General features: G+C 62.4%; 53 protein-coding genes (1 of these 53 running past the window's edge). 21 read left to right on the plus strand and 32 right to left on the minus strand.

The window, feature by feature from the left end; translation table 11 throughout:
- The 13 genes from ACE3QM_RS07820 to ACE3QM_RS07880 all read right to left on the minus strand — a co-directional run.
- The coding region (locus tag ACE3QM_RS07820) for a CoA-binding protein (RefSeq protein ID WP_374421326.1) at positions 1-476 on the minus strand (476 nt) is incomplete at its 3' end.
- A gap of 27 nt (positions 477-503) precedes the next feature.
- Positions 504-1676, minus strand: a complete 1173-nt coding sequence (gene sucC / locus ACE3QM_RS07825) for an ADP-forming succinate--CoA ligase subunit beta (RefSeq protein WP_048411387.1) — start codon at positions 1674-1676, stop codon at positions 504-506.
- 199 nt (positions 1677-1875) lie between these two features.
- Complete coding sequence (gene lpdA, locus ACE3QM_RS07830) at positions 1876-3309, minus strand: dihydrolipoyl dehydrogenase (protein WP_048411386.1); 1434 nt, start codon at positions 3307-3309, stop codon at positions 1876-1878.
- A 49-nt stretch (positions 3310-3358) separates the two neighbouring features.
- Entirely contained in the window at positions 3359-3541 is a 183-nt protein-coding gene (locus ACE3QM_RS07835) for a hypothetical protein (RefSeq protein WP_048411385.1), read from the minus strand.
- Positions 3542-3595: 54 nt separating this feature from the next.
- Positions 3596-4828, minus strand: a complete 1233-nt coding sequence (gene odhB / locus ACE3QM_RS07840; protein WP_374421328.1) for a 2-oxoglutarate dehydrogenase complex dihydrolipoyllysine-residue succinyltransferase — start codon at positions 4826-4828, stop codon at positions 3596-3598.
- A 52-nt stretch (positions 4829-4880) separates the two neighbouring features.
- Positions 4881-7709 carry a 2-oxoglutarate dehydrogenase E1 component gene (locus ACE3QM_RS07845; protein ID WP_048411384.1) on the minus strand — a complete coding sequence of 943 codons (2829 nt, stop codon included), beginning with the start codon at positions 7707-7709 and terminating at the stop codon, positions 4881-4883.
- A gap of 198 nt (positions 7710-7907) precedes the next feature.
- On the minus strand, positions 7908-9200 hold the full coding sequence (gene gltA, locus ACE3QM_RS07850; RefSeq protein WP_048411383.1) for a citrate synthase: 1293 nt from the start codon (positions 9198-9200) through the stop codon (positions 7908-7910).
- Between the two features lie 53 nt (positions 9201-9253).
- Complete coding sequence (locus tag ACE3QM_RS07855) at positions 9254-9502, minus strand: succinate dehydrogenase assembly factor 2 (RefSeq protein WP_048411382.1); 249 nt, start codon at positions 9500-9502, stop codon at positions 9254-9256.
- Positions 9499-10209 carry a succinate dehydrogenase iron-sulfur subunit gene (locus ACE3QM_RS07860; protein WP_048411381.1) on the minus strand — a complete coding sequence of 237 codons (711 nt, stop codon included), beginning with the start codon at positions 10207-10209 and terminating at the stop codon, positions 9499-9501. Before ACE3QM_RS07860 ends, ACE3QM_RS07855 begins: the two co-directional genes overlap by 4 nt.
- 13 nt (positions 10210-10222) lie before the next feature.
- Positions 10223-11995 (minus strand): succinate dehydrogenase flavoprotein subunit, encoded by a 1773-nt coding sequence (gene sdhA, locus ACE3QM_RS07865; protein WP_048411380.1) that lies wholly within the window; start codon positions 11993-11995, stop codon positions 10223-10225.
- On the minus strand, positions 11995-12339 hold the full coding sequence (gene sdhD / locus ACE3QM_RS07870; RefSeq protein ID WP_231463553.1) for a succinate dehydrogenase, hydrophobic membrane anchor protein: 345 nt from the start codon (positions 12337-12339) through the stop codon (positions 11995-11997). Before sdhD ends, sdhA begins: the two co-directional genes overlap by 1 nt.
- Complete coding sequence (gene sdhC, locus ACE3QM_RS07875) at positions 12333-12707, minus strand: succinate dehydrogenase, cytochrome b556 subunit (RefSeq protein ID WP_048411378.1); 375 nt, start codon at positions 12705-12707, stop codon at positions 12333-12335. Before sdhC ends, sdhD begins: the two co-directional genes overlap by 7 nt.
- Positions 12708-12943: 236 nt before the next feature.
- Positions 12944-13678: a GntR family transcriptional regulator gene (locus ACE3QM_RS07880; RefSeq protein WP_048411377.1), complete on the minus strand. Its 735-nt coding sequence runs from the start codon at positions 13676-13678 to the stop codon at positions 12944-12946.
- A gap of 210 nt (positions 13679-13888) precedes the next feature.
- Between ACE3QM_RS07880 and ACE3QM_RS07885 the strand changes: the two genes are divergently transcribed.
- The 3 genes from ACE3QM_RS07885 (at position 13889) to lysS (ending at position 17672) form a co-directional block, all read left to right on the plus strand.
- The gene (locus tag ACE3QM_RS07885) at positions 13889-14869 is read left to right on the plus strand and encodes a malate dehydrogenase (protein WP_374421329.1); all 981 of its coding nucleotides are present in this window, start codon (positions 13889-13891) and stop codon (positions 14867-14869) included.
- 116 nt (positions 14870-14985) lie between these two features.
- A protein-coding gene (gene prfB, locus ACE3QM_RS07890) for a peptide chain release factor 2 (protein WP_231463557.1) occupies positions 14986-16090 on the plus strand; the annotation gives its coding sequence in 2 pieces (ribosomal slippage) (positions 14986-15066 and positions 15068-16090; 1104 coding nt in all).
- A 76-nt stretch (positions 16091-16166) separates the two neighbouring features.
- Positions 16167-17672 carry a lysine--tRNA ligase gene (lysS, locus tag ACE3QM_RS07895; RefSeq protein WP_374421330.1) on the plus strand — a complete coding sequence of 502 codons (1506 nt, stop codon included), beginning with the start codon at positions 16167-16169 and terminating at the stop codon, positions 17670-17672.
- A gap of 119 nt (positions 17673-17791) precedes the next feature.
- Here lysS and ACE3QM_RS07900 read toward each other — a convergent pair whose 3' ends face one another.
- On the minus strand, positions 17792-18124 hold the full coding sequence (locus tag ACE3QM_RS07900; protein ID WP_374421331.1) for a monooxygenase: 333 nt from the start codon (positions 18122-18124) through the stop codon (positions 17792-17794).
- Between the two features lie 568 nt (positions 18125-18692).
- On the opposite strand from ACE3QM_RS07900, the gene ACE3QM_RS07905 reads away from it, so the two are divergent.
- Positions 18693-19166 carry a hypothetical protein gene (locus tag ACE3QM_RS07905; protein ID WP_048411373.1) on the plus strand — a complete coding sequence of 158 codons (474 nt, stop codon included), beginning with the start codon at positions 18693-18695 and terminating at the stop codon, positions 19164-19166.
- Between the two features lie 142 nt (positions 19167-19308).
- Here ACE3QM_RS07905 and ACE3QM_RS07910 read toward each other — a convergent pair whose 3' ends face one another.
- Positions 19309-20298 (minus strand): aldo/keto reductase, encoded by a 990-nt coding sequence (locus ACE3QM_RS07910; protein ID WP_374421332.1) that lies wholly within the window; start codon positions 20296-20298, stop codon positions 19309-19311.
- A 103-nt stretch (positions 20299-20401) separates the two neighbouring features.
- Between ACE3QM_RS07910 and ACE3QM_RS07915 the strand changes: the two genes are divergently transcribed.
- Positions 20402-21313: a LysR family transcriptional regulator gene (locus tag ACE3QM_RS07915; RefSeq protein WP_231463544.1), complete on the plus strand. Its 912-nt coding sequence runs from the start codon at positions 20402-20404 to the stop codon at positions 21311-21313.
- Positions 21314-21335: 22 nt separating this feature from the next.
- Here ACE3QM_RS07915 and ACE3QM_RS07920 read toward each other — a convergent pair whose 3' ends face one another.
- Positions 21336-24146 (minus strand): bifunctional diguanylate cyclase/phosphodiesterase, encoded by a 2811-nt coding sequence (locus ACE3QM_RS07920; RefSeq protein ID WP_048411370.1) that lies wholly within the window; start codon positions 24144-24146, stop codon positions 21336-21338.
- A 244-nt stretch (positions 24147-24390) separates the two neighbouring features.
- On the opposite strand from ACE3QM_RS07920, the gene ACE3QM_RS07925 reads away from it, so the two are divergent.
- From ACE3QM_RS07925 to ACE3QM_RS07935, 3 genes are all read left to right on the plus strand, one after another.
- Positions 24391-25710, plus strand: a complete 1320-nt coding sequence (locus ACE3QM_RS07925; protein ID WP_048411369.1) for a TRZ/ATZ family hydrolase — start codon at positions 24391-24393, stop codon at positions 25708-25710.
- 2 nt (positions 25711-25712) lie between these two features.
- On the plus strand, positions 25713-26411 hold the full coding sequence (ubiG, locus tag ACE3QM_RS07930) for a bifunctional 2-polyprenyl-6-hydroxyphenol methylase/3-demethylubiquinol 3-O-methyltransferase UbiG (protein WP_048411368.1): 699 nt from the start codon (positions 25713-25715) through the stop codon (positions 26409-26411).
- A 498-nt stretch (positions 26412-26909) separates the two neighbouring features.
- Positions 26910-27578: a GntR family transcriptional regulator gene (locus tag ACE3QM_RS07935; RefSeq protein ID WP_374421333.1), complete on the plus strand. Its 669-nt coding sequence runs from the start codon at positions 26910-26912 to the stop codon at positions 27576-27578.
- Here ACE3QM_RS07935 and ACE3QM_RS07940 read toward each other — a convergent pair.
- Positions 27561-28466: a LysR substrate-binding domain-containing protein gene (locus ACE3QM_RS07940; RefSeq protein ID WP_374421334.1), complete on the minus strand. Its 906-nt coding sequence runs from the start codon at positions 28464-28466 to the stop codon at positions 27561-27563. The two genes, ACE3QM_RS07935 and ACE3QM_RS07940, sit on opposite strands and share 18 nt — an antisense overlap.
- Positions 28467-28553: 87 nt before the next feature.
- Between ACE3QM_RS07940 and mdtH the strand changes: the two genes are divergently transcribed.
- A complete protein-coding gene (mdtH, locus tag ACE3QM_RS07945) occupies positions 28554-29756 on the plus strand; it encodes a multidrug efflux MFS transporter MdtH (protein ID WP_231463538.1) in 1203 nt (400 codons plus the stop codon).
- A gap of 85 nt (positions 29757-29841) precedes the next feature.
- Here the strand turns inward: mdtH and ACE3QM_RS07950 are convergent, their stop codons facing one another.
- Positions 29842-30045, minus strand: a complete 204-nt coding sequence (locus tag ACE3QM_RS07950; protein ID WP_011137214.1) for a cold-shock protein — start codon at positions 30043-30045, stop codon at positions 29842-29844.
- A 230-nt stretch (positions 30046-30275) separates the two neighbouring features.
- Between ACE3QM_RS07950 and clpS the strand changes: the two genes are divergently transcribed.
- The gene (gene clpS, locus ACE3QM_RS07955) at positions 30276-30584 is read left to right on the plus strand and encodes an ATP-dependent Clp protease adapter ClpS (protein WP_048411364.1); all 309 of its coding nucleotides are present in this window, start codon (positions 30276-30278) and stop codon (positions 30582-30584) included.
- A complete protein-coding gene (gene clpA / locus ACE3QM_RS07960; RefSeq protein WP_048411363.1) occupies positions 30584-32860 on the plus strand; it encodes an ATP-dependent Clp protease ATP-binding subunit ClpA in 2277 nt (758 codons plus the stop codon). Before clpS ends, clpA begins: the two co-directional genes overlap by 1 nt.
- A 198-nt stretch (positions 32861-33058) precedes the next feature.
- On the opposite strand, the gene xerD is transcribed toward clpA, so the two are convergent.
- Positions 33059-33943 (minus strand): site-specific tyrosine recombinase XerD, encoded by an 885-nt coding sequence (gene xerD / locus ACE3QM_RS07965; RefSeq protein ID WP_231463536.1) that lies wholly within the window; start codon positions 33941-33943, stop codon positions 33059-33061.
- Positions 33944-34580: 637 nt separating this feature from the next.
- Here xerD and ACE3QM_RS07970 point away from each other — a divergent pair.
- Both ACE3QM_RS07970 and ACE3QM_RS07975 read left to right on the plus strand, forming a co-directional pair.
- The gene (locus ACE3QM_RS07970) at positions 34581-38513 is read left to right on the plus strand and encodes an amino acid adenylation domain-containing protein (RefSeq protein ID WP_374421336.1); all 3933 of its coding nucleotides are present in this window, start codon (positions 34581-34583) and stop codon (positions 38511-38513) included.
- Positions 38497-38694, plus strand: a complete 198-nt coding sequence (locus tag ACE3QM_RS07975; protein WP_374421337.1) for an MbtH family protein — start codon at positions 38497-38499, stop codon at positions 38692-38694. Before ACE3QM_RS07970 ends, ACE3QM_RS07975 begins: the two co-directional genes overlap by 17 nt.
- 78 nt (positions 38695-38772) lie before the next feature.
- On the opposite strand, the gene ACE3QM_RS07980 is transcribed toward ACE3QM_RS07975, so the two are convergent.
- From ACE3QM_RS07980 to ACE3QM_RS08005, 6 genes are all read right to left on the minus strand, one after another.
- Entirely contained in the window at positions 38773-39243 is a 471-nt protein-coding gene (locus ACE3QM_RS07980) for a methylated-DNA--[protein]-cysteine S-methyltransferase (RefSeq protein ID WP_231463531.1), read from the minus strand.
- Positions 39244-39449: 206 nt separating this feature from the next.
- The gene (gene rplS, locus ACE3QM_RS07985; RefSeq protein ID WP_048411359.1) at positions 39450-39818 is read right to left on the minus strand and encodes a 50S ribosomal protein L19; all 369 of its coding nucleotides are present in this window, start codon (positions 39816-39818) and stop codon (positions 39450-39452) included.
- 4 nt (positions 39819-39822) lie between these two features.
- The gene (gene trmD, locus ACE3QM_RS07990) at positions 39823-40590 is read right to left on the minus strand and encodes a tRNA (guanosine(37)-N1)-methyltransferase TrmD (protein WP_231463530.1); all 768 of its coding nucleotides are present in this window, start codon (positions 40588-40590) and stop codon (positions 39823-39825) included.
- Entirely contained in the window at positions 40590-41096 is a 507-nt protein-coding gene (rimM, locus tag ACE3QM_RS07995) for a ribosome maturation factor RimM (protein ID WP_374421338.1), read from the minus strand. Before rimM ends, trmD begins: the two co-directional genes overlap by 1 nt.
- A gap of 35 nt (positions 41097-41131) precedes the next feature.
- Entirely contained in the window at positions 41132-41380 is a 249-nt protein-coding gene (gene rpsP, locus ACE3QM_RS08000; protein ID WP_019102878.1) for a 30S ribosomal protein S16, read from the minus strand.
- A gap of 107 nt (positions 41381-41487) precedes the next feature.
- Positions 41488-44163, minus strand: a complete 2676-nt coding sequence (locus tag ACE3QM_RS08005; RefSeq protein ID WP_374421339.1) for a GNAT family N-acetyltransferase — start codon at positions 44161-44163, stop codon at positions 41488-41490.
- A 449-nt stretch (positions 44164-44612) separates the two neighbouring features.
- On the opposite strand from ACE3QM_RS08005, the gene nadA reads away from it, so the two are divergent.
- The 5 genes from nadA (at position 44613) to rpoS (ending at position 49239) form a co-directional block, all read left to right on the plus strand.
- On the plus strand, positions 44613-45530 hold the full coding sequence (nadA, locus tag ACE3QM_RS08010; RefSeq protein WP_231463524.1) for a quinolinate synthase NadA: 918 nt from the start codon (positions 44613-44615) through the stop codon (positions 45528-45530).
- A gap of 128 nt (positions 45531-45658) precedes the next feature.
- The gene (gene surE / locus ACE3QM_RS08015; RefSeq protein ID WP_374421340.1) at positions 45659-46405 is read left to right on the plus strand and encodes a 5'/3'-nucleotidase SurE; all 747 of its coding nucleotides are present in this window, start codon (positions 45659-45661) and stop codon (positions 46403-46405) included.
- A complete protein-coding gene (locus ACE3QM_RS08020; protein ID WP_048409314.1) occupies positions 46387-47058 on the plus strand; it encodes a protein-L-isoaspartate(D-aspartate) O-methyltransferase in 672 nt (223 codons plus the stop codon). Before surE ends, ACE3QM_RS08020 begins: the two co-directional genes overlap by 19 nt.
- Complete coding sequence (locus ACE3QM_RS08025) at positions 46971-48242, plus strand: peptidoglycan DD-metalloendopeptidase family protein (protein ID WP_374421341.1); 1272 nt, start codon at positions 46971-46973, stop codon at positions 48240-48242. The genes ACE3QM_RS08020 and ACE3QM_RS08025 overlap by 88 nt, the downstream gene beginning before the upstream one ends.
- A gap of 49 nt (positions 48243-48291) precedes the next feature.
- Positions 48292-49239 (plus strand): RNA polymerase sigma factor RpoS, encoded by a 948-nt coding sequence (gene rpoS / locus ACE3QM_RS08030; protein ID WP_048409312.1) that lies wholly within the window; start codon positions 48292-48294, stop codon positions 49237-49239.
- A gap of 48 nt (positions 49240-49287) precedes the next feature.
- Here the strand turns inward: rpoS and ACE3QM_RS08035 are convergent, their stop codons facing one another.
- From ACE3QM_RS08035 to ACE3QM_RS08045, 3 genes are read right to left on the minus strand one after another with little or no spacing between them, the layout of a single operon-like run.
- On the minus strand, positions 49288-51228 hold the full coding sequence (locus ACE3QM_RS08035; protein WP_374421342.1) for a transglutaminaseTgpA domain-containing protein: 1941 nt from the start codon (positions 51226-51228) through the stop codon (positions 49288-49290).
- The gene (locus tag ACE3QM_RS08040; protein ID WP_374421343.1) at positions 51215-52183 is read right to left on the minus strand and encodes a DUF58 domain-containing protein; all 969 of its coding nucleotides are present in this window, start codon (positions 52181-52183) and stop codon (positions 51215-51217) included. The genes ACE3QM_RS08035 and ACE3QM_RS08040 overlap by 14 nt, the downstream gene beginning before the upstream one ends.
- Entirely contained in the window at positions 52167-53063 is an 897-nt protein-coding gene (locus tag ACE3QM_RS08045) for a MoxR family ATPase (protein ID WP_231460864.1), read from the minus strand. Before ACE3QM_RS08045 ends, ACE3QM_RS08040 begins: the two co-directional genes overlap by 17 nt.
- A gap of 73 nt (positions 53064-53136) precedes the next feature.
- On the opposite strand from ACE3QM_RS08045, the gene ACE3QM_RS08050 reads away from it, so the two are divergent.
- On the plus strand, positions 53137-54096 hold the full coding sequence (locus ACE3QM_RS08050) for a histone deacetylase family protein (protein ID WP_231460865.1): 960 nt from the start codon (positions 53137-53139) through the stop codon (positions 54094-54096).
- 63 nt (positions 54097-54159) lie between these two features.
- Here ACE3QM_RS08050 and plsY read toward each other — a convergent pair whose 3' ends face one another.
- Positions 54160-54789 (minus strand): glycerol-3-phosphate 1-O-acyltransferase PlsY, encoded by a 630-nt coding sequence (gene plsY, locus ACE3QM_RS08055; protein WP_374421344.1) that lies wholly within the window; start codon positions 54787-54789, stop codon positions 54160-54162.
- A gap of 73 nt (positions 54790-54862) precedes the next feature.
- Between plsY and ACE3QM_RS08060 the strand changes: the two genes are divergently transcribed.
- Together ACE3QM_RS08060 and ACE3QM_RS08065 are read left to right on the plus strand one after the other, a co-directional pair.
- Positions 54863-55222, plus strand: coding sequence for a dihydroneopterin aldolase (locus tag ACE3QM_RS08060; protein WP_048409308.1), 360 nt, complete (start codon positions 54863-54865; stop codon positions 55220-55222).
- 83 nt (positions 55223-55305) lie between these two features.
- On the plus strand, positions 55306-55731 hold the full coding sequence (locus ACE3QM_RS08065) for a PaaI family thioesterase (protein ID WP_048409307.1): 426 nt from the start codon (positions 55306-55308) through the stop codon (positions 55729-55731).
- Positions 55732-55748: 17 nt separating this feature from the next.
- On the opposite strand, the gene ACE3QM_RS08070 is transcribed toward ACE3QM_RS08065, so the two are convergent.
- From ACE3QM_RS08070 to purT, 3 genes are all read right to left on the minus strand, one after another.
- Positions 55749-56039 (minus strand): hypothetical protein, encoded by a 291-nt coding sequence (locus ACE3QM_RS08070; protein WP_374421345.1) that lies wholly within the window; start codon positions 56037-56039, stop codon positions 55749-55751.
- 74 nt (positions 56040-56113) lie between these two features.
- Positions 56114-56506: a group II truncated hemoglobin gene (locus tag ACE3QM_RS08075; protein ID WP_231460869.1), complete on the minus strand. Its 393-nt coding sequence runs from the start codon at positions 56504-56506 to the stop codon at positions 56114-56116.
- Positions 56503-56609: the 3' end of a formate-dependent phosphoribosylglycinamide formyltransferase gene (gene purT / locus ACE3QM_RS08080; protein ID WP_231460870.1), read on the minus strand. Its footprint extends 1102 nt past the window's final position; the window shows 107 of its 1209 coding nt (coding positions 1103-1209); the start codon falls outside the window, past its right edge; the stop codon is at positions 56503-56505. Before purT ends, ACE3QM_RS08075 begins: the two co-directional genes overlap by 4 nt.

Consider the following 56609-nt stretch of genomic DNA (forward strand, 5'->3'; position numbering starts at 1 on the left):
TAGGTCAGGGTGCCGGAGCGGGACACGATGCCGATGCGGCCTGGGTTGTGGATGTGCCACGGCATGATGCCGATCTTGCACTCGCCCGGGGTGATGATGCCAGGGCAGTTCGGGCCGATCAGGCGGATGCCGGCTTCGTCGACGGCCTTCTTCACGTAGAGCATGTCCAGGGTGGGCACGCCTTCGGTGATGCAGACGATCAGCTTCACGCCGCTGTCGATGGCTTCCAGGATGGAATCCTTGGCGAAGGCCGCGGGTACGTAGATCACCGAGGCGTCGGCCTGGGTCTGACGCACGGCGTCCTTCATGGTGTTGAACACCGGCAGGCCCAGGTGCTCGGAACCACCCTTGCCCGGGGTCACGCCGCCTACGACCTTGGTGCCCACTTTCAGCGCCTGCTCGGCGTGGAAAGTGCCATTCTTGCCGGTGAAGCCTTGCACCAGCACTTTGGTGTCTTTGTTTACCAATACGCTCATTTTGTATTCCTCAGCTCAGTGCGGGTCTCAGGCAGCGGCCTTGACGGCGGCGACGATCTTCTCGGCAGCGTCGTTCAGACCCTGGGCGGAAGTCAGTTTCAGACCGGAATCGTCCAGGATCTTGGCGCCCAGTTCGGCGTTGTTGCCTTCCAGACGCACCACTACCGGCACGGTCACGTTCACTTCCTTCACCGCGGCGATGATGGCCTCGGCGATCATGTCGCAACGCACGATGCCGCCGAAGATGTTGATCAGCACGCCCTGCACCGAGGTATCGGCCAGGATCAGCTTGAACGCCTCGATCACGCGCTCCTTGGTGGCGCCGCCGCCCACGTCCAGGAAGTTGGCCGGCTGGCCGCCCTTCAGCTTGATGATGTCCATGGTGGCCATCGCCAGGCCGGCGCCGTTCACCATGCAGCCGATATTGCCTTCCAGCGCCACGTAGTTCAGATCGAACTCGGAAGCCTTCACTTCGCGTTCGTTTTCCTGGCTCTTGTCGCGTTGCGCCAGCAGTTCCGGGTGACGGTACAGCGCATTGGAATCCAGGTTGATCTTGCCGTCCACGCAGGCCAGCTGGCCGTTTTCGCGCAGCGCCAGCGGGTTCACTTCGAACAGGGCGAAGTCGTTTTCAACGAAGGCCTTGTAAGAACCCAGCATCAGCTTGGTGAAGGCGGCAACCTGCTCGCCCTTCAATTCCAGCGCGAACGCGGCGTCGCGGGCCTGGAACGGCTGCATGCCCACCAGCGGATCGACCTCGATCTTGATGATCTTTTCCGGGGTTTCCTCGGCGACCTTCTCGATTTCCACGCCGCCTTCGGTGGACACCATGAACACCACGCGCTGGCTGCCGCGGTCAACCACGGCGCCCAGGTAGAGCTCGCGCTGCACCGGGTACATGTCTTCGCACACCAGCACGCTGTTCACCGGCTGGCCGGCCGCGTCGGTCTGGTAGGTCACCAGGTTCTTGCCGATCAGGCCCTTGGCCACTTCGGCGGCTTCTTCGCGGCTTTTCACCACTTTCACGCCACCGGCCTTGCCGCGGCCGCCGGCATGCACCTGGGCCTTGACGACGGCGAATTTGCCGCCCAGTTTGTCATAAGCGGCAGCGGCTTCTTCCGGCGTAGCGGCCAGAATGCCCTGTTGCACCGGCAGGCCGTACTTGGCCAGCAGCTCTTTCGCTTGGTATTCGTGCAGGTTCATCTATGGTTTCCTTTCGGAGAAATGGATGGCGGGCCGAGGCCGACGCCCAATTTCTTTGAGTCGCTTGTAAACCTTGAATGTATCTGGCGCGCGGCGCTTACCCCCCAGGCTACGCGCCGCCGCCGCATACTCCGTCAATCGGCCCCCGAGGGGGCCGTTTTGCCGAGCCGTGCGCGATTGTACACGACCCGGCCAACGCTTAGCCGTGCAAAGCGCGCTTGTCTGCGGCCAGCGCCGCTTCGTGTATCACTTCCGACAAGGACGGGTGGGCGTGGACAATGCGCGCCAAGTCTTCGCTGGCGGCCTTGAACTCCATCGACACCACGCCTTCGCTGACCAGCTCGGACACCATCGGGCCTATCATGTGCAGGCCCAGGATGCGGTCGGTCTTGGCGCAAGCCAGGATCTTGACCGTGCCTTGCGCCTGGCCCAGGCCCAGCGCGCGGCCGTTGGCGCCAAAGCCGGAACTGCCCTTCTTGTACTCGACGCCCTCGGCTTTCAGCTGCTCTTCGGTCTTGCCGACCCAGGCGATTTCAGGCGAAGTGTAGATCACCCACGGAATCACGCCGAAGTCCACGTGCGGCTTCTGGCCGGCGATGCGCTCGGCCACGGCCACGCCCTCTTCCGACGCCTTGTGCGCCAGCATCGGGCCGCGCACCACGTCGCCGATCGCCCAGACATTGGGCAGATTGGCGTGGCAGTGATCGTCCACCACCACGAAACCGCGCTCGTCCAGCTGCAGGCCCACCACGTCCGCGCCCAGGCCCTGGGTGTTGGGCACGCGGCCGATGGACACGATCAGCTTGTCGAACTCGGCCTTGACCGCTTCGCCGTTCAGTTCGTAATTGACGGTGACGCTCTTCTTGCCAGCCTTCACTTCGCCGATCTTGACGCCCAGCTTGATGTCGAGGCCGGTGTCCTTGGTCAGGGTCTTGAAGGCTTCCTTGGCGATCTGTTGATCCGCGGCGGCGAGGAAGGTCGGCATCGCTTCCAGGATGGTGACTTCCGCGCCCAGACGCTTCCAAACCGAGCCCATTTCCAGGCCGATCACGCCTGCGCCGATCACGCCCAGGCGCTTGGGCACCTCGGTCAGCGCCAGCGCGCCTTCATTGTCCAACACCAGCTTGTTGTCAGTAGCCAGGCCCGGCAGCGCGCGCGGGCTGGAGCCGGTGGCCACGATCACGTGGCTGGCTTCCAGGGTGTCCACCACCTTGCCGCCGTCGCTGACTTCGATCAGCCACTTGTCGCCCTGGCGGCCCTTGAAGGCGGCCAGGCCGTGGATGTTGGCGACCTTGTTCTTCTTGAACAGGAAATTGATGCCGGCGGCGTTCTTGGTGATGATGTCGCTCTTGCGCGCAATCATCTGCGCCACGTCCATCTTGGCGCCGGACACGCTGATGCCGTGCTTGGCGAAGTCGTGCTGCACCGCATGGAAGTTTTCCGACGACTGCAGCAGCGCCTTGGACGGAATGCAACCCACGTTCAGGCAGGTGCCGCCCAGCGACGGCTTGCCTTCCGGATTCTTGAACGCGTCCACGCAGGCGGTGTTGAAACCCAGCTGGGCGGCGCGGATGGCGGCCACATAGCCGCCGGGACCGCCGCCGATCACCACAACATCAAACGATTGGCTCATCTTGTTTTCCTTGGTCGGTGGCGGGCGCGCGGCCCGCCGGCTGCCGGGTCTATTTGCCGACCTTCAGCAGCAGAATGCCGAATGCGATCATGAACAGGCAGAGAATGCTTTTGCCGATCAGGCTGTACAGGTCCTCGCGCACGCCGTTGCGGCGTTTTTTCCAGGTCAGCCAGCCTATGGCCACGCCGGCCAGGATGGCGGCGATTCCGTAAAACCAGTCGGGCAACTGCATTCAAGCTCCATTCATCGCAAGACAGGCCGGGAGCGCGCTCCCGGCCGCGGGTGATTACAAGTCGAGGATCAGGCGGGCCGGATCTTCAATCGCGTCCTTGATCGCCACCAGGCTCAGCACGGCTTCGCGGCCGTCGATGATGCGGTGGTCGTAGGACTGGGCAAGATACATCATCGGACGCACCACCACTTGACCGTTCTCAACCACGGCGCGCTCCTTGGTGGCGTGCATGCCCAGGATCGCGGACTGCGGCGGGTTGATGATCGGGGTGGACATCATCGAACCGAAGGTGCCGCCGTTGGAGATGGTGTAGGTGCCGCCGGTCAGTTCTTCCACGGTCAGCTTGCCTTCCTGCGCGCGCTTGCCGAATTCGGAGATCTGCTTCTCGATGTCGGCCAGGCTCAGCTGGTCGGCGTTGCGGATCACCGGCACCACCAGGCCGCGCGGGCTGCCCACGGCCACGCCGATGTCGAAGTAGCCGTGATAGATGATGTTGTTGCCATCCACCGAGGCGTTGACGATGGGGTATTTCTTCAGCGCGGCGACCACGGCCTTGACGAAGAAGCCCATGAAGCCCAGCTTGATGCCGTGCTCCTTCTCGAAGCGATCCTTGTACTTGGCGCGCAGGTCCATCACCGGCTTCATGTTCACTTCATTGAAGGTGGTGAGGATGGCGTTGGTCTGCTGCGACAGGATCAGACGCTCGGCCACGCGCTGGCGCAGACGGGACATCGGCACGCTCTGTTCCGGACGGTCGGACAGGATGGCGGCGACATTGACCGCGGCCGGGGTGGCGGACAGCGCGGCGCCGGAACCGATCACCGGACCGGCCTGGGCCGGAGCGGCTTGCTTGGCGGCCTGCACGTCTTCCTTCAGCACGCGGCCGTCGCGGCCGGAACCGGCGACCTTGGACAGATCCACGCCGGTTTCGGCGGCCAGCTTGGCAGCGGACGGCATGGCGGCGGCGCCAGCCGGAGCGGCGGCGGGCGCCGGGGCGGCTGCCGGAGCCGGAGCGGCTGCAGCGGCCGGAGCCACGTCACCGGCCTTGGCGGCGGTGTCGATCTTGGCGATCAGTTGGCCGGACACCACGGTGGCGCCGTCTTCCACGATGATTTCAACGATCACGCCTGCCTGGGGCGCCGGCAGTTCCAGCACCACCTTGTCGGTTTCCAGGTCGATCAGGTTCTCGTCGCGGCTGACGGCTTGGCCAACCTTCTTGTGCCAGCTCATCAGCGTGGCTTCGGATACGGACTCGGGCAGTTGCGGGACGGTGACTTCAATCAGCATGTTCTTCTCCATGTAGAGGCAGCCCTCCGGCTGCCTCGAACTCATTCAGTGGTTATTTGGCGACCGACATGGCTTCTTCAACGAAAGCCTTGAGTTGGGCGACGTGTTTGCTCATATAGCCTACGGCCGGGGAAGCGGACGACGGACGACCGGCGAAGGACAGCGACTGCTTGGCGCCCAACAGGCCTTCCAGACGATGGCGGATCTGATACCAGGCACCCTGGTTGCGCGGCTCTTCCTGCACCCACATCACTTCGCGAGCCTGCGGGAAGCGCGCCAGTTCGGCGGCCACTTGCTCGGTCGGGAACGGATACAGCTGCTCGATGCGCACGATGGCGATATCGTCCTCCAGACCGCGTTCCTTGCGGGCGGCGGCGAGGTCGTAATACACCTGGCCGGCGCACAACAGCACGCGCTTGACCTTCTTGGCATCCTGCACCACCGCGTCACCGATCACCGGGCGGAAGCTGCCATTGGTGAACGCTTCGATCGGGCTCATCGAATCCTTGAAGCGCAGCAGGCGCTTGGACAGGAAGATCACCAGCGGCTTGCGGTACGGACGCAGCACCTGGCGACGCAGCATGTGGAACATCTGCGAGGCTTCGGACGGCATCACCACCTGCATATTGTGCTCGGCGCACAGTTGCAGCCAACGCTCCAGGCGCGCGGACGAGTGTTCCGGGCCCTGGCCGTCGTAGCCGTGCGGCAGGATGGTGGTCAGGCCGCACAGACGGCCCCACTTGGTCTCGCCGGAGGAAATGAACTGGTCGATGGCCACCTGGGCGCCGTTGGCGAAATCGCCGAACTGGGCCTCCCAGATCACCAGCTGATCCGGAGCGGAACAGGCATAGCCGTACTCATAGGCCAGCACCGCTTCTTCGTTCAGGATGGAGTCGATCACCAGGAAATCGGCCTGGTTGTCGGACATATTGCGCAGCGGCACATAGCTGCCCTGGTCCCAGCTCTCGCGGTTCTGGTCGTGCAGCACCGAATGGCGATGGGAGAAGGTGCCGCGGCCGGAGTCTTCGCCGGACAGGCGCACGCCGAAGCCGTTGGTCACCAGGCTGGCGTAAGCCAGGGTCTCGGCCATGCCCCAGTCCGCGTTCTGCTCGCCGGCGGCCATCGCCTTGCGCGCGGTCAGCACTTTCTGCACCGTCGGGTGCAGCTTGAAGCCTTCCGGCAGCGAGGTGAACTTGTCGGTCAGGCGCTGGATGTCGGCCTGCGGCAGCGAGGTGTCGGTCGGATGCGCCCAGTGGGTGCCCAGGTACTGGCTGAAGTCCAGCGCGTGTTCGCGCTTGTAATTGGTCAGCGCGGTCTGCTCTACGTGCTCGCCCTTGTCCAGCGCGTCGCGGTAGGCCTGGATCTGCGCGTCGGTTTCTTCCGCCTTCAGCACGCCTTCCTGCACCAGGCGCTCGGCATACATCGCGCGCACGCCTTGATGCTTGGCGATCTTCTTGTACATCATCGGCTGGGTCAGGAACGGGTCGTCGCCCTCGTTGTGGCCCAGTTTGCGATAGCACACCAGATCGATGACCACGTCCTTCTTGAAGGTCATCCGGTAGTCCAGCGCGGCCTGCATCACATAGCAGACGGCTTCCGGATCATCGCCGTTGACGTGGAAGATCGGCGCTTCGATCATCTTGGCCACATCGGTGCAATACATGGTGGAGCGGATGTCGCGGGTATCCGAGGTAGTGAAGCCCACTTGGTTGTTGATCACGATGTGTATCGTGCCACCGGTGCCGTAGCCGCGGGTCTGCGACAGGTTGAAAGTGCCCTGGTTGACGCCCAGGCCGCCGAAGGCGGAGTCGCCGTGGATCAATACCGGCACCGCGGTCTTGCGTTCCGCGTCCTTGCGGCGTTCCTGACGCGCGCGCACCGAGCCTTCCACCACCGGGTTGACGATTTCCAGGTGCGAGGGGTTGAACGCCAGCGACACGTGCATCGGACCGTCGGCGGTCGGGATGTCGGAGGAGAAGCCCATGTGGTACTTCACGTCGCCGGAGGCCATTTGCTGGGCGGCCTTGCCTTCGAATTCGGCGAACAGATCGCGCGGCAGCTTGCCCAGGGTGTTGACCAGCACGTTCAGACGGCCGCGGTGGGCCATGCCGATGATCAGTTCCTGCACACCCTGGCCGGTGGCGTTCTGGATCAGGTGATCCAGCGCGGCGATGGCGGATTCGCCGCCTTCCAGCGAGAAGCGCTTCTGGCCGACGTATTTGGTGTGCAGATAGCGTTCCAGCGTCTCGGCGGCGGTGATCTGCTTCAGGATGCGCTGCTTCTTGGCCGCGTCGTAACGCGGCGTGGACAGATCGCCCTCGAAGCGTTTTTGCACCCAATGCTTTTCATCCGACTTGGTGATGTGCATGTACTCGACGCCGATATTGCCGCAGTAGGTCTGCTTCAGGCGCGCCAGAATGTCGGACAGCGGCATTTTCTGCGGGCCCACCAGCGAGCCGGCGTTGAATTGCACCGCCATGTCGGCGCCGGTCAGGCCGTGGGTAGCCGGGTCCAGTTCGCGCACCAGTTCCTGATCCATGCGCTTCAAGGGGTCCAGGTTGGCCTGGCGGCTGCCCAGCACGCGGTAGGCGGAAATCAGTTTCAGCACCCCCACCTGCTTTTGCATGGTCTCCCATTCCGCCCCGCTGCTGGCGCGCTGGCCGGCGGCCGGCTTCTTGGCCAGCTGAATGAAGGATTCCTGGATCGGCATGTGCGGCACATCGCGTTCGGCAGCGCCGGGCGCTTGCGCCAGCTTGTCGAAATAGTCGCGCCACTCATTCGGAACGGAATTGGCGTCAGCGAGGTACTGTTCGTACAGCTCCTCGATGAACGGTGCATTCCCACCGAACAGGTAAGAATGGCTGTACATGGATTGCATCATGGGGCTACCCTTTGTCGTTTCTGTGCGGAATCCGGCCAGCTACGCCCTGGCGCGAACTCCCTGTTGCTGCATGGGGAAAACGCTATCGGAAAAACTTGTTGTTGTGCTTCCCATAACATTCTGCCCTTGACCGGCCCTGGCTTCGGGCCGGAAAAAAAGGCTGGCTGAAGCCCTGCTCCAGCCAACCCTCGTTCCTGCTTACTTGCGTTTCTCCACCGCAGTGAAGTCTCGGCGCGGAGCGCCGGTGTACAACTGGCGCGGGCGGCCGATCTTCATCGCCGGGTCGGAGATCATTTCGCTCCAGTGAGCGATCCAGCCCACGGTGCGGGCCAGCGCGAAGATCGGGGTGAACATCGACACCGGGATGCCGATCGCCGACAACACGATGCCGGAGTAGAAGTCCACGTTCGGGTACAGCTTGCGCTCGATGAAGTAGGGATCGGACAGCGCGATCTTTTCCAGTTCCATCGCCAGCTTGAACTTGGGATCGTTGTGCAGGCCCAGCTCGTTCAGCACTTCGTCGCAGGTCTGCTTCATGATGGAGGCGCGCGGGTCCATGTTCTTGTACACGCGGTGGCCGAAGCCCATCAGCTTGTAACGCTTGTCCTTCACGCCCTGCATGAAGTCGGCCACGTTCTCCACGCTGCCGATCTCGTCCAGCATCTTCAGCACGGCTTCGTTGGCGCCGCCATGGGACGGGCCCCACAGGCAGGCGATGCCGGCGGCGATACACGCGAACGGGTTGGCGCCGGAAGAGCCGGCCAGACGCACGGTGGAGGTGGAGGCGTTCTGCTCGTGGTCGGCGTGCAGGGTGAAGATGCGGTCCAGCGCGCGCGCCAGCACCGGGTTCACCTTGTACTCTTCGCACGGAGTGGAGAACATCATGTGCAGGAAGTTTTCCGCGTAGGTCAGGCCGTTTTTCGGGTAGGAGAACGGCAGGCCCTTGTTGTAGCGGTAAGCTTGCGCGGCGATGGTCGGCAGCTTGGCCACCAGGCGATGCGCGGAAATGCGGCGATGCTCAGGATTGGAGATGTCCAGCGAGTCATGGTAGAAGGCGGACAGCGCGCCCACCACGCCCACCATCACCGCCATCGGGTGCGCGTCGCGGCGGAAGCCCTTGAACAGGCTCATCAGCTGATCATGCAGCATATTATGACGCATGATGCCCCGCTCGAAGTCCTTGCGCTGCGCCGCGGTCGGCAGTTCGCCGTTCAGCAGCAGGTAGCAGACTTCCAGATAGTCGCTCTTCTCGGCGAGCTGCTCGATCGGGTAGCCGCGGTAGTAGAGCTGGCCCAGGTCGCCGTCGATGAAGGTGATGCCGGACTCGCAGCTGGCGGTGGCCAGGAAACCCGGGTCAAACGTGAACATGCCGGTTTTGGAAAAGGTGCGGATGTCGACAACATCCGGCCCCAAAGTGCCACTCTGGACCGGCAGATCCAGAGTGTCCTTACCCTCGTTGTATGTGAGCGTTACTTTGCGATCAGTTTCCACAGCAATACTCCCAGTCGGTTTATGGTCGTTGTAATTGGGGTGATGCACAGCCGTCAGAGCGAGCGGAGGATCGCCACGATGGCCATTTCTTCCGGATCGTCCAGATCGGCCTTGCCGCTGACGACATCCAGAAAATCGGTATCGGGCAAATCCAGCAACCGCCGATAAGCCTCAATCTCGACGGGGGTCAGCTGATCGAAGGGACCGGCGAAGAATTTCTCCAGCACCAGGTCCAGTTCCAGCAAGCCCCGCCGCGACCGCCAACGGATCCGCTTGAGTTCAATCGGATCGTAGGCGCTCATACTGCACGCTTGACCATCAGGTCCTTGATCTTGCCAATCGCCTTGGTCGGGTTCAGGCCCTTAGGACACACGTCCACGCAGTTCATGATGGTGTGGCAGCGGAACAGACGATACGGGTCTTCCAGGTTGTCCAGGCGCTCCTTGGTGGCTTCGTCGCGGGTATCCGCGATGAAGCGATAGGCGGCCAACAAGCCGGCCGGACCGACGAACTTGTCCGGGTTCCACCAGAACGACGGGCAGGAGGTCGAGCAGCACGCGCACAGGATGCACTCGTACAAACCATCCAGCTCCTTGCGGTCTTCCGGCGACTGCTTGCGTTCGCGTTCCGGCGGCGGCGTGTCGTTGACCACATAGGGCTTGATCGAGTGGTACTGCTTGAAGAACTGGGTCATGTCCACGATCAGATCGCGGACCACCGGCAGGCCCGGCAGCGGACGCAGCTCGATCGGCTGTTTCAGATCACGGAAGTCGGTCAGGCAGGCCAGACCGTTCTTGCCGTTGATGTTCATCGCGTCGGAACCGCACACGCCTTCGCGGCAGGAGCGGCGGAAGCTCAGCGTGTCGTCCTTCACCTTCAGCTTGACCAGCGCGTCCAAGAGCTTGTGCTCGGTGGAGTTCATGTCCACGCTGATGTCCTGCATATACGGCTTGGCATCGGTTTCCGGGTTGTAGCGGTAGATGCGGAATTTGACGGTTTCGGTAGTCATCTTGATGGCACCCTTAGTAGGAGCGGGTCTTCAGCGCGATCGTATCGACCGACAGCGGCTTCAGATTGACCGGCTTGTAGTCCAGACGGTTGGCTTCGCGATACCACAGCGTGTGCTTCAGCCAGTTCTTGTCGTCGCGGCCGTTCGGGGTTTCCTCGGTGTCCTTGGCATCGTCGCGCACATGGGCGCCACGGCTCTCGGTGCGGGCATTCGCCGAGATCATCGTGGCCTTGGCCACTTCGATCAGGTTCTCCAACTCCAGCGCCTCGATGCGGGCGGTGTTGAAGACATTGGACTTGTCGGAGATTTCGGTACGCTGCACCATCTTCTCCACTTCCAGAATCTTCTCCACGCCTTCGGCCAGCATGTCCTTGAAGCGGAACACGCCGCAGTGCGCCTGCATGGTGCGCTGCATCGCCTCGCGCGCGTCATTGACTTGCACGCCGCCGGTCTGAGTGTTCAGGCGCTCGACGCGGGCGACGGAGCGCTCGACATCGGCCAGCGCCAGTTCCGGCAGATCCTCCGGATGCTGCTTGATGTACTCGATCATTGAGTTGGCCGAGCTCTTGCCGAATACCAGCAAGTCCAGCAGCGAGTTGGTGCCCAGGCGGTTGGCGCCGTGCACCGACGCGCACGCGCATTCGCCAGCGGCGTAGAAGCCCTGCACTTTTTCGCCATGCACCACCACTTCGCCGTGGTAGTTGGTGGGAATGCCGCCCATCTGGTAATGGCAGGTCGGCACCACCGGAATCGGGGCCTTGATCGGGTCCACGCCGGCGAACTTGATCGAGATCTCGCGGATGCCCGGCAACTTGGACATGATCACTTCCGGATCCAGGTGGGTGATGTCCAACAGCACGTGATCCTTGTTCGGGCCACAGCCGCGGCCTTCGTTGATCTCGGTCACCATCGCGCGCGACACCACGTCGCGGGACGCCAGGTCCTTGGCGTTGGGCGCGTAGCGCTCCATGAAGCGCTCGCCCTGCGCATTGCGCAGAATGCCGCCTTCGCCGCGCACGCCTTCGGTGATCAACACGCCGGCGCCGGCCACGCCGGTCGGGTGGAACTGCCAGAACTCCATGTCTTCCAGCGGGATGCCGGCGCGGGAGGCCATGCCCAGGCCGTCGCCGGTATTGATGAAGGCATTGGTGGACGAGGAGAAGATGCGACCGGCGCCGCCGGTGGCGAACAAGGTGGCCTTGGCCTGGAACACGACGATTTCCGAGGTTTCCATTTCCATGGCGATCACACCCTGGACATTGCCTTCGGCATCGCGGATCAGATCCAGCGCCATCCATTCAACGAAGAAATGGGTGTTGGCGCGCACATTGCGCTGGTACAGCGCGTGCAGCATGGCGTGACCGGTGCGGTCGGCGGCGGCGCAGGCGCGGCGCACCGGCTTCTCGCCGAAATTCGACATATGGCCGCCGAACGGGCGCTGGTAGATGGTGCCGTCGGCATTACGGTCGAACGGCATGCCGAAGTGCTCCAGCTCCACCACCACCTTGGGCGCTTCGCGGCACATGAATTCGATGGCGTCCTGGTCGCCCAGCCAGTCCGACCCCTTGACGGTGTCGTACATATGCCAGTGCCAATGATCTTCCTCGGAGTTGCCGAGCGAAGCGGACACGCCGCCCTGGGCAGCCACGGTGTGGGAACGGGTCGGGAACACCTTGGACAGCACCGCTGTCTTCAGGCCGGCCTCGGACAATTGCAGGGCCGCGCGCATGCCTGCTCCGCCTGCCCCAACGATAACGGCGTCGAAATGACGAACAGGAATACCCATTACAGCCCCCAGACCACTTTAACGGAATAGATAAAACAGGAAACCAGCCAGACGATGGTGAACACATGCAGCGCCAGACGGGTGCCCGCCGGCTTCACGTAATCCATCCACAGGTCGCGGATGCCCACCCAGACGTGCAGGAACAACGCGGTCAGGGTCACTTGGGTCAGCACCTGCACCCAGACCTGGCCGAAGAACGCTTTCCAGCCTTCGTAGCCGGACGGCATGGTCAGCAGGAACAAAGCCAAAGCCACGGTATAGATCAGCATGATCACCGCGGTCACGCGCTGCATAATCCAATCGCGCAGGCCATAGCCGGCGCCGACGACATTGCGATTTACCATAGAGCGACTCCCAGAACCACGGTCAGCGCCAGGCTGACGGCCACGACGGTCTTGGCGGTGGCGCGGGCGGTTTGCAATTCGAGGCCCTTGTGAATATCAAGGAACAGGAAACGGATACCGGCACAGAAGTGGTGCATATAAGCCCACAACAGGCCCAGCAGCACCAGCTTCATCAGCGGGTGGCCGACCACGGCGCGGTAGGTTTCGAACGATTCGGCCGAACTCAGCGAACCGTGCAGCAGGTAAATCAACAGTGGGAGAGAAAAGAACAGCGCAACACCGCTGATCCGGTGCAAGATCGAGACGATGCCGGGAATCGGCAATCTGATCTTGGCCAGATCCAGGTGCTTTGGACGTTGCTTCTGCATATGGCTTCCTTGGATGTTTTTAGAACCAAGAGGTTACACAACAGACGGTCCGCTTCGAGACCGCCCGCTTGAGGGGCTCCGTTGTTGTTATGGCTGGATGCCCATCATTACCGCTCATGCCGCACCAGGAATATCGCGGTGCAATATGACCCGGGGATTCTAGCAAAACTAGACCGGCCGCGGCCCGTTTTTTGCCGCGCGCCAGTCTGGCGATACTGCTTCAAAAGCCCGCCGCTTCAAGCTCGGCGGGCGGTATAGGCCCAATTGTGGGTCAGACAATAACGTTGCCGCCACTCCAGCGGCGCTCCATCCATGGAGCCGGAAATACGCACCAGGCTCAAAGCCGGTACCTCGGCCACCATGCCGGTCACGCCCAGCAGCGCGCTCTCCTCGCGCGGCAGCATCACCGCGCGAAACTGCTCGCACAACACCTTCAGGCGGATGCCGAAACGCTGCTGCAGCGCCTGGTACACGCCGGACGAACCGCGCAGCCAGCGCGCGTCCAGTCCATCGAACTCATCCGCCGGCAGAAAGGCCTCGTCCACTGCCACCGGAATACCGTGCCAGCGCCACAGCTGCCGAACTCTCAGTAAAGGCGCCGCGCGCCGCATCCGCAACGCCGCCGCCATATCATCGCTGGCATTGCCGCGGGAAATACCCAGAAATTCTCGCGCCAGATCATCCGGCTGCTCATTGAACAGGCCCGGCGTCAGCATCAGGCCATCGCCCCACTCGCTGGGCGCCGGCGCCACGAAAGTGCCCTTGCCCTGCTCGCGATACAGCAGGCCGTCGGCCACCAGCTCGCTCAAGGCCTTGCGCACCGTGCCCTGGCTTGCGCCCAGTTCGGCGGCCAGCTCCCATTCGCTGGGCAGCGCATCATTTTCCTGCCACTCGCCATCACCAATCCTGCGTTGCAGCAACTGCCGAATCTGGCTGTACAGCGGCTGTCTACGCAGCGGTCGATCTGTCATGTTCTCTGTTGTATCACCAAACAAATCAAGCGTAAATACAAGTCTTATATAAGACATAAGACTTTGAAGCGGCTATCAGCTTTTCTGATGAGGATTACACCCCCACATTGGCTATACTCCGTGATACACTCAGCCGCACAAAAGCATTCAATGCTGCAGAGCAATATCTGCCTATCATCATTATCGGATACATCAAAGGAGAGTCCGCCAATGAAAGCTCCCGTTCGCGTTGCCGTTACCGGCGCAGCCGGCCAGATCGGCTACAGCCTGCTGTTCCGCATTGCCAGTGGCGAAATGCTCGGCAAGGACCAGCCTGTCATCCTGCAATTGCTGGACCTGCCGCAAGCCCAGACCGCGCTCAAGGGCGTGATGATGGAACTCGAAGACTGTGCCTTCCCGCTGCTGGCCGGCATGGTCGCCACCGACGATCCGAACGATGCCTTCAAGGACGTCAAGGTCGCGCTGCTGGTGGGCGCCCGTCCGCGCAGCAAGGGCATGGAACGCAAGGACTTGCTGGAAGCCAACGGCGCCATCTTCACCGTGCAAGGCAAGGCGCTGAACGACCACGCCGCCCGCGACGTGAAAGTGCTGGTGGTGGGCAACCCGGCCAACACCAACGCCTGGATCGCGATGAAGTCCGCTCCGGACCTGAATCCGAAAAACTTCACCGCCATGTTGCGTCTTGACCACAACCGCGCGCTGTCCCAGATCGCCGCCAAGACCGGCAAGCCGGTGGCCGCCATCGAAAAGCTGGCGGTATGGGGCAACCACTCGCCGACCATGTACGCCGACTACCGCTTCGCCAGCATTGATGGCCAGCCGGTCAAGGCCATGATCAATGACGAAGCCTGGAACCGCGATGTATTCCTGCCCACCGTGGGTAAGCGCGGCGCCGCCATCATCGAAGCGCGCGGCCTGTCTTCCGCCGCCTCCGCCGCCAACGCCGCCATCGACCATGTGCATGACTGGGTGCTGGGCAGCCAGGGCAAATGGGTGACCATGGGCATTCCGTCCGACGGTTCCTACGGCATCCCGGAAGGCGTGATGTACGGCTTCCCGGTTGTATGCGAAAATGGCGAATACAAGATTGTGCAAGGTCTGGAAATCGACGAATTCAGCCGCGAGCGGATGAACTTCACCCTGGCCGAACTGGAAGAAGAGCGCGCCGCCATCGCTCACCTGTTTGGCTGATCCATCCCAAGTCTTTTCAGCAAAAGCGCACCTTACGGTGCGCTTTTTTGTCTTTGATCAAGACCCGATTTCCCGACTGCCTATATTTAACAGACTGCCATTTGGAGTTGAGCATGATTGAAGTCGAAGTACTGAACCAAATCGCGGCCAAGATAGACGACCTGGCCACCCGTGGCGCCGACATCCGGGGGTATCTTTGACTACGACGGTAAAAAAGACCGTCTGGAAGAAGTATCCCGCCTGACCGAAGACCCGGATATCTGGAATGACCCCAAGCGCGCCCAGGAACTGGGCCGCGAGCGCAAACAGCTGGAAGACGTGGTGCTGGTGATCGACGAGATCAGCGCCATGGTCGGCGATAGCGCCGAGCTGTTCGAAATGGGCCGCGCCGAAAACGACGACGACACCATCCTGGCCGTGCAGGCCGACCTGGAAACCGCCGAAGCCAAGCTCGCGCAGCTGGAATTCCGCCGGATGTTCCACGACCCGATGGACCCGAACAACTGCTTCCTGGACATCCAGGCCGGCGCCGGCGGCACCGAGGCCCAGGACTGGGCCGGCATGCTGCTGCGCATGTATATCCGCTACGCCGAACGCAAGGGCTTCAGCGTGGAAGTGCTGGAAGAGTCCGAAGGCGAAGTGGCCGGCATCACCAGCGCCACGCTGAAGATCAGCGGCGAATACGCCTATGGCCTGCTGCGCTCGGAAGTGGGCGTGCACCGCCTGGTGCGAGTGTCGCCGTTCGACTCCAACGCGCGTCGCCACACCTCCTTCTCCTCGGTCTTCGTCTATCCGGAAGTGGACGACAGCTTCGAGATCGACATCAATCCGGCCGATCTGCGCGTCGACACCTACCGCGCCTCCGGCGCTGGCGGTCAGCACATCAACAAGACCGACTCCGCCGTGCGCATCACCCACAATCCCACCGGGATCGTGGTGCAGTGCCAGAACGACCGCTCCCAGCACCGCAACCGCGACGAAGCGATGCAGATGCTGCGCGCCAAACTGTACGAGCTGGAACTGAAAAAGCGCAACGAGGCCAAGCAGGCGCTGGAAGACACCAAGACCGATGTGGGCTGGGGCCACCAGATCCGCTCCTACGTCTTCGACCAGTCCCGCATCAAGGACCTGCGCACCAGCTACGAAGTGGGCAATATCAAGGGCGTCATGGATGGCGACCTGGACGGCTTTATCGAAGCCAGCCTGAAACAGGGCGTTTGAACCTAAAACCCGCTTAACCCGGCCGCCGTCGCCCGCGCGGCGGCCAACAGCCATTGCATTGAACTACGGAGTGAACATGTCTGAACACGAGCAAGCATCGCCCAGCCAGGACGAAAACCAGATCATGGCGGAACGCCGCCAAAAGCTGAAGAGCATCCGCGAACAGCGCATCGCCTTCCCCAACGACTTCAAGCGCAGCCACTTCGCGCAAGTCCTGCAGGACGCGCACGCCGGCAAGGAAAAGGAAGCGCTGGAAGCCGAAAAGATCGAGGTTGCCGTCGCCGGCCGCATGATGTTGAAACGTGTGATGGGCAAGGCCAGCTTCGCCACGCTGCAAGACGGCAGCGGTCGCATCCAGGCCTATATCTCCAATGACGGCGTGGGCGAAGAACAGCACGGCGAGTTCAAGCACTGGGACCTGGGCGACATCGTCGCCATCAAGGGCGTGCTGTTCAAGACCAAGACCGGCGAACTGACGGTACAGGCCAGCGAAGTGCGCCTGCTGTCCAAGAACATCCGCCCGCTGCCGGAGAAATTCCACGGCATCACCGATCAGGAAACCAAGTACCGTCAGCGCTACGCCGACCTGATCATGAACGAGGACAGCCGCCAGACCTTCATCAAGCGCTCCAAGATCATCCAGAAGGTGCGCGACGTGATGGTGGGCGAAGGCTATCTGGAAGTGGAAACCCCGATGATGCACCCGATCCCGGGCGGCGCCGCGGCCAAGCCTTTCGTCACCCACCACAATGCGCTGGACATGCCCCTGTACCTGCGCATCGCGCCTGAGCTGTACCTGAAGCGCCTGGTGGTCGGCGGCCTGGAGCGTGTGTTCGAGATCAACCGCAACTTCCGCAACGAGGGGATGAGCACGCGCCACAACCCCGAGTTCACCATGATCGAATTCTACGAGGCCTACAGCGACTACCAGCGCATGATGGAGATGACCGAAACCATCATCCGCGAATGCGCGCTGGTGTCCTGCGGCTCCACCACCGTCAGCTATCAAGGCAAGGAAGTGGACCTGGGCAAGCCCTTCGATCGCTTCACCATCGTCGGCGCGATCAAGCACTACAACCCGCAATACAGCGACGAGCAACTGGACGACGCGGCCTGGGTGGCCGGCGAGATCAAGCGCCTGGGCGGCAAGCTGCCGCCGGCGCCTGGCCTGGGCAGCCTGCAACTGGCGCTGTTTGAAGAGTGCGCCGAAAGCCTGCTGTGGAACCCGACCTTCATCATCGACTACCCGGTGGAAGTGTCGCCGCTGGCGCGCGGTTCCGACAGCAAGCCGGGCCTGACCGAGCGCTTCGAACTGTTCATCGTCGGCCGCGAGCACGCCAACGGCTACTCCGAGTTGAACGATCCGGAAGACCAGGCCGCGCGCTTCCTGTCCCAGGTGGCGCAGAAGGACGCCGGCGACGACGAAGCGATGCACTACGACGCCGACTACATCCGCGCGATGGAATACGGCCTGCCGCCGACCGGCGGCTGCGGCATCGGCATCGACCGCCTGGTGATGCTGCTGACCGACGCGCCGTCCATCCGCGACGTCATTCTGTTCCCGCAAATGCGTCCGGAATAAGCGCCTAAAGCCTCCGGCACGATAAAGCCGCCCGCCTTTCGGCGGGCGGCTTTATCTTTTCTCCCTCTGCCGTACCCTGCTTTTCAAACGCAGACAAGGACCTCGGCACGAGCTCTCGGCTACTCAGCCCCAAGCGGCTCCGGCCCGCGCGCAAAGCCCGCATGGTTGAGCTCGCTGAGCGCCACGTTCACATCAAAAATCCGGCCGCTCACCTCGGAAACGCCCAAGGCCTTCAGTCTGGCGCTGTGCATGCGCAGATAAGCTTGCGCCGTTTCTTCGCTGGCAAACAGATAGATGCCGCCAGCCTCTCGCCTATCCTGATTCTCCGTCCATATTTTCCAAATGAAACCGGGCTCCTGATTGATGGATGCCGCCAGCTCCCGCAACTGGCTGCTCATGGCCTCCCCGAAAGGTCCGGAGAAATCGAAGTGGACTTGCAGAAGTTTTTGCATGAAAGCGTTTCCTGTAGGACGTAAGAACCTGTTCATAGTCTGCTGCGCATCGGCGGGATGGATAGAAATGGGCGTTGAAACCGGCTTCGAAATGCTCATGTACCGTATGTACACTCCGCTTTCTCAGCCGTTTTCACCTTGTCTCACCTTAGAACCTGTTCAAAGTCTGCTGCGCTTCGGCGATACGGCGTTGAAACCAAGCTCAAAATGCTCATGTACCACGTGTACATTCCGCTTTTTCGCTCGTTTTCGCCTTGTCTCGCCCTTGCTCGCGAGACTTTGAACAGGCTCTTAGCTCGCGAGATCGTAAACAGGTTCTTAAGAGGTGTTTGAGACCTGGGCAGCGCGCCACCTCCTCAAACAGGGGAAATGCAGGGGCTCCTCCAATGGATCATCGGGCTTTTCGCTCTCGCGCGCCGTCAAGATCGGAAAGTTTTTGCGTTTGTTTGCAAAACCCCCTTTCCCGCCAACAATATACATAATTCATCTGTTGAAATTCGCGCATGCGCAATAGTGATGGACGATATTGGCAGTACAACACTCGCTTGTACTACAAAAGGACATTGCCATGAAACGCTTATTCGTCTTCGCTGCGCTCAGCGCCTCCGCCTGGCTCAGCGCCATGCCGGCCCAGGCCGGCGTATCCATCAGTGTCGGAGAGCCCGGCTTTTACGGCCAGCTGAATATCGGCGGCTTTCCGGTGCCGGAACTGATCTCGCCGCAGCCGGTGATCATCCAGCCCGCCCCCGTGGCCATCGCGCCGATCTATCTGCGCGTGCCGCCTGGGCATATCAAGCAATGGGGCCGCTACTGCGGCCGCTACAACGCCTGTGGCCGGCCGGTCTACTTCGTCCGCGACGACTGGTACCAACGGGTCTATGTGCCGCATTACCAGGACATCCACCGCGGCCATGAACATGAGCGCGATAAGGGCCGCGACAAGAACCACGACAAGGATCGCGATCACCGCGACTGGCATGACGAGCACGACCATGGCCACGACCATGAGCGGGATCGCCAGGACTGGCGGCGCGACCACTAAGAGCCGGTTCACGATCCGCTGCGCGTCGTCAGATGTGACGGGGTGAGCGCGTCTTCAACCGCAAGGCCTTGCCTCGCCCCATGATCGTGAACTCGCGCCCAACCCGGCGGCGGCCCCGTCTCTGCGGCGGGGCCTCGCGCGCTCAGCACTGCACCATGGCCATCACGGTTTCGGCATAGCGAAGCCCGCTGACCGCGTCCGGCGGAAACACCGCGTCGATAGCCGCCAACTCCGCCGGGCTCAGACTCAGCTCCAAAGCCCCCAGATTGTCATCCAGATTGCGCTGCCGGCGCGCGCCGGGTATCGCGACGATATGCTCGCCATGCGCCAGCACCCAGGCCAGCGCCAATTGCGCCGGGCTGCAGCCCTTGTCCGCGGCCAGCGCCTTCACCCTGTCCACCAGCGCCAGATTGCGCTGGAAATTGTCGCCCTGAAAGCGCGGGCTGCCGCGCCGGTAGTCATCGGCGTCGAAGTCGTCCGGGCTCCTGATCGCTCCGGTCAAGAAACCACGCCCCAGCGGGCTGTAAGCGACGAAACCGACACCCAGCTCCCGACACAAGGCCAGCGCCTGCTGCTCCGGGTCTCGTGTCCACAAGGAATACTCGCTTTGCAGCGCATGAATGGGATGGACCGCGTGCGCGCGGCGCAAGGTGTCGGGCGCGGCCTCGGACAGGCCCAGATAACGGACCTTGCCGGCGCGAACCAGCTCCGCCATCGCGCCCACGGTATCTTCTATCGGCACCTCTGGATCGACCCGGTGCTGGTAGTAGAGATCGATGACATCGACGCCCAGCCGCTTGAGACTGCCTTCGCAGCTGCTGCGCACGTATTCCGGCCGGCCGTTGACGCCACGTGCCGCCGGATTAACCGAGTCCATCACGATGCCGAACTTGGTCGCCAGCACCACCTCGCTACGGCGTGACTTCAGCAGCTGCGCCAGCAATTCCTCATTGCGGTAAGGGCCGTACATATCGGCGGTGTCCAGCAGATTGACGCCGCGATCCAGCGCGTGATTGAGCGTGCGCAGCGATTCGGCGTCGTCGTGCGCGCCGTAGAAAGCGCTCATGCCCATGCAGCCCAGGCCCAGCGCGGAAACGGAAGGGCCGTTACGGCCCAGCATGCGTTGCTTCATGTCAGTCATCCTTGGTGGTCGGAGAAGATGCCTGAAGCATAGACGCTTGCCTCCCACGGAAAAATGGGCTTAATCTGTATTCATTACGTAGAAAATCTTCATAATGAGCCAAGCCTCACTGCATGCCTTGCAAGCCTTCCGCCTGATCGCCCGGCACGGCAGCTTCACCCGCGCCGCCGCGCAGCTGGAGATCAGCGCTTCGGCGCTGAGCCAGACGCTGCGCCAACTGGAAGCGCAACTGGGCGTGCGCCTGTTGAACCGCACCACTCGCCGGGTGGGCCTGACCGAAGCCGGCCAGGCGCTGCTGGCACGGGTAACACCCTTGCTGGAACAACTGGACGGCGCGCTCGACGATGCGCGCCAATGGCAGGGCCAGGCCAGCGGCACGCTGAAACTGACGCTGCCTCACACCGCTGCCGCCCTGCTGCTGTATCCGCTATTGCCGGGCTTTATGCGCGCTTATCCGCAAGTGAAGCTGGAGCTGGATGTGAACAACAGCCTGGTGGATATCGTCGCCCACGGTCTGGACGCAGGGCTGCGTTTTGGCGAAAGCCTGCAGCAGGACATGCAGGCGGTAGCGGTCAGCCCGCCCATCCGCTTTTGCGTGGTGGCCAGCCCCGGTTATCTGCAAGCCAGGGGCGTTCCCGCCCATCCGGCCCAGCTGCAGCAGCATGACTGCCTGCGCTACCGTTTCTCCGGTAGCGGCCAGGTGTATCGTTGGCAGTTCGTCGAGGCCGGCCGGCCGCTGGAGGCGGCGGTGCAAGGACCGCTGACCGCCAACGACAGCCTGGCGGCGCTGCACGTCGCGCAGGCTGGACTGGGGCTGGCGTATCTGCCACAACCCATGGCCCAGCCCTATCTGGCGGATGGCCGCCTGAACGCGGTATTGGAGGAATGGATGCCTCCGGCTGAGGCGTTTTACCTGTATTACCCGCACCATCTGCATCAGCCGGCCAAGCTGCGGGTATTCATCGACTATCTGAGACAAGCCGCCGCGGCACAGCGCGGCGGATGAGGCGCATGGCGCGCGGCCGGCCTTATTCCTGCGGCAGCAGGCTGTCCTGTGCCAACAGTTTGACGAACTCGTCCGCCGGCAGCGGCCGGGCAATCAGATAGCCTTGCACGTATTCGCAGCCCTCGCGCTGCAGGAAGTGCCATTGCTCTATCGTCTCCACCCCTTCCGCCACCACTTTCATGTTCAGGTTCTTGGCCATATTGATGATGGCGCGGGCAATGGCGGTATCGTCGGCGTCGTGCGGAATGTCACGCACGAAGGAGCGGTCGATCTTCAGCTTGTCCGCCTTGAAACGCTTCAGATAGGACAAGCTGGAATAGCCGGTGCCGAAGTCGTCGATCGACAGCTTCAAGCCCATATTCTTCATATTGTCTATCGCCTGGATGGTGGCTTGCGCGTCTTCCATCACCACGCTTTCGGTCACCTCGATGTCCAGCGCATGGCCGGGCAAGCCATTGACGGCCAGCGCCGAGGTGATCTGATCCGCCAGGTCGGACTGGCGGAACTGCAGCGCGGACAGATTGATGGCCAGCGTCAGCTCCGGCAGGCCCTGGCTGCGCCAGGCCGCCAGTTGGCGCGTGGCCTCGCCTATCACCCAATTGCCGATCTGCACGATGAAGCCACGCTCCTCCGCCACCTCGATGAAGCGCACCGGCCCCAGCACGCCCAACGATGGATGGTTCCAGCGGATCAGCGCCTCCGCGCCGATGATGCGGCCGCTGGCCATTTCCACTTGCGGCTGGTAATGCAGCACGAATTCCTCGCGCTCCAGCGCGAAGCGCAGCTGGCTTTCAATCGCCAGGATTTCACGGGCGCGGGCATTGAGGTCGGCGGTGTAGAACTTGTAGCTGTTGCGACCGGAGGATTTGGCGTGATACATCGCCGCGTCGGCGTTGCGCACCAGGGTTTCGTAATCGCGGCCGTCGTCCGGGTAGACGCTGATGCCTATCGACGGCGTGATGGTGATCACATGGTTATGCAGCTCGATGGAGGCGGAGAAGGCATCGCGGATGCGCTCCGCCGCCAACGCCGCTTCGCCGGGATCTGAAATCACCGGCAACAATACGATGAATTCGTCGCCGCCCTGGCGCGCCAGCATCTCGCCCGGCCCCAATACCCCCTTAATGCGATCCGCCGCCACTTGCAGCAGGGTGTCGCCAGCGGTATGGCCCAGCGACTCGTTGACGGTCTTGAAGCGGTCCAGGTCCAGCAGCAGCAAGGCCAGCCGCTCATTATCGCGGCCGGCGTTGTGGATCGCCAGTTCCACCCGGTCCTGCATGTGCACGCGGTTGGGCAGGCTGGTCAGCACGTCGAAATGCGCGAGGAACTGGATGCGCTCGTCGGCGGCCTTGCGTTCGGTCAGGTCGCTGAAGATGGCCACGTAATGGGTGACTTCACCCAGGCTGTTGCGCACCGCGTTGATCGCCAGCCACTCGGGGAACACTTCGCCGTTCTTGCGGCGGTTCCACAATTCGCCTTGCCAGGAGCCGTGGTCGGCGATCGACTGCCACATCTGCTCATAGAACGGCTGGTCGTGACGGCCGGAGGACAAGACGCTGGTCTTCTGCCCCAATACCTCGTGCTGGGTATAGCCGGTGATTTCGGTGAAGGCGCGGTTGACGCTGCGGATGCGCTTGTCGGCATCGGTGATCATGATGCCTTCCACGGTGTTCTCGAACACCTTGGCCGCCAGTTGCACCCTCTCCTCCGCCGCGCGCTTCTCGGAGATGTCGCGCACCATGCGCCATACCGCGTTGATGCGTCCGAAGGCATCGCGCATCGCCACGGTCTTGACGCTGACCGGCACCGGATTGCCGAAGCGGTTGATGTAAGTGGCCTCGAACTCGTCGCAATAGCCGAAGCGCAGCACCTTGTTGTCCAGATTGAAGCGCTCCAGCGCCTCGCTCTCCTGTCCCACCAGGGTCCAGAAATTCTGTAGCTTGAGCTGGTCCAGGCTATAGCACATCAGATTGAGGAAGGCCGGATTGGCGTCTATCACCTGGCCGTCCAAGGAGCTGATCACGATGCCGTCGAGGTTGGACCAGAACAACTCGCGGTATTTGTTCTCGGAACGGCGCAGCGCGTCCTCCACCTCGCGGCGGCGGGAAATATCCGCCTCCAGCGCCAGGGTCTTGGCGCGCAACTCGTCCAGCAAGCGCTTGAGCTCGGCGCGCGTCCATTCCAGGTGTTTGCCCAGGTGGCCGATCTCATCGCGGCGCTGCCATTCAAATGGCCGGTCCAGCTTCAACTCCGCCAGCAGCCGCGCCTGCTCGGTCAGCGCCTTCATCGGGCTGAGGAAGCGCGAATGCAGAATGCTCATGATCAGCAGGATGGACAACACCAGCTGCGCCACCAGAATCATCAAGATGTTCTTGATCTGATTATTGAGCGCGATCGCGAGGTGTTCATTGTCGAATTCCAGCGTCACCTGGCCGATTTCCTCGCCGCGGTAAATCACCGGCTTTTCCACGAAGGACACGCTGCCGATGCGGCGCTCGGCGCGCACCGAGGACAGGAAGATCTGATTGGACTGGGTATCGGTGACGCGGATGGACACCACGCGGGCATCTTCCATCACCGAGGCGATCAGCGGATTGCCGGCCTGGCGGCTCAGGTTCCACAAGGGCTCCTGCATGCCCAGCGCCACGATGTCCAGCAAGCGCTTCTGGTCGGTTTCCAATTGCGCGGTCAGCGCGTCCCGTTGAATATTGAAGCTAAGATAGCTAATGATGGACGCGGGAATCAGCAAGCCCAGCACCACGGCGATGAGAAAGACAGCCCTGAGGGAAAGGCCGGTACTGGCTGTGGATTTATCGTCAGCGTGGTGTGCCATGTTTGCGTTTATTATCGCTCGCCATTAGCCGCAGGCAATTTGAGCCCATGCGTCAGTTGTTCATATTTTCAAAAGTATACACCGGATAATCACCGCAAAATGCTGGAATATTCACTAGTCATCGCGATGTCAAGCCCGGTTGAAACAAGCCTTGCGTCTGCCTTGCGCGACGGCTTGCATCATTGCCTTGCCATTAGCCTCGGCCTACAATCCACCACACTTCAAATCGCGCCAGGATTGCCCCATGTCCCAGTCCCGTTATGACAAAATTATCACCGCCCGCTGGATTATCACTGTAGAGAAAGATGGTGAAATCCTGGAAAACCACGCCATTGCTTTGAAGGATGGCAGGATTGCCGCGATTATTCCAGCTAACCAAGCCAGCGCGCTGGAAGCGGATCAGCGCGTGGACTTGCCCAATCATGTGCTGATGCCGGGCCTGATCAATCTGCATGGCCACTCCGCGATGACGCTGTTGCGCGGCATGGCCGACGACAAGGCGTTGATGGACTGGCTGACCAACCATATCTGGCCGGCCGAAGGCAAGCATGTGCGTGACGACTTCGTGTTCGACGGCGCGCTGCTGGCAATGGGGGAAATGATCCGCTGCGGCACCACCACCATCAATGATATGTACTTCTATCATGGCGCGATGGCGCGTGCCGGCCTGGCCTCCGGCATGCGTACCTTCGTCGGCTGTTCCATCCTGGAGTTCCCGACCAACTACGCCAGCAATGCCGACGACTACATCAGCAAATCGCTGGCCGAGCGCCGCCAGTTCCTGGGCGAGGAGCTGATCACCTTCACGCTGGCGCCGCACGCGCCCTATACCGTATCGGACGACACCTTCGCCAAGGTGGTAACGCTGGCGGAACAGGAAGACATGCTGATCCACTGCCACATCCACGAAACCGCGGACGAGGTCGGCAACAGCGTCAAGGAACACCATCAGCGCCCGCTGGCGCGCCTGCAGCAACTGGGCCTGCTGTCGCCACGGCTGGTGGCCGCCCACATGGTGCACCTGAACGATGAGGAAATCGAACTGGTGGCCAAGCATGGCGTATCGGTGGCGCATAACCCGTCGTCCAATATGAAGCTGGCCTCCGGCATCGCTCCCATTCCCAAGATGCTGCAAGCCGGCATCGCCGTGGGCATAGGCACCGACGGCGCCGCCTCCAACAACAAGCTGGACATGCTGGCGGAAACCCGCCTGGCTGCGCTGCTGGCCAAAGTGGGCACGCTGGACCCCACCTCGGTGCCGGCGGCCACCGCCATCCGCATGGCCACCCTCAACGGCGCGCGCGCGCTGGGCATCGACGACAAGGTCGGCTCCATCGTCGCCGGCAAGCAGGCGGACCTGATCGCCATCGATCTGTCCGCCATCGAAACCGCGCCGGCCTTCGACCCCATCTCCCACGTGGTGTACGCGGCAGGCCGCGAACAAGTCAGCCATGTCTGGGTCAAAGGCCAGGCCCTCTTGGAACAACGCCAACTCAAGACCCTGGACGAAGCCGCGCTCAAGGCGCGCGCCGAAGACTGGCGTCACCGCATCCTGGCTAAATAATCATGATCAATGTAGACGAAACCGAAATCGATAAATTCAGCCAGCTGGCGCACAAATGGTGGGATATGAGCGGCGAATTCAAGCCGCTGCATGAAATCAACCCGCTGCGTCTGGACTTCATCGACAGCCGCGCCGCCATCGCCGGCAAGCAAGTGCTGGACGTGGGCTGCGGCGGCGGCATCCTGGCGGAAAGCATGGCCGCGCGCGGCGCCGGCGTCACCGGCATCGATCTGGCCAAGAAGTCGCTGAAAGTGGCGCAATTGCACAGCCTGGAATCCGGCGTGACGGTGGATTACCGCTGTGTGGCGGTGGAAGAGCTGGCGGCGGAAGCGCCGGCCAGCTTCGACGTGGTCACCTGCATGGAAATGCTGGAACACGTGCCGGACCCGCAAAGCGTGGTGCGCAGCTGCGCCAGCCTGGTGAAGCCTGGCGGCTGGGTGTTCTTCTCCACCTTGAACCGCAACGCCAAATCCTACTTGCTGGCGGTGATAGGCGCCGAATACGTGCTGAACATGCTGCCGCGAGGCACCCATGAATATGCGCGCTTCCTCAAGCCCTCCGAATTGTCGCGCATGGCCCGCAACGCCGGCCTGGAACTGGAAACGGTCTGCGGCATGGGCTACAACCCGTTGACGCGCATCTACGCGCTGGGCGAGGACACTGACGTCAATTATCTGATGGCCTGCCGCCGCCCCGAATAAACCGCAAGAAAAAAGGCCTTCGCCAATGGCGAAGGCCTGAATCACACTCCCGGTTCCACACCGGACACAACCCGCTTGAGTTCGCGAATGCCGCGCCTGCTCCCAGCGCCCCGCCGGATGACCCGCTTGGCGGCGTGAACGGCTTACGCCTTTCATCACCTGCGAGCTGCTGTTCCAGCGCGGGCCAGCGCCTGCCGGCTCCGCAAGACGACGCCGCGAAAACCCGCCGCCGCCTTTTGCTTATTTGAGATAGCCCCTCTCGTGTCAGCCATTTAAAACAAGCGTTTTAATCGTATGATTGATATGATGAATGCGCAAGTAAAAACTTCCCGATGCCCGATATGTGCGGCAAGTTGACAACAGTTTGCGCCGAAGTTATTGATAATGTTTTGACTATAACAATCTGTCGGACAAACTACTGCCAGACAAACATCACGGTTTGATTGCCGCCAGATATCAAACATAGGAAAATAATAATATTCTATTCCGGAGAGCAAGATGACGTTCAAGGCGAACGACTCACTGACTGAACAAATCGCCCAATACCTGGGCAAACAAATCATACAAGGTACGATGCAAGCCGGAGAGCGCATCCAGGAATTGCGCATTGCGTCGGAACTGGAAGTCAGCCGCGGGTCCGTGCGCGAAGCTTTGCTGATCCTGCAACGCCGCCACCTGGTGGAGATTTTCCCGCGCCGCGGCGCGGTGGTGTCCAGCATCACCGACGACGATGTGCGCCACTTCTTCGAACTCTGGTTCCTGCTGCTGGACCAGGCGGTCTGTAATCTCGCCACCTCCTGGCAAAACGACGACCTGGCCCACTTCTTCGAAGTCACCACCCAGTTGGCCGAATGCAACCGCCGCGATGATCTGCAAGGCTTTTACGAACACGGCGTCGACTTTCTCGACACCTTGTACCGCTATGCCGGCAATCGCTATCTGGAGAGCACGCTGAAGGATCTGCTGCCGCTGACTCAGCGCTGCCTGTTCGCCATTCTGCGCGCCGGCAAAAGCCAGATGGACCAGACCCAGCAGTTCCTGGAAAACCTGCTCAAGACCATCATCGCCCGCGACACCGCCAAACTGCGCCAGATGGTGGCGGCCTTCGGCCAACAATACAGCTTGCTGGCACAAGGCGCCGCCGAATCGCTAAGCGGCCGCCATTGACGCCCAGCGCTCTGCCAGCGCCCGGGCGGCTCGCAGCACCAATTCCTTGCCTGCATCCCGCCGTTTGCCGGTCCGCCATGCCATGGTGACCTCCCACTGCCAGGCCGGCAGATCGGCAATCCTCACCCTGCGCAGCACACCCTCGGCCAGATCGGACTGAATAGACAACTCCGGCAGGAAACACAGAAAGCCATGGCGCATGGCCAGCTCCCTGGCCGCCGACGCCGGCTGTACCGCATGAATGGGCTGCGCCACCATGCGCGCCAGCCGCAGCCGGCGTATCAACTCATCACACTCCACGCCCCAGTATTGAGGCGCAATCCGGTAAGACGCCACTTCCTCCAGGCGCAGCGGCTGTTCCTTCTCCGCCAGCGGATGCCCGGCGGCCACCACTGCCACGATGGGCGAACGCCATAGTGTTTCCATCTGTATGCCCGCCATCGCCGGGCAGCGCAGCACAAAACCGACCTGCACCAGGCCGGACAACAGATTCTGCATGATCTGCTGCGAGTGATCGGTATCACAGCGGATTTCCAGCGGCGCCTCCGCCAGCGCCAGCAACAGCGGGCCGAACACCGATGAAGTCAGCGACGGCAAACAGGATAAGCGCAAGCAAGGCAGGGCCGGCGTGCCTTGCAGGATTTCCCGCCCCTGTTCCAAGGCCGACACCGCTTGCCGCGCCGATGGTAGAAAGGCCAGGCAGGCCGCGGTCGGCTCCGCGCCGCGGCGATGGCGCTGGAACAAGCCGATATTCAACTCCTGCTCAAGTTGCTGCACCCGCTGGCTGACCTGGGGCTGCGACCAGCCGCGCTTGGCCGCGGCCTGACTGAAGCTGCCAAGCTCGGCGATATCAAGCAACAGGCACAAATCGGCAAAAGAAATAGACATAATGAAATCCAATATTAACTATTACGGATTAGTCTCTTACACAATATCAGGGCGCCTCATAGAATGACATGAAAATAAGGAGATTTCATGGCGCTGCTCAAGCGGGCCCGGACCTTGGGCAAGGGCTTCATCCTGCTGGACAACCTGATTGTGGTATTTGGATTCTTCATGGTATTCCCGCTGATCAGCCTGCATTTCGTCGATCAATTGGGGTGGAGCGCCGCCGCAGTGGGCCTGGGTCTGGGCCTGCGACAATTCACCCAGCAAGGGCTGGGACTATTTGGAGGCTCGCTGGCCGATCGCTTCGGCGCCAAGCCGCTGATCGTCGCCGGCATGTTGATGCGCGCAGCCGGCTTCGCCACCATGGCGCTGGCGGACACACCCTGGCAATTGTGGCTGTCCTGCCTGCTGTCCGGCCTGGGCGGCACCCTATTCGATCCGCCGCGCTCCGCCCTGGTGGCCAAGCTGACCCGCCCGCGCGAACGCAGCCGCTTCTACTCGCTGCTGCTGATGCAGGACAGCGCCGGCGCGGTGGGCGGCGCCTTGTTTGGTTCCTGGCTGCTACAGTTTGATTTCCGCTGGGTGGGACTGGGCGGCGCGGTGGTGTTTCTGGCGGCGGCAGCAGCGAACGCCTGGCTGCTGCCCGCCTATCGGGTGGCTACTCGTCGCGCACCGGCATGGAACGCAATCCGCCTGGTGCTGGGCGACCGCCGCTTCCTCAAGCTGGTGCTCACTCTCAGCGGCTATTATCTGCTCAGCGTGCAGATCATGCTGCTGGTGCCCATCGCCATCAAGCACCTAACCGGCTCCGCGCAAGCCGTCGGCTGGATGTATGGGCTGGAAACCTTGCTGTCCTTGACCCTGCTCTACCCGCTGGCGCGCATCGGCGAGCGCCATTTCCGCCTGGAAACCCGGGTATTGGCCGGCCTTGCGCTGATGAGCCTGAGCCTGGCCTGCATGGCCGTGGTGCGGCAGCCCGCGTCCGCCTTCCTCGTCCTTGGGGTCTTTTTCCTCGGCACCATCATCACCGAGCCGGCGCGCGAAACCCTGGTGGCCAGCCTGGCGAAACCGGACGCGCGCGCCAGCTATATGGGCGCCAGCCGGCTGGGACTGGCCCTGGGCGGCGGCATCGGCTTTTTCGCCGGCGGCTGGCTGTACGACTTCGCCCAGCGCCAGCAGCAAGCCGGCTTACCCTGGCTGTTGCTCTCCATCATCGGCGCCATCACTTTCATCGCCTTGGCGCGCCAGTTCGGCGTCTCCATGCCGCAGGCGGCCAAGCAAGCGGCCTGACAACAACAAAAGCCCGCCGGATGGCGGGCTTTTCATCAATCAGCTGGGCTGTTTGCCTTGCGGCAAGCAGACAGTAAAACCGGTATTACGCGTTCTGAATATTAGACGCTTGCTTGCCCTTCGGACCGGACACCACTTCAAAGCTTACACGTTGACCCTCTTTCAGGGTTTTGAAGCCTTGCATGTTGATGGCCGAGAAGTGAGCGAACAAGTCTTCGCCGCCTTCGTCCGGAGTGATGAAACCAAAGCCCTTAGCGTCATTGAACCACTTAACGGTACCAAATGCCATTCTTACTTCCTTGCAAAAAAAGGCTGGTGAAGCCGACCAACTTAGAGCTTAATAGAGCTGTCGGGCCTGCCAAGCGCAAAAAAATGCCAAACAGTTAAGCCAAGCACCAGCTGCATTTCTACGCAAGCCGCAGCGCATCGTCAAGTGATAGAGGAAAAGTGCCAGTCCCCTTGAAAAAAACTCTTGGGGAACCCAAATTGAAGTAAGACGCAGATTCCACGAAAGCCGACATGTCTACGCAGTTCAAGGACGATGCCATACAAGAGGCGTCCCGGGTAAAGGACACACCGCCCGCGATGTATAAGGTCTTGTTATTGAACGATGATTTCACCCCTATGGATTTTGTGATCCAGGTCTTGCAGCAGTTCTTCCATATGAACCGCGAAAAGGCCACCCACATCATGCTGCAAGTCCACACGCAAGGTCACGGCGTGTGTGGCGTTTATACCAAAGACGTGGCTGCAACAAAGGTCGAGCAGGTGTTGCAATATGCGAAAGCACACCAGCATCCGCTCCAGTGCGTTATGGAGGAAAACTGATGATTGCCCAGGAGCTTGAAGTAAGCCTGCACATGGCGTTCATGGACGCAAGGCGCAAGCGCCACGAGTTCATCAGCGTGGAGCATCTGTTACTCGCGATGACCGATAACCCGTCGGCCGCCGAAGTACTGCGCGCATGTGGAGCCAATATCGACCAACTGAAAAAACAGTTGGGCGACTTCATCGATGAGCACACCCCCACCGTGCCAGGGGAGGCAGAGGTGGAGACTCAGCCCACGCTAGGATTCCAGCGCGTGATACAGCGCGCCATCCTGCACGTGCAGTCTTCCGGCAAGAAGGAAGTCACCGGAGCCAATATCCTGGTGGCCATCTTCGGCGAGAAGGATTCCCACGCGGTCTACTATCTGCATCAGCAAGGCATTTCGCGGCTGGATGTGGTCAACTTCATCTCCCACGGGATCACCAAGCAGCGCTCGCAGCAGCCGCCGCAGGAACCCCGCGACAGCAATAACGAGGCGGAGAGCGAAGAGCAGGCCACCGGTCCGGGCGGGGCGCTGGAGAACTACACCCAGAACCTCAACCAACAGGCGCGCGACGGCAGGATAGACCCGCTGATCGGCCGCGAGCCCGAACTGGAGCGCACGGTGCAGATTCTCTGCCGCCGCCGCAAGAACAACCCGCTGCTGGTCGGCGAGGCCGGCGTGGGCAAGACCGCCATCGCCGAAGGACTGGCGCGCCGCATCGTCAACGGCGAAGTGCCGGAAATCCTGGCCAAGTCCACCGTCTACGCGCTGGACATGGGCGCGCTGCTGGCCGGCACCAAGTATCGCGGCGATTTCGAACAGCGGCTGAAAGCGGTGATCAAGCAACTGACCGAGGACAGCAACGCCATCCTGTTCATCGACGAAATCCACACCCTGATCGGCGCCGGCGCGGCCTCCGGCGGCACGCTGGACGCGTCCAATCTGCTGAAGCCGGCGCTGTCCAACGGCAGCCTGCGCTGTATCGGGGCGACCACCTACAACGAATACCGCAGCATCTTCGAGAAGGACAATGCGCTATCGCGCCGCTTCCAGAAGATAGACGTCAACGAGCCAACGGTGGAACAGACCGTGGAGATCCTCAAGGGGCTGAAATCGCGCTTCGAGGCCCACCACGGCGTCAAGTACACGCAGTCGGCGCTGTCCACCGCGGCCGAACTATCCGCGCGCTTCATCAACGACCGCCACCTGCCGGACAAGGCCATCGACGTGATTGACGAAGCCGGCGCGGCGCAGAAGATTCTGCCCAAGTCCAAGCAGAAAAAGGTGATCAACAAGACCGAGATCGAGGACATCGTCGCCAAGATCGCGCGGATTCCGCCCAAGACCGTGTCGTCCGACGACAAGAACGTGCTGAAGAATCTGGAGCGCGATCTGAAAAACGTGGTGTTCGGTCAGGAAAAAGCCATCGAAGGGCTGGCCAGCGCCATCAAGATGACGCGTTCCGGCCTGGGCAATCCGCAAAAGCCGATCGGTTCCTTCCTGTTCTCCGGCCCCACCGGCGTCGGCAAGACCGAAGTGGCGCGCCAGCTGGCCTACATCCTGGGTGTGGAGTTGATCCGCTTCGACATGTCCGAGTACATGGAACGGCACGCGGTGTCGCGACTGATCGGCGCGCCTCCGGGCTATGTCGGCTTCGAACAGGGCGGCCAACTGACCGAGGCGGTCAACAAGCATCCGTACGCGGTGGTGTTGCTGGATGAGATCGAGAAAGCCCATCCGGACATCTACAACGTACTGTTGCAGGTGATGGACCACGGCACGCTGACCGACAACAACGGCCGCAAGGCGGACTTCCGCAATGTGGTGATCATCATGACCACCAACGCGGGCGCCGAGTCGCTGTCCAAACCGACGCTGGGCTTCACCCAGACCAAGGTGACCGGCGACGAGATGGGCGACATCAAGAAACTGTTCAGCCCGGAATTCCGCAACCGCCTGGATGCCATCATCCCGTTCAAGATGCTGGACGAGCAGATCATCCTGCAGGTGGTGGACAAGTTCCTGATGCAGCTGGAACAGCAACTGGCGGAGAAGCGGGTGGACATCCACTTCACCGACGAGCTGCGCCGCTACTTGGCGAAGAACGGCTTCGATCCGCTGATGGGCGCCCGGCCGATGGCGCGCCTGATTCAGGACACCTTGCGCAAGGCGCTGGCGGACGAGTTGCTGTTCGGCCGCCTGGTCACCGGCGGCGATGTCACCATCACCGTGATCGACGACAAGGTGGAACTGCAGTTCGATCATCAGGCGCTGGCGCCCGAACCGGCCTGACACTCGTCTTGTCATCCATGACGCCCGCGCAAGCGGGCGTTTTTCTTTCTCGCTCTCAGAGCCTGTTTACGATCTCGCGAGCTAGAGCGAGACAAGGCGAAAACGGCTGAGAAAGCGGAGTGTACACACGGTACATAAGCATTTCGAAGGCGTTTTCAACGCCGTATCGCCGACGCGCAGCAGACTTTGAACAGCTTCTCAGCCACGCGGATGGTGCTTGGCGTGCAGCTGCTTCAGCCGCTCGCGCGCGACGTGGGTGTAAATCTGGGTAGTGGAAATATCCGAATGCCCCAGCAATAGCTGCACCACACGCAAATCAGCGCCATGGTTGACCAGATGAGTGGCGAAGGCATGGCGCAACACATGGGGACTCACCGCCGGCAAACCCTGACGCTTGGCGTATTGCGAGATCAGATACCAGGCCATCTGCCGCGTCATGCCCGCCTTGCGCTGGGTCACGAACACCATGTCGCACACCGCTCCCGCCAGCAACAGCGGTCTGGCCTCGGCTAGATAGCGCTGCAGCCACTCCTGGGCCAGTTCGCCCAACGGCACCAGCCTCTCCTTATTGCCCTTGCCCATGGTCTTGACCAGGCCATCCAGCAGATTGAGCTGTTGCAGTGTCAGCCCCACCAATTCCGACACCCGCAGGCCGCTGGCGTACAGCACCTCCAGCATCGCCCGGTCGCGCAGCCCCAGTGGCGTCCCCACATCCGGCGCGGCCAACAGCGCCTCCACATGCCGCTCGGACAGCGACTTGGGCAAGCGCAGCCCCAGCTTGGGCGCACGCAAGCGGGCGCAGGGATCATCGTCGCGCAGCCTGGCTTGCGCCAGGTACTGGTAAAAACGCTTCATCGCCGACACCATACGCGCCCGAGTGGCCGGCTTTTCGCTATCCACGCCCAGCAACAAGGCCTGCTCCAGTTGCTCCAGATTGGCCTCTACCATGCGCGCGCCGCCGGCCTCCAGCCGGGCGGCCAGCTTGTCGAGGTCGCGCCGATAGGCGGACAAGGTGTTCTTGGACAAGCCGTCACTAAGCCATAGCTGATCCAGGAATCCGTCTATGGCATCCCTCGCCGCCATCCTCTCCTCGCTTATCGCTTCTCTCTCCATCATCACCAGATAATACCCACGTCATTAATGCCAGTTGCGGCAGCATGCAACTCTTAACGCCGTCCACGCCAATTTGCAATCCATTTCTACGCCGACTTGAAAAACAAGCATTTACTTCTCCCAATCCGGCGCGCTTCAACGCGAACTTATTGCACCGCAAAAATCATATTGAATAAACAGATACACATAAAACATCATTTGTCATATTATCCCGCCAAAATTAAATCAACAAAGAAGCCCTTCGCGGCCTAGCGGCTGATCGTGAAGCGCTTCCAGGAACCTGTTCGCCAGCTTGCGAGCAAGAGCGAGACAAGGCGAAAACGAGCGAGAAAGCGGAATGTACAAGTGGTACATGAGCATTTTGAGCTTGTTTTTAACGCCGTATCGCCGAAGCGCAGCAGGCTTTGAACAGGTTCTAAGAAGTAAATACAGCATTAGCTCACCCACCTACAGAAACGACCCGGCAGCAGTGGCCCCCCGCCCTACCGGCAGGGGTCCTATTGCGCTCGATTTTCCGATGCCAGCGCCCAAGACACGCGGCGCCAGCCAGGGTCGATGCGCGGCAACGCGCTTGGACTCGCTATATTACATTCGCTAGGAGTGACCCATGAGCAACACACCAGCATTGCGCCATCCGCTGACTTCGTCCCAGGCGGAGGTCTGGCTGGCCCAGACCCTGCTGGGCGACAGTTCAGCCTACAATCTGTCCGACTATATCGAAATCCATGGCCCGGTGGACGCCGCCATCTTCGAAGCCGCATTGCGCCAGATGCTGGCGGAAACACTCGCTTTAGGCGTCGCGTTCAAAGCTGACGCGCTCGGCGTCAGCCAGCAGCCAATCGAATGGCAATCCTGGCGGCTGCCATGCCTGGACTTCAGCCAGGCCGAGAACCCAAGCGTGGCCGCCGAACAATGGATGCAGCAGGACTGCAATCAGCCTTTCGAGCAGGAAGCCGGCCCGCTGTTTCGCTACGCGCTGCTCAAAATCTCGGAACAACATTATTTCTGGTACCAATGCCTGCCCCATATCGCGATGGACGGCTGGGGCAATGGCTTGTTGGTGCAGCGCGTCGCCCATCTCTATACCGCAATGAGCGAAGGCTGCGAGCCCGCCTCCAGCCCCTTCGGCGATTTTTCCCGCCTGGCGCAAATCGACGCCGATTACCGCACGTCCAGCGCCTTTCAGGAGGACCGCGACTTCTGGCTGGAGTATTGCGCGACGCTGCCGCCACCGGCCAGCCTCAGCCCACGTCAGGAGCCTATGCGCGGCCTGAGGCGCCATCGCCTGCGGCTGAGCGGCCCCATTGTCCAGCGCCTGCGCGACAGCGCCAAGACCTTGGCCATTCCGCTGCCCCAGTTGCTGATTTCCATCATCGCCGCCTACTTGCAGCGCATCAGCGGTCAACAGGAGCTGAGCATAGGCATCCCGGTCGCCGCGCGCAGCCAGCGCGAGCAACGCGCGATTCCCGGCATGCTGGCCAATGCGCTGCCGATGCGGCTGCAAGTGCGGCCGGACATGACCATCGGCGAAGTCGCGCGTCAGGTCAGCCGCCAGGTCCGCCAAAGCCTGCGCCGCCAACAATACCGCTATGAAGACATGCTGCGCGACCAGCAAGGCCAGACCGGACGCGGCCACCTGTTCACCACCACCATCAATGTGGTGCCCTACGATCACGACCTGCGCTTCGCCGGCCACGGCACCACGCCGCACAACCTCGCCAACGGCCCGGCGGTCGACCTGGGTTTCGACATTTTCGACCGCAGCGACGACAAGGCGCTGGAGATAGGCTTCAACGCCAACGCCGCCCATTACGACGCGCCAGCGCTGGAGCGTCATATGCAGCGCCTGCTGCAACTGATGCGAGCGCTGGGAGATAATCCAACGCAAACGCTGGGCGATATCGAACTGCTCTCCGACGCGGAACGCGAGGCCTTGCTGGCGGCCTCGCGCGGTCCCGAACTCGCTGTCGCCGCGGACACCCTGCCCGCCTTGTTCGAACGTCAAGCCGTCCACGCCGCGCACAGCATCGCGGTCCAGCATGGCGAGCTCAGCATCAACTACGCGGAGCTGAATGCGCAGGCCAACCGGCTGGCCCATCAACTGATCGCCGATGGCGTCGGCCCCGAAGACATCGTCGCCTTCTGCCTGCCGCGCTCGCTGCGGCAAATCGTCGTGCTGCTCGCCATCGCCAAGGCTGGCGCCGCCTACCTGCCGCTGGACCCGCGCTACCCGCCCGAGCGTCTGCAGCTGATGCTGGAAGACGCGCAGCCGCGTCTGTTGTTGAGCGATGGCGACTGGAGCGGCGAGCTGCCGGCCGGCCTTGCTCAGCAGAACCTGGATCAGCCGGAATTCCAGGCCGCGCTCCAGTTGCGCAGCGCCGCCGACCCCGACGACGGCGCACGCCGCGACGCCTTGGGCCCGGCCAATATCGCCTATGTGATCTACACCTCAGGCTCCACCGGCCAGCCCAAGGGCGTACTGGTGTCCCATGCCGGCATCGCCAACCTGGCCGCTTTTCAGAGCGCCACGCTGGAAGTGGGCCCCGGCAGCCGAGTGCTGCAATTCAGCTCCATCAGCTTCGACGCTTCGTTCTGGGAAATCGCCATGGCGCTGCTGTCCGGCGCCACCCTGGTCATGGCCGATCACGAGGAGCAATTGCCGGGACCGGCGCTGGAACGTCTGCTGCGCCAACAGGAAATCAGCCACCTGACCCTGTCCCCCAGCGCTCTGGCCAATCTGTCGGTGGAATCACTGCCACAACAGCTTCGCTTGATCGTGGCCGGCGAAGCTTGCCCGCCGGCGCTGGCCGGCCTGTTCGGCCTGCAGCGCAAAATGTTCAACGGCTATGGCCCCACCGAGGCGACGGTTTGCGCCACGCTGAGCCAGCTGGACGGCGACGGCAGCGCCCCGATAGGCACGCCGCTGCCCAATGTGCAGGCCTATGTGCTGGATGCCAAGCTGCAACCGCTGCCGGTCGGCGTTGCCGGCGAGCTGTATATCGCCGGCGTCAGCCTGGCGCGCGGCTATCTGAACCGTCCGGCGCTGACCGCCGAGCGCTTCATCGCCAACCCCTTCGAGCCGGGCGAGCGCATGTACCGCACCGGCGACTTGGCGCGCTGGACCGATGACGGCCGGCTGGAACATCTGGGCCGAGTGGACCAGCAAGTGAAAGTACGCGGCTTCCGCGTGGAGCTGGGCGAGATCGAAGCCGCGCTGGCGCAGCACCCGACAGTGGCCAGCGCCGCCGTCATCCTGCACCCGCAGCCAAGCGGCCATCAGGCCCTGGCCGCCTATGTCGTCGCCCAGACCGACGCGCGGGCGGAACCCGCTCAGTTGCGCCAATACCTGGCGCAAATACTGCCGGAATATATGGTGCCCTCGTCGATCACCCTGCTGGACAGCATGCCGCTCAGCCCCAATGGCAAGCTCAACCGCCAGGCGCTGCCCGAGCCTGCGCAAGAAAGCGGCCGCGATTATCGGGCGCCGCGCACGCCGCCGGAGGAAATCCTGTGCGGGCTTTACGCCGAAATCCTCGGCTTGAACGCCGTAGGCATAGACGACAGCTTCTTCGAGCTGGGCGGCCACTCCCTGCTCGCCACCCGGCTGATCAGCCGGATCCGTTCTATTTTCCAGCTCGAGCTCGGCATCCGCAGCCTGTTCGAAGCGCCCAGCGTCGCCGCGCTGGCGCAACGCATCAGCCAGGCGCAGCCGGAAAATTCCTTCGCCATCCTGCTGCCGCTGCAACCCAAAGGCGAGCGCGCGCCGCTGTTCTGCATCCACCCAGCCGGCGGCCTGGGCTGGCCCTATGCCGGCCTGATCCGCCACCTTCCCGGCGATCAACCGCTATACGCGCTGCAGGCGCGCAGCCTGTCGCAGATGGAAACCCGCCCAGAGTCGGTGGACGAAATGGCGGCCGACTACCTGCGCCAGATCCGCGCGGTCCAGCCCCAGGGTCCCTATCATCTGCTCGGCTGGTCCTTTGGCGGCCATATCGCCCATGCGATGGCCATCTTGCTGCAGCAGCAAGGCGAACGGGTGGCGCTGCTGTCCATGCTGGACAATTACCCCCAGCCCTCGCGCCTGTTCCAGCCGGAAGACCAGATCATCCAGCAGCGGCTGATGAGCGCGCTGTCGGACGGCGCGGTGGCGCCGGGCGAAGACTACGTGGCGCGCGTGCGCGAACATCTGGGCATGTCAGGTCTGGACGCCGGCCTGTTCGACGCCATCCTGCGCGAATTCAAGGCCGCGCCGGTCTTGATGAACGCCCACGACTTCCAGTGCTTTGACGGTGATCTGCTGTTCTTCCGCGCCAGCGAGGACCCGCTGCGCGATGAGTTCCAGACGCCGGAAGCGTGGCAGGCCCATATCGGCGGCGACATCGTCGTCCATTCCATCGCCTGCCTGCATGAAAAAATCATGCGCCCGGAAGCGCTGACTCACATCGGCCCGGTGCTGGCCGCAGCGCTGCGCCAGGCTCAGGAAGCCGCCAATCCTCATCCATCCCAGAACCAGGAGCCCAATGATGTCGAACTTGTTTGATTTGCCGGACGGCGAATTCATGGTATTGCGCAACCAGCAGGGCAGTCACTCGCTCTGGCCATGCGCGATCGCTGTCCCCGCCGGCTGGAGCGTCGCGCATGGCCCCGCGCCGCGCCAGGATTGCACCCGCTATATCGAGACCAGCTGGCGCGATATGCGGCCGGAGCACATTGCAGCCTGATGCCGGCTCGGAATTCCGCCGATGACTCGCAAAAAAAGCGCAAGACAATGTCTTGCGCTTTTCCTGTCCGTCCAAGCTTCAGCCGAACTCGAACTCATGCGCCAGCAACCACTGCTTGATGTCCACCGTCTCCCGCCCCAGGGAACGATTGAACCCGCCCAAACTATTACGCGCCACCACGCGGTGACAGGGCACGATGATGGGCACCGGGTTGCGGCCGCAGGCATTGCCCACCGCCCGCGCCGACGACGCCAACGCCGTGGCGATATCCTGATAACGCAAGGTTTGCCCGCTGGGTATCTGCGCGATGGCGTGCCATACCTGCAACTGGTGCTCGCTGCCCGACAAACGGTACGGCACGCTGAAATGGAAGCGAGGGTCCGCGTAATAGGCGTCCAGTTGCTGGACGAGCTCCCGCTCCAGGCTGCCCGGAGCCGGCGGCAACAGCGGCTGGCGCTGGGCCAGAAACTCCAGCCGCAGCAAAAAGCCGTCCCGGCATACCATGCCCAATTGCCCGAACGGCGCGTCGATCACCGCAGAATAATCCATGCCGCCTCCGCCATCATGCCAAAAATCCACTCACAGTCTAGTGAAGCAGTACGACGCAAGGCGTTTGTATCGCCCGCTGCGTGAACCAGCGCTTATCGCTCAAGGTGTGTGGGACGCTCAGCCAACTTTGAACCGCCAAGAAAAAAGCGCAAGGCATCGCCTTGCGCTTTGAACTGTCATCAGGTCCAGGCCTGACTCGGCCAGGCTTAGCCTTGCTTGCGAGCCGGCAGCTTTTCCTTGATGCGTGCGGATTTGCCGGTACGGCCGCGCAGGTAGTACAGCTTGGCGCGACGCACGTCACCGCGGCGCTTCACTTCAACGGAAGCCACCAGCGGGGAGTAGGTCTGGAAAGTACGCTCAACACCTTCACCAGCGGACATCTTACGCACGGTGAAAGCGCTGTTCAGGCCTGCGTTCTTCTTGGCGATAACCACGCCTTCGTAAGCCTGCAGACGTTCGCGGTTGCCTTCCTTAACCTTTACCTGCACCACAACGGTGTCGCCCGGAGCGAATTCCGGCAGGGTTTTGCCCAGGCGGGCGATTTCTTCTTGCTCGAGTTTCTGGATCAGATCCATGAGATTACTCCTGGTTTTTCTGGAGATCTTGTTCCTGCTGGTACTCCGCCAGCAGCCGAGATTCCTGTTTTGTCAAAACGCGGCCTTGCAGCAAATCCGGGCGACGTTGCATCGTCCTGCCCAGAGCCTGTTTCAGCCGCCATTTAGCGATCAGCGCATGATTACCGGACAACAGCACATCCGGCACCCGCATGCCCTGATAGTCTTCGGGTCGGGTATAGTGCGGACAATCAAGAAGCCCGTCCACAAATGAATCTTCGTAAGCCGACTGAACATCGTTCAGCACGCCCGGCAGCAAACGCACCACCGCGTCCATCAGCACCATCGCCGGCAGCTCGCCGCCGGACAACACGTAGTCGCCGATGGAAATCTCCTCGTCGACCTCGCGCTGGATCAATCTTTCATCCACGCCTTCGTAACGGCCGCACAGCAGGATCAGGCCCGGCTGCTGCGACAGTTGCTCCGCTTTCGCGTGCGTCAAAGGGCGGCCTTGCGGCGAAAGATAAATCACATGGCTGCGCTCGGCGCCGGCTTGCGCCTGCCTGGCCCTGGCCGCCGCGATGGACTGCGCCAGAGGCTCGATCTGCATCACCATGCCGGGGCCGCCGCCGTAAGGACGGTCGTCTACCCGGCGGTAGTTGTCATGCGTGAAATCGCGAGGATTCCAGGCCTGAAACCCCCAGATGCCCAAGTCAAGCGCCCGCTGGCTGACGCCAAAGCGGGCGATGGAATCGAACATCTCCGGAAACAGCGTTACCGCGTCGATCTGCATCAGTAGTCCAGACCCCAGTCCACCTGGATCTTGCCTGCGGCAAGCTGGACTTCCAGCACATACTGATCCACAAACGGAATCATGCGCTGCGCGTCCGCGCCCTGCACCACCAGCACATCGTGCGCGCCGGTTTCCATCAGCTCGCTCACCTTGCCCAGCGTTTCGCCTTGCAGATTGACGACTTCCAGACCGATCAGATCGGCCCAGTAGTATTCGCCCTCTTCGGCGGCGGGCAATTCAGCGCGCGGAATGGCAATTTGCTTGCCGCGCAACGCTTCCGCGCCATCACGGTCTTCCACGCCTTCCAGCTTGGCGACCAGCGCCTTGGGCTGGAGAGCGCCATTTTCAAATGTGTACGGCTTCCAGTCGTTCTCCTGACCCAGCCACCAGACCGGGTAGTCGAACAAACCGTCAGCGTATTCGGTGTCGGCCTGGATCTTGATCCAGCCCTTGACACCAAAGGCGCCACGCACAAACCCCATTAATACGAGATCTTCCTTGCGCATGCGCCTAGTCCGTCCGATATGAAATCAACGAACGCTTAGGCAGCGGCCTTCTGCTCTTTCAGCAGCTTGGCAACAGCGTCGGAAACTTGAGCGCCAACGCCTACCCAGTGGTTCAGGCGGTCCATGGTGAAACGGACGCGCTCTTGCTTCTCATTGGCAACCGGGTTGTAGAAGCCAACGCGCTCGATGAAGCGACCGTCACGACGGTTACGGGAATCGGTCACCACGATGTTGTAGAACGGACGGTTCTTGGCGCCGCCACGTGCCAGACGAATCACTACCATTGTCGATTGTCCTTGAATAAAAACGGTATGTAGAAAAGCCCACGATTTTAGGTCAGTTTTCCCTTATCTTGCAAGCGCTTAATGCAAGACGGCTGTCAAGCCCGCAGTTACAGGCTCTTGGACACCATGGTCAGAGCCCGGTCTTCCGGGTGCGGCTCCACTGAAAATCCCAGTTTATGCATCAGCTTCAGCATGCCTTTATTGCCGGCCAGCACCTCGCCACGCATCACTTTCAAGCCCTGCTCCCGCGCCGCGTCGAACAAGGCGCTCATCAATAGATAGCCTATGCCCTTGCCCTGCCAGCGGTCCGCCACCTCCAGCGCGAACTCGCAGCCCTCGTTGTCCGGATCGGTGATGAAGCGCGCCACCGCCAGCATCTCCTCGCCGTCCTTGTGCTCGCGCGTCATCGCCAGCGCCATCTCGCGGTCGTAGTCCAGCTGAGTGAAGCGCACCAACATGCTTTGCGACAATTGCTTGATGCTGGACAAGTAGCGGTTGTAGCGGCTTTCTTCAGACAGATTGCGCACGAACTCCTGTTGCATATCCGCATCTTCCGGACGCACCGGACGCACCATCACATTGGTGCCGTCGTTCAATTTGGCGCACACCACCATGTGACTGGGGTAAGGCATGATCGCCATATGGCCGTAGCGCTTCAAGTCCGGCCGCGGCGGACACACGATGATACGGGCGTCCAGCGCAATCACACCCTGCTCGTCGGCGATCAGCGGATTGATGTCCATTTCGCGCAGCTCCGGCAGCTCGCACACCATCTCCGACACATGCAGCAGCACATCCGCCAGCTCGTCCTGATCCACCGCCGGCAGGTTCTTGAACGCGCCCAGCAATTGGCCGATGCGGGTATGGCGGATCATGCTGGCCACCAGATAGTCGTTGAGCGGCGGCAGGGACAGCGCGCGGTCGTGCATCACTTCCACCGCGATGCCGCCGGCGCCGAAAGTGATCACCGGGCCGAAGGCCTCGTCGTGGGTGACGCCCACCATCACTTCGCGCGCGAAGCGGCGCTTGCGCATCGGCTGCACCGACACCCCGTCGATGCGCGCCTCCGGCCGCGCCTGCCGAGTGCGGCGGATGATGCCGTCGAAGGCCTCGCGCAATGTCGCCTCATTGCTGATGTTCAGTTCCACTCCGCCAACGTCGGACTTATAAATGATGTCCGGCGAATCTATTTTCAGCACCACCGGATAGCCGATCTTGTCGGCCAGCTTCACCGCCTCGTGCGCGGTGCGCGCCAGCTTGGTCGGATTGACCGGGATGTGGAAGGCCGCCAACACCTCCTTGGATTCGCGCTCGGACAGAATCTCGCGGCCGTCCTTCGCCGCCGCGGCGATGACCTTGCGTGCCTTGGCCACGTCGGGATCGGCGCGCTTGCCCTCCAGCGGCCCCGGCGTCTGCAGCAGCAATTGCTGGTTGCGTTGATAGGCCGCCAGATTGCGGAACACCTCAATGCCGTATTCCGGCGCGCGGAAATGCGCACACTTGGCCTTGGAGAACAGCTCGCGGCTCTCCGACACCTTGGCATCGCCCAGCCAGGACAAGAACAGCGGCTTGCTGCTCTCGCGCTGCAAGCCGATCATCAATTGCGCCGTGGTCAGATGGTCGGTACCGGCCTGCGGCGTGAAGATCACCATCACGCCATCCACATTGGGATCGTCCAGACAGGCTTTCACCGCGGTGCGGAAGCGCGCCGGACTGGCGTCGCCGATGATGTCCAGCGGATTGCCGCGCGACCAATTGCGCGGCAGCACCCCATTGAGCAGCTCCAGCGTGTCATCGGACAGCTTGGCCAGCTCGACCCTATTGGAATAGGCGCTGTCGGCGGCCAGCACGCCGGGGCCGATGCCGTTGGTGACGATGGCCAAGCGCCTGCCGCCCACCCGGTAATTGGCGGCCAGCACCTTGGCCGCGGTGAACAATTGGGCGATGGTGTCCACGCGCAGCACGCCGGCGCGCGCCAGCGCGGCGTCGAACACATCGCCGCTTTCCACCAGATTGCTGGAATGCGTGACCCCGGTGACCGCGTCTTCGTAGCGGCCGGACTTGATCACCACCACCGGCTTGGTGCGCGCCGCCGCGCGCAAGGCCGACATAAAGCGGCGCGCGTCGTGAATGTGGTGGACATGCAACAAGATGCCCTGGGTGAAATTGTCCGCCACCAGGTAATCCAGAATTTCGCCGAAACCGACATCCAGCGCATTGCCCACCGAAATCACGCTGGAAAAGCCTATGCCCTTGCTGTCCGCCCAATCCAGCATCGCCGTGCACAAGGCGGATGACTGCGACACCAGCGCCAGATTACCCGGCCTGACCTTGCTGGTGTAATTGCTGGCGTTGAAGCCCGCCACCGGCCGCATCAGGCCCAGCACATTGGGCCCCAGGATGCGGATGCCGAAATGGCGGCTGATCGACAGCGTCTCGTTGATGATCTCGCGCTCCAGCTGCTCGCTGTCGGCGAACTCCTTGGCCAGCAGCACCGCCTTGATGCCCTTCTTGCCGCAATCCTTCATGATGGCCGGCAGAGTCCGGGTCGCCGTCACCACCACCGCGATATCCACCGGCTCATTGATCTGGCGCACCGAGGCCACGGCGGGAATCCCGGCCACCACCTTGTGATTGAGGTTGACCGGGAACAGCTTGCCCTGGAAGTTGCCCGCCAGCAGATTGGCGAACACCGCCTGCCCTATTGAGCCCGGCGTGTCGCTGGCGCCGACCACGGCAACGCTGCGCGGCGAAAACAACGGAGTCAGGTAATGCGGCCTCATTAGATGCTCATCCTTGGAAATAGTGATAACCGGCTCAAGGCCGGCGCTGCGCGCGCAAGGCCCGTCCTCCCTGTCCCGGCCAAAGCCCCATCATGCCGGCGGGATCTCAAGCCCATCTTGACCTCAGGCAAGCCCGAGTTTATCCCTTAGAACCTGTTTACGATCTGCTGCGCGTCGGCGATACGGCGTTGAAACCAAGCTCAAAATGCTCATGTACCACCTGTACATTCCGCTTTTTCACTCGTTTTCGCCTTGTCTCGCCTTAGCTCGCGAGATCGTAAACACGTTCTTCGCGCCGTCAGGCGATGCCTGCGCAAATGGACTGGCGCGGACACTACAATATTGTTAACCTTTATTGTTTAGCAAAAGCTCTTTACTGCACCGCACAAAGTCGCCATGCGCTCCTCTCGGAAAAGAAGGAAGGGAATGGCGGCGGGAGTCGATCCATCATGACGAAACGCGTCGTCACGCTTGCCCATTACTATACCCAACCCGAAATCCAGCAGATGGCCGACAAGGTTGGCGACAGCCTGGAGCTTTCTTTGTACGCCAAGGAAGCCAATGCCGACATCATCGTGTTCGCCGGCGTTCGCTTCATGGCCGAAACCGCGAAGATACTCAACCCCCAGGCGGAAGTGATCCTGCCCGACGCCGGCTCCACCTGTTCGCTGGTGACCCAGACCGACGTGGCCGCGCTGGCCAAATGGCGCAAACAACACCCCGATCACGTACACGTTTCCTATATCAACTCCAGCGCCGAGCATAAAGCGCTGTCCGACTGGATCGTCACCAGCCGCAACGTCGACGACATCATTGCCCACCTGTACGCCGAAGGCAAAAAAGTGATCTTCTCGCCGGACCGCAATATGGGCGGCTACCTCAACTACCAATACGGCTACGACATGCCGCTGTGGTCGGCCGTGTGCGAAGTGCACGACAAATTCAATGAAGCGGCGCTGGACGAAGCCTTTGCCGCCGCCGGCGCCGAGAAATACCTGATCGCCCACCCGGAAAGCCCGCTGCCGGTGCTGAAGAAAGCCGACTACGTCGGCTCCACCTCCGGCATGCTCAACTGGGTCAAACAGTTTGACGGCAGCCCCGACGCGGTGATCTTCGTCGCCACCGAGGACGGCATTCTTTACAATATGGGCCTGGCGCGCCCGGACCTGGACTTGCGCCAGGCACCGATCTACGCCGGCTGCCAATGCAACTCCTGTCCTTATATGAAGATGAACAGCGTGGCGGCAGTCAAGCGCGCCCAGCAAGGCGAGGGCCTGCGCATAGATTATCTGAGCCCGCAGCAGATGGACGCGGCGCGGCTGCCGATCGAGCGCATGCTGGAATTCAGCCAGCGTTACTACGCCTGAGCCACCGCCAAACCCGCCCACCGGCGGGTTTTGTTTGTCAGCCGCCGACGCCGGACTTTTCCGCGTCATCGATGCGGCGCTACAATCAGCCCACCCTGTATGCCGGCCCCCTATACAAGAAAGACAGCATGAAGTTTCTCATCAGCAATGACGACGGATATTTCGCCCCCGGACTGGCCATGTTGGCGCAGACCCTGTCCCGGCACGGCGATGTCGTCGTCGTCGCGCCGGAACGGGACCGCAGCGGAGCCAGCAACTCCTTGACGCTGGATCGTCCGCTGACCGTGCGCACCGCCGCCAGCGGCTTCCATTACGTCAACGGCACGCCCACCGACTGCGTGCACCTCGCCGTCACCGGCCTGCTCGACTTCAAGCCGGACATGGTGTTCAGCGGCATCAACCAAGGCCCCAACCTCGGCGACGACACGCTCTACTCCGGCACCGTGGCCGCCGCGACCGAAGGTTTCATGCTGGGCATCCCCTCGGTCGCGGTTTCGCTGGCCGGCTATAGCGGTCAGCACTTCGCCAGCGCCGCCGTGGTGGTGGATCAATTGGTGGAACGCTGCAAACGGACGCCGTTTCGCGAGCCGGTGCTGCTCAACGTCAACGTGCCCGACATCGCGCCGGAAGCGCTGGGCCAACTGACGGTGACCCGCCTTGGCCGCCGCCACTGCGCGCAGCCGGTGATCAAATCTCAGAATCCACGCGGCGAGACGATATACTGGGTGGGACCGGTCGGCAATGTACAGGATGCCGGCGCGGGCACGGACTTCGGCGCGCTGGCCAACAACGATATTTCGGTGACGCCGCTGATGCTGGATCTAACCGCCTATGGCCAACTGGACGGAATCAAGACATGGCTACACCACAGCTGACGCCGGGCCAACCGGCCTACGGCATGCTTTCCGACCGCACCCGCCGCCGCATGGTCGAACGGCTGCGCCAAAACGGCGTGGCCGACGAACGCGTGCTGAGCGCGATGTCGGAAGTGCCGCGTCACCTGTTTGTCGACCAAGCGCTGGCCACGCGGGCCTATGACGACGTCTCGCTGCCGATAGGCCATGGACAAACCATCTCCCAGCCCTTCACCGTGGCGCGGATGACGGAAATTCTGCTAAATGGCAAAGCGCCGGGCAAGGTGCTGGAAATCGGCACTGGCTGCGGTTATCAAACCGCGGTGCTGCTGAAAACCGGCGCCGAGGTCTATTCGATTGAACGCTTGGGTGTCATTCTTGACAAAGCCAGACGCAATTTGCGCGCCGCCAAGCAAGTGCATGCCCGCCTGGTGCATGGCGACGGTCATTTCGGCCTGGCCGAAGCCGCCCCTTTCGACGGTATCATCATGACTGCCGCCGCGCGCAATATCCCCCAGGCCCTGGTTGAACAGCTCAGCGACGGCGGCCGCATGATCATGCCGATAGGCGAAGAGGAACAGTACTTGTGGCTGATAGAGAAAACCGCGCAAGGCCTGCAGAAAAGCCGGCTGGACCCGGTGAAATTCGTACCCTTGCTTGCCGGGCGCAGTTAAAACTGCAAAAACACAACAGTTTCTTTGTCCGACAATTTATCAAATCACTTAAACAGACTATAAAAAACAAAAGTATGCTAAAAATGCATTGCAGCTATGCATATATATTCACGGCTTCGATCGGCATCGCCCTGAGCGGATGCACCAGCATCGCCCAACAAGCGGCCCCAGTGGAAAGCGGTGCGTCGGCCGCCACGCATAGCGCGCCGCCCCCCGCGCCGGTTTCCACACCTGCGGCAACGGGCGGCGGTGCCGCGGTAGCAACGCCGTACCAGGATAACGGAGGAGTGTCCGCCGCGCCGATAGGCTCCGCCACGGCGGCAGGCGTGACAGCAAAAGAAAAGACCCATGTGGTCCAGCCGGGGGAGAACCTGTTCCGCATCTCCTTGAATAACGGCTTGAAATACAAGGATGTTGCCGAGTGGAACAAGCTGCCGGACAACAATATCAAAGTAGGACAGGTATTGCGTTTGACGCCTCCCGGCAGCGATACCGCCGTGGCAGCGCCGGCCGCCGGCGCCAGCCAGCCGGCCACAACCCCGGCTCAGCCCAGCGCGCCGGTAGAGAGCGCCACCAACCGTCAAGGCGGGATCAAGACCTACCCCAAGGCCTTGAAACTGCCGTATAGCGCAGAAGCAGCAAAAACCCTGTCCGCTCAGAGCGAGGGCGGACCGGGCAATAACAAGAACGCTCAAGCCCCGATCAACTCCGCCAGTACGGCGGCGGCAAGCGCTCCGGCCAAGGCCGAAGCGCCGGCGGCAACAACGCCCAGCGCCAAGCCGGAGGCCAGCAAGCCCGCGGCGAAGGCCGACGAGGACGCGGTGCCGTGGCTGTGGCCGACCGAAGGCAAGATGATCAAGGGCTATTCCGACAGCAGCAAGGGCATAGACATCAGCGGCCGCAACGGTCAGCCGGTGCTGGCGGCGGGGGATGGCAAAGTGGTGTACAGCGGCACCGGCCTGCGTGGCTATGGCAAGCTGATCATCATCAAGCACAACAAATCCTTCCTGTCCGCCTACGCCCACAACAGTCAGTTGCTCGTAAAGGAGGGCCAGTCTGTCAAGCGAGGGCAGAAGATTGCCGAAATGGGCAATTCCGACGCCGACCAAGTGAAACTGCACTTTGAGATCCGCCGCTTCGGCAAGCCGGTGGACCCGATGCAGTACCTTGACCATAAGTCCTGACGGGCGGCCGGGGCCCCCGTCCAGGATCAGAAAGAGACGGGGGTAGAACATGAGTAGCGAACTCGACATTCTCGAAGAGCAAGAAATTCTCGACGAGGACAGCAATGAGGAAGCCGTTGCCGAAGTGGAGGCAGAGGAAGTCGGCGAAGCGCAGCCGGTATACGAAGAAGTTGCCGACGTCACCCAAATCTACCTCAACGATATCGGCAACAATGCCCTGCTGACGCCGCAGGAAGAACTGGCGCTGGCCCGCCGCGTGGTGGCCGGCGAGTTCGAAGCGCGGCAGAAGATGATCGAACACAATCTGCGGCTGGTGGTGAACATCGCCAAGCACTATATCAACCGCGGACTGGCGCTGCTGGATCTGATCGAGGAAGGCAATATCGGTCTGATGCACGCGTTGGAAAAGTTCGACCCCGAGCGCGGTTTCCGCTTCTCCACCTATGCCACCTGGTGGATACGCCAGAGCATAGAACGCGCGATCATGAACCAGTCGCGCACCATCCGCCTGCCGGTGCACGTGATCAAGGAGCTCAACGTCTATCTGCGCGCGTCGCGCCATCTGGAAAGCCAGATCGGCCGCGAGCCGACGCTGGACGAAATCGCCCACCTGGTCGGCAAGCCGGTGGACGATGTGCGCAAGGTGATGAACCTGAACGAGCGCATGGCCTCGCTGGACGCGCCGCTGGACATCGACCCCATGCTGTCGATTGGCGAATCCATCCCCGACGAGCAGCACGACGAGCCGGAAATCCAGCTGCACAACAGCCAGCTCGAACACTTCGTCCACGACTGGCTGGGCCAGTTGAACGAAAAACAGAAGCTGGTGATCGAGCGCCGCTACGGTCTGAACGGCTATGAAATCTGCACGCTGGAAGAACTAGCCGCCGCGCTGAGCCTGACCCGCGAGCGGGTGCGCCAGATCCAGATCGAAGGACTGGAGCAACTACGCCGCATCCTGCGCCGCAAGGGAATCTCCAAGGACTTCCTGTTGTAGCGAGCGGCGGCGTCAGTCCCTACAGCCCCCGGCACACCGGGGGCTTCGTTATTTGCGCGCCAGCCGAAAACGGCGGCTGCGACGCAACCATTCCCGCTGCCGGGCTTCCGCGCTGTCCCGCGCGCGATAGCGCAAGGCAACGTATTCCTGCACCAAGGCCTTCAACTGCCGGTACTCCGCCTCCGCCAGCCGGGGCTTGGCGCTGCGCAGCAGCTCCAACGGCCCGTCGCAAGGCCCTACCGCGACCCGCCGACGCTGCAGCTGCGCCAGCAGCAGCCGCCAGCCCTGCGCCATAGGCTCTTCGTTCAAACCTCGGCGGCGCCACCACCAGAGCAGCGGCAAGCAGGCCAGCGCCAGTCCATACAGCAAGGCCCGTAACACGCTGCCCACGCTGACGCTCTCCCCCAGCCCCAGACGCTGGAACAGGTTTTGCTGACGCGCCGCATCGTAGCCTACCACCCATTGCTGCCAGGCAAAACCGGCCGCCTGCCAGTTCTGGCGCAAATTGCGCAGCCATGCCGGCGACAGGCCGGCCAGCCCCTGCTCGCGCAAGGCTGGCACGCTTTGCTCGGCGCCATCCGCCAGCCGCAGCGGCGCCACCGCGCTGGTGGGGTCGACGCGCAGCCATTGCCCGCTGTCCGCCAGCCAGATTTCGACCCAGGCGTGCGCATCCGACGATTTGACCTGCCAGAAACGCCCCACCGGATTGTATTCCCCACCCTGATAGCCGACGACGATGCGCGCCGGCAGGCCCGCTGCGCGCGCCATGAAGGCCAACGCCGAAGCATAGTGCTCGCAAAATCCCTGGCGGCTGGCAAACAGGAATTGATCGATGCCGTCTTGCTGATCCAGCAAGGGCGGACTCAAGGTATAACGGAAGCCTTGGCTGCGGAACGCTTGCAGCGCCTGACGCACGAATGCGCGCGATCCGCCGGCCGCCAGCTCGCGCGCCCAGGCGCGCGCGCGCGGATTGCCCGGCGGCAAGCGCTGGTAGAACGCCTGTTCCCCGGCGGGCAGCGCCGACGCATAAACCCCGCCGACACGGCTGGCGCCCTGAAAGCGCAAGGTCTTGTTCTCCTTGCTATCACCACGCAATAGCAAGCCATAGCGCTGCCGCGCATCCTCATCGTCCGGCTGCGGCACATCCAGCGCCGGCAAACGCCCCTTGTCCGGCTCCAACGTAATCGCATACGCGACGACGGCGCCGCCGCTCAAACGCTCGCCGCCCCGCGCCGGAGGCTCGCCGCTGGCGCGCCAACTGCTGCCGTCGAAACGGTCCAGCAGCATTACTCGCCAGTACATCTCCGCCCGCGGCGGTGGCGCCTGTTCGAACACCGCGGCGAATGCCGGCTCCTGACTCAGGATCAAGCGGCTGACGCTGCCGGGTTCCAGGCTATCGCCCAGGCCGCTGACCGCCTGCCGCCCCGGCGCGCTGGGCATGCTCCACAAGGGGCCGGATAGCCGCGGCATGATCACGAACAAGACCAGCATCAAGGGCAAGGCCAAACCCAGCGCCGACGCGGCCGAGCGCAGGCTACCGCGCCACGGCGCGCCTTCCAGCGCCGCCATCGCGCCGGTCAGCGCCAGCAGGCTCAAGGCCAGCCAGACCGCCGCCGCCGGCGACTGATCGAACAATAGCGGCATCGCAGCCAGGAACACACCCAGCGCGATCAACACCCGCCAATCCCGCAGCCGCTCACACTCCAGCGCCTTGAAGCCCAGCAGCAACAGCAGAATGCTGACACCCCCCTCCCGCCCCACCAGCGTGCCCAGGCTGCGCCAGCACAACCAGCCCGCCAACGCCAGCGCGGGCAGCAGCCACCAGGACGCCGGCGGCGGCCGTCCGCGCCAAACCAGCAGCGCCTTGACCAGCAGCAGCGCGCTGGCCAAGGCCACCAGCCACAGCGGCAGATGCAGCCACAGCGGCGCGGCGCTCAGCGCCACCGCGACCAATACTGGCCAGACTCTGGAGAACTCAACACGCGTCATCGCCGCGCTCCCGGTGCAGCGCCAAGGCCGTCAGCGCCAAAAGGCGCTGCTGGGGCTGCGGCCCTATGCTGCGCGTCGGCAGCTTCAATACATAAGCCAGGCGCGAACGCTCGCACTGCTCAACGCGCCAGGCCAGCCGCGACAACTTGAGCTCCACATCGCCGCCACGGCCATAGTCCTGCCAGTCCAGCGTCAACAGCCCCGCCCTGCCCTCGCCGGCGAATTGCTTGCTGACCAGCGCGTCACGGCGCGCCAATACCTTCCAGGCGATGCGGCGCGGCGAATCGCCGACGCGATAGGCGTCCAAATGAGAAAAATCCTCCTCCACGCCGGGACCGCCGCTGGGCTTGTCGCCGCCGCCCTGGCTGTGACCGCGCTGGCTGTCCTGCAAGGGCGCGGGGAACAACAGCACCTGAGCGGTCAGCCGGACCCAGGCGCTCGCGCGCACCAAGCCAAACGGCGCCTCGCTCCAAACCTGGCAAGCCGGCAAGGCCATATAGCCGCGCCGGCTGCCGCAGACGCTCAACTCCAACTCGAACTCGCGTCCGCCCGGCAGCCTGCATACCTGTGCCTCGGCATCGTCCAGCAAAGCCAGGTTCAACAGGCGCGCACCGGCGTCATCATGGCTCAACAGCACGCGGAAACGCGCCACGTCGCCGGCAAAGACCGGCTCAGCGTCCAGCGCCCTCAGTTGCAGTCCGGCCAGTTGCCGGTACGCCATCAATACCGCGACCAACAGCAGGCCGGCCACCCAGAACGATAAGGCATAGGCCAGGCTGACATCGTAGTTCAAGGCGCCGATCCAAACCGCCAGCGCCACCAAGCACAAGGTCAGACCAAAACGGGTGGGCAGCAGATAAATGCGGTTCTGTTCCAGACGGCAATGCGGCTGCGGCGCCACTCGGCGCAGCATCCAGCGTCGCAGCCTGCCGCGCCAATCAAGGAATGGGAACATGGGCGAGCAGGCCGCTGGCGGCTTCGCCGCCATTGCCGCCGGCCAGGCGATGGCCGGCCACGCTGGGGAACACCGCTTTCACATCTTCCGGCAACACATGGTCGCGCCCTTCCAGCAAGGCCCAGGCGCGTGCCGCCGCCACCAGCGCCAGGCCGCCACGCGGACTCAACCCCGCAGCGAAACGGCTGTCGCGGCGCGAGGCTTCCACCAAGGCCAACACATAGGCGGCCAGCGCCGGGCTGACCGTCAGTTTCGCGGCCTGGCGCTGCAAGGCGATCAGCTCGCCCGGCTTCAGCGCCGGCACCAATTGCGCCAGCAACTGGCGGCGGTCTTCACCCTGCAGCAGGGCCAATTCCGCCTCGCGCGGCGGATAGCCCAGGGAGACGCGCATCAGGAAACGGTCCTGCTGCGATTCCGGCAAGGGGAAGGTACCGGCCTGCTCCGCCGGGTTCTGGGTGGCGATGACGAAGAAAGGCTCGGGCAAGGGGTAGGTGGCGCCGTCTATGGACACCTGGCGCTCCTCCATCGCCTCAAGCAAGGCAGACTGCACCTTGGGCGATGCGCGATTGATCTCGTCGGCCAGCAGTACTTGCGAGAACACCGGGCCCTGGTGGAAGTGGAAAGCGGCGGAGTCGCGCTGGTAGATGTTGACGCCGAGGATGTCGGACGGCAGCAGGTCGCTGGTGAACTGCACCCGGCGGTATTCCAGGCCCAGCACCCCGGCCAGGCCATGGGCCAGCGTGGTCTTGCCCACGCCGGGCACATCCTCGATCAGCAGATGGCCGCGGGCGATCAGGCAGGCCAGAGCCAGGCGGATAGCCTGCGGCTTGCCCAGGATCAATTGATTCAGTTGACGATAGGCAATGGAGAGAGATTGCATTTGCACCCGCTTACGCGCACTATTTATCGATATCACATATCCCGCGCCCATTGTACGCAACAAGGAATCGCACGTGTTGACCTGGCTGAAAAATCGCTTGCAACGCTCAGGGCTCACCGCCTACATCACCCACCCGGACTGCTTGCAGCACAATATGGGCGTCGGCCATCCGGAATGCCCGGAACGTCTGATCGCCATCCGCGATCAACTGATGGCTTCGCAGATCCTGGACGGACTGCAGGAGATAGAAGCACCGGAAGTCACCGAACAGCAATTGGCGCGCGTGCATCCGCCGCATTATCTCGAATACCTGGAGGCCTGTTCTCCCAGCATAGGCACTTTTCGCGTGGACCCGGACACCGCGATGTCCGCCGGCACGCTGCAAGCGGCCCGCCGCGCCGCCGGCGCCGTGGTCAAGGCGGTGGAACTGGTGGCCGAGGACAAGGCGCCCAACGCCTTCTGCGCGGTTCGCCCGCCCGGCCATCACGCCGAGAGCGGCAAGGCGATGGGCTTCTGCTTTTTCAATAATCTGGCGATAGGCGTCACCCACGCGCTGGCCCACTATCAGTTCGAACGGGTGGCGGTGATAGATTTCGACGTCCACCACGGCAACGGCACCGAGGAAATCCTGCGCGACGATCCGCGGGTCTTGATGGTGTCCATCTTCCAGCATCCGTTCTACCCCTATTGCGGCGACGAGCCGCAGGGGCCGAACATGCACAATGTGCCGCTCAAGGCCGGCAGCGGCGGCCGCGAATTCCGCGAAGCGGTGGAAACGGTGTGGCTGCCGCTGCTGCACGACTTCAAACCGCAAATCCTGTTCATCTCCGCCGGCTTCGACGCGCACCGCGAGGACGATATGGGTTCATTGGGCCTGGTGGAAGCTGATTACGAGTGGGTGACCCGCCACCTGATGCAGATCGCCGATCTCTACGCCGACGGCCGCGTCGTTTCGGTGCTGGAAGGCGGCTATGATCTGTCGGCGCTGGGCCGCAGCGTCGCCGCCCATCTGCGGGTGTTGTCCGACGGCTGATTCGAACTGCCGCCAAAACAAAAGGCCGTCCAAGAGACGGCCTTTTCATGGCTTAAGCAAGGCTCAGGAAGAACTCTTGTCCGTGCCCTTGTCGCCTATCTTGTCCTCTTGCCCGGTCAAGAGCTTGATCAGATTGGACTTGTGGCGATGCACCACCAGGATGGCAATGATGACGCAGCTGCCGAAATACACGCTCTGCGGCCCGACGATGAAGTAGGCGTAAACCGGTGTCAGCACGCAGGCGACGATGGCGGACAGCGAGGAAATCTTCAGCACGAAGGCGACGAACAACCAGGTGGCCAAGGCCGCCAGCGCCAGCCACGGGCTGAAGCCCAGCAGCACGCCCACCGCGGTGGCGACGCCCTTGCCGCCCTTGAAACCGAAGAACACCGGCCACATATGGCCGATCAGCACCGCCAGCGCCGACATCGCGATCGCCTGCTCGCCCAGGCCGTATTGCGGGCCGAACCAGGCGGTCAGCGCCACCGCCACCCAACCCTTGACGCCGTCGCCAAGCAAGGTCAGCGCCGCCGCCAGCTTCTTGCCGCTGCGCAGCACATTGGTGGCGCCGGGGTTGCCGGAACCGTAACTGCGCGGGTCGGCCATGCCCATGGCCTTGCTGACAATCACCGCGAACGAGAGCGAGCCGATCAGATAGGCCGCAACAACAAAGGCAAAGGCTGTCGTGGTCATGGTGTATCCATTAGAATAGAAGGCTTCGGATTTTACGGTATCGGGCGGCAAACCCCAACTCCCAGACAAACTGATGGACATCATATTCCTGCGCGAAGTGCGCGCCGACACCATTATCGGTGTCTACGAATGGGAGCGGAAAGCCCCGCAGACCATTGAAATCGACCTGGAAATCGGCATTCCCAGCGAAGCGCCCTGTCATAGCGACAATATCGGCGACACCATACACTACGGCGTGGTGGTGGAACGGCTGCGCAAGGCGCTGTCCGAGCAGCATTTCCTGCTGCTGGAAGCGCTGGCCGAATATATCGCCAAGGTGATCCGCGAAGATTTCGGCGCCCCCTGGGCCCGCGTCTCCGTCACCAAGCTGGGCATACTGCCCGGCGTCAAGCGCGTGGGCGTGCAGATAGAACGCGGCCACCGTCCGCGCTGACACACGGCGGAGCGCCGTGTCAGGCATTGACGCGGCCCCGCCGATGCGGAGATGATGTTTTCGTCATAACACGGAGACTCCGCATGCCCAGCATCTCAGTGCTTGAATTCCAGCGCCTGATCGACAAGGAACTGCCCCTGGTGCACTTGTTCGGCATGCGCGCCGTATCGATAGGCCACGGCGAGGCCGTCATGCGCATGCATTTCAACCCGGACCTGATCCGGCCGGGCGGCACCATCGCCGGCCCGGCGCTGATGGCGCTGGCCGACGCCACGCTGTACGCGGTGGTGCTGGGCATGATAGGCCAGGTGGAGCTGGCGGTGACCACCAGCCTCAACATCAATTTCCTGCGCAAGCCGCCGCCGGCGGACGTGATCGCCGAAGGCCGCATCCTGAAGCTGGGTAAACGCCTGGCGGTGGGAGAAGTCTTGCTGCTGTCGGCCGAACTGGACGAGCCAGTGGCTCATGTCACCGGCACTTATTCGATTCCGCCGCTGTCCGGACACTGAGCCCGCGGCGCGCGCGCTCAATCGGTATTCACTTTCAGCCGCAGCCCGATATCCTTGGGCGCCAACCGCAAGGACAAATGCGCCTGCTTGCTCAAGTCCAGCACCGGAGACAAGGACAGGCGCTTGCTGATCGCCTCGCGCTCGAAGCGCAGCCCGCCGATCACAATGTCCTTGTCGCCATCGGGCTGGCTGGGCCTGACCAGTTCGTCGGCCGGGGAAGCGCAGATCCAGGCTTGCGGCAGGCAAGCCGCCGCCGCGCCCGCGCAGCAGCTCAATCCCAGCCACAGCCCCAACAGCTTGCCCAGCATGCGCCGCGCCTCCGCCCGATGAAATGCGTGAACCTCCACTCATCATGGACAATGCCGCGCCGGCCGCAAGTTTTTTATTGATTACGCATGAAGTCGGCGGTGTTATGGAAGGCCTCGATCAGCTTTTGCTTCAGCCAATCCTCCACCACCAGCTCATCCACCGCGCGGCGCATGCAGGACATCCATTGATCGCGCGCCGCCTCGTCCACCGCGAACGGCATGTGGCGCATGCGCAAGCGTGGATGGCCGAAGGCTTCCATATACAGAGACGGCCCGCCCAGCCAGCCGGACAGGAACATGAACAGCTTCTGGCGCGAACCGGCCAGATCCTGCGGATGCATGTCGCGCAGCGGCTTCACCGCCGGATCGCTGTCCATGATGTCGTAGAAACGATCCGTCAACCAACGCACCACGCCTTCTCCGCCCAATAACTGGTACGGCGTCATTGCCTGCACTTCCTCGCTCACGCCTCTTTCCCCGTCTGCGGCCGCACCAGCGCGGCCGCTGTTCTGGCCCGCTCGCGGGCCTGTTCCACCGTATCCGCCGTGGCCAAGGCCACGCCCATGCGGC

This window comes from Chromobacterium sp. (genome assembly GCF_041912965.1).
Classification (GTDB): domain Bacteria; phylum Pseudomonadota; class Gammaproteobacteria; order Burkholderiales; family Chromobacteriaceae; genus Chromobacterium; species Chromobacterium aquaticum.

What these genes read in the sequence shown, in the direction of transcription:
- sdhD (WP_231463553.1), bottom strand. Translation starts at nt 12,339, where the DNA reads ATGGTAAATCGCAATGTCGTCGGCGCCGGCTATGGCCTGCGCGATTGG.
- ACE3QM_RS08040 (WP_374421343.1), bottom strand. Translation starts at nt 52,183, where the DNA reads ATGTTCCCATTCCTTGATTGGCGCGGCAGGCTGCGACGCTGGATGCTG.
- nadA (WP_231463524.1), top strand. Translation starts at nt 44,613, where the DNA reads ATGACGAAACGCGTCGTCACGCTTGCCCATTACTATACCCAACCCGAA.
- ACE3QM_RS08035 (WP_374421342.1), bottom strand. Translation starts at nt 51,228, where the DNA reads ATGACGCGTGTTGAGTTCTCCAGAGTCTGGCCAGTATTGGTCGCGGTG.
- sucC (WP_048411387.1), bottom strand. Translation starts at nt 1,676, where the DNA reads ATGAACCTGCACGAATACCAAGCGAAAGAGCTGCTGGCCAAGTACGGC.
- ACE3QM_RS07940 (WP_374421334.1), bottom strand. Translation starts at nt 28,466, where the DNA reads ATGTCTATTTCTTTTGCCGATTTGTGCCTGTTGCTTGATATCGCCGAG.
- ubiG (WP_048411368.1), top strand. Translation starts at nt 25,713, where the DNA reads ATGATCAATGTAGACGAAACCGAAATCGATAAATTCAGCCAGCTGGCG.
- ACE3QM_RS07970 (WP_374421336.1), top strand. Translation starts at nt 34,581, where the DNA reads ATGAGCAACACACCAGCATTGCGCCATCCGCTGACTTCGTCCCAGGCG.
- rplS (WP_048411359.1), bottom strand. Translation starts at nt 39,818, where the DNA reads ATGGATCTGATCCAGAAACTCGAGCAAGAAGAAATCGCCCGCCTGGGC.
- sdhC (WP_048411378.1), bottom strand. Translation starts at nt 12,707, where the DNA reads ATGCAGAAGCAACGTCCAAAGCACCTGGATCTGGCCAAGATCAGATTG.
- plsY (WP_374421344.1), bottom strand. Translation starts at nt 54,789, where the DNA reads ATGACCACGACAGCCTTTGCCTTTGTTGTTGCGGCCTATCTGATCGGC.
- trmD (WP_231463530.1), bottom strand. Translation starts at nt 40,590, where the DNA reads ATGCAGATCGACGCGGTAACGCTGTTTCCGGAGATGTTCGATTCCATC.
- odhB (WP_374421328.1), bottom strand. Translation starts at nt 4,828, where the DNA reads ATGCTGATTGAAGTCACCGTCCCGCAACTGCCCGAGTCCGTATCCGAA.
- surE (WP_374421340.1), top strand. Translation starts at nt 45,659, where the DNA reads ATGAAGTTTCTCATCAGCAATGACGACGGATATTTCGCCCCCGGACTG.
- ACE3QM_RS07935 (WP_374421333.1), top strand. Translation starts at nt 26,910, where the DNA reads ATGACGTTCAAGGCGAACGACTCACTGACTGAACAAATCGCCCAATAC.
- ACE3QM_RS08005 (WP_374421339.1), bottom strand. Translation starts at nt 44,163, where the DNA reads ATGAGGCCGCATTACCTGACTCCGTTGTTTTCGCCGCGCAGCGTTGCC.
- ACE3QM_RS07885 (WP_374421329.1), top strand. Translation starts at nt 13,889, where the DNA reads ATGAAAGCTCCCGTTCGCGTTGCCGTTACCGGCGCAGCCGGCCAGATC.
- ACE3QM_RS07925 (WP_048411369.1), top strand. Translation starts at nt 24,391, where the DNA reads ATGTCCCAGTCCCGTTATGACAAAATTATCACCGCCCGCTGGATTATC.
- xerD (WP_231463536.1), bottom strand. Translation starts at nt 33,943, where the DNA reads ATGGCGGCGAGGGATGCCATAGACGGATTCCTGGATCAGCTATGGCTT.
- ACE3QM_RS07860 (WP_048411381.1), bottom strand. Translation starts at nt 10,209, where the DNA reads ATGACTACCGAAACCGTCAAATTCCGCATCTACCGCTACAACCCGGAA.
- clpA (WP_048411363.1), top strand. Translation starts at nt 30,584, where the DNA reads ATGATTGCCCAGGAGCTTGAAGTAAGCCTGCACATGGCGTTCATGGAC.
- ACE3QM_RS08065 (WP_048409307.1), top strand. Translation starts at nt 55,306, where the DNA reads ATGCCCAGCATCTCAGTGCTTGAATTCCAGCGCCTGATCGACAAGGAA.
- ACE3QM_RS07905 (WP_048411373.1), top strand. Translation starts at nt 18,693, where the DNA reads ATGAAACGCTTATTCGTCTTCGCTGCGCTCAGCGCCTCCGCCTGGCTC.
- ACE3QM_RS07855 (WP_048411382.1), bottom strand. Translation starts at nt 9,502, where the DNA reads ATGAGCGCCTACGATCCGATTGAACTCAAGCGGATCCGTTGGCGGTCG.
- rimM (WP_374421338.1), bottom strand. Translation starts at nt 41,096, where the DNA reads ATGCGCAAGGAAGATCTCGTATTAATGGGGTTTGTGCGTGGCGCCTTT.
- ACE3QM_RS07910 (WP_374421332.1), bottom strand. Translation starts at nt 20,298, where the DNA reads ATGAAGCAACGCATGCTGGGCCGTAACGGCCCTTCCGTTTCCGCGCTG.
- rpsP (WP_019102878.1), bottom strand. Translation starts at nt 41,380, where the DNA reads ATGGTAGTGATTCGTCTGGCACGTGGCGGCGCCAAGAACCGTCCGTTC.
- lysS (WP_374421330.1), top strand. Translation starts at nt 16,167, where the DNA reads ATGTCTGAACACGAGCAAGCATCGCCCAGCCAGGACGAAAACCAGATC.
- ACE3QM_RS07950 (WP_011137214.1), bottom strand. Translation starts at nt 30,045, where the DNA reads ATGGCATTTGGTACCGTTAAGTGGTTCAATGACGCTAAGGGCTTTGGT.
- ACE3QM_RS07900 (WP_374421331.1), bottom strand. Translation starts at nt 18,124, where the DNA reads ATGCAAAAACTTCTGCAAGTCCACTTCGATTTCTCCGGACCTTTCGGG.
- ACE3QM_RS08060 (WP_048409308.1), top strand. Translation starts at nt 54,863, where the DNA reads ATGGACATCATATTCCTGCGCGAAGTGCGCGCCGACACCATTATCGGT.
- sdhA (WP_048411380.1), bottom strand. Translation starts at nt 11,995, where the DNA reads ATGGGTATTCCTGTTCGTCATTTCGACGCCGTTATCGTTGGGGCAGGC.
- ACE3QM_RS07880 (WP_048411377.1), bottom strand. Translation starts at nt 13,678, where the DNA reads ATGACAGATCGACCGCTGCGTAGACAGCCGCTGTACAGCCAGATTCGG.
- mdtH (WP_231463538.1), top strand. Translation starts at nt 28,554, where the DNA reads ATGGCGCTGCTCAAGCGGGCCCGGACCTTGGGCAAGGGCTTCATCCTG.
- ACE3QM_RS07920 (WP_048411370.1), bottom strand. Translation starts at nt 24,146, where the DNA reads ATGGCACACCACGCTGACGATAAATCCACAGCCAGTACCGGCCTTTCC.
- ACE3QM_RS07835 (WP_048411385.1), bottom strand. Translation starts at nt 3,541, where the DNA reads ATGCAGTTGCCCGACTGGTTTTACGGAATCGCCGCCATCCTGGCCGGC.
- ACE3QM_RS07845 (WP_048411384.1), bottom strand. Translation starts at nt 7,709, where the DNA reads ATGATGCAATCCATGTACAGCCATTCTTACCTGTTCGGTGGGAATGCA.
- rpoS (WP_048409312.1), top strand. Translation starts at nt 48,292, where the DNA reads ATGAGTAGCGAACTCGACATTCTCGAAGAGCAAGAAATTCTCGACGAG.
- ACE3QM_RS07975 (WP_374421337.1), top strand. Translation starts at nt 38,497, where the DNA reads ATGTCGAACTTGTTTGATTTGCCGGACGGCGAATTCATGGTATTGCGC.
- ACE3QM_RS08070 (WP_374421345.1), bottom strand. Translation starts at nt 56,039, where the DNA reads ATGCTGGGCAAGCTGTTGGGGCTGTGGCTGGGATTGAGCTGCTGCGCG.
- ACE3QM_RS08045 (WP_231460864.1), bottom strand. Translation starts at nt 53,063, where the DNA reads ATGCAATCTCTCTCCATTGCCTATCGTCAACTGAATCAATTGATCCTG.
- clpS (WP_048411364.1), top strand. Translation starts at nt 30,276, where the DNA reads ATGTCTACGCAGTTCAAGGACGATGCCATACAAGAGGCGTCCCGGGTA.
- ACE3QM_RS07980 (WP_231463531.1), bottom strand. Translation starts at nt 39,243, where the DNA reads ATGGATTATTCTGCGGTGATCGACGCGCCGTTCGGGCAATTGGGCATG.
- lpdA (WP_048411386.1), bottom strand. Translation starts at nt 3,309, where the DNA reads ATGAGCCAATCGTTTGATGTTGTGGTGATCGGCGGCGGTCCCGGCGGC.
- ACE3QM_RS07915 (WP_231463544.1), top strand. Translation starts at nt 20,402, where the DNA reads ATGAGCCAAGCCTCACTGCATGCCTTGCAAGCCTTCCGCCTGATCGCC.
- ACE3QM_RS08020 (WP_048409314.1), top strand. Translation starts at nt 46,387, where the DNA reads ATGGCTACACCACAGCTGACGCCGGGCCAACCGGCCTACGGCATGCTT.